Below are 56,211 nucleotides of genomic sequence, written 5' to 3'. Positions count from 1 at the left end.
ACCGTCGGAGCGCCGCGGAGGAATGTAGTTCATGGGTAGTTCTCCACATTGATGCGTCGTCCGGTAGAAGGGGGATGGCGACCGCCGCCCTCCCAGGCCCCGGTCATGAGCCAGAATTCGTAGCAGGCGAGCCAGTCGATCGTCCAAGGCACGATGGTCTCCGATACGAAAAGCCAGCCACTCCACTGTTCTCGCGCCGGGTCGAAAAGACATAGCACCGGATCGCGGTCACGGTTGTAGACATGGGGAAGCGATCCTTCAGGATTGCCAGGAAGGCGTGTCAGCCGCGGACTTACAATCCTGACTTCCGGTCCGGAAATGACCATGCCAGTGCTGTACGCGATCTGAACATCATAGGACCGGGTAAGCGGCTTCAGCGTGCCCTGCCAGATCACCGCATCCTTTCCGAAGGTACGATGAGCAAACGAAGGCCAGGCCGCGCGCATGTCTGCGACCTGCTCCTCGATGGTCAATGGAAGGAACGCCATCAGACAGCGTCCCCGAAGAAGTCGTGGCGGCTCGCGGCGACGGGTGCAGCAGCAGCCTTCGAGGTGATAAGCGTGGGCGCGGCCGCGGCCGTGGAGGGAACGAGGATTCCACCCGCCCTCGTGTAGCTCTGGCTCGCCTGTTTCACGGCGCCGCCCGTCTCCTGGGCGATCTTCCTGATGGCTTCGTTCACCACGTAGTCGCCGAAGAGCTGGCGAAGTTCCGCAGGAATGTCGACAGGATCCATTCGGCCGGAGCGAAGATGGTTGAGCGCAGCGACCAGGTTGGCGAGATCGTCGGCGAACTCGTTCTGCTGATCGATGGATTCCGGCCAGCGATCAGTGAATTCGTCCTGATCCCAGGTGGGATTCACGACAGTCAGCGTGCTTCCGAGCGAGGAAGCTCGACGAATGTCGATGATCAGCAGATTGCAGAGCGAGATCAGTGCGTCGCTCAGCGTCCTGCCCGGACTGGCGGAGCGAGCTGCATAATTCGCGAGAAGCACCGAAGGGGCCATCCGGCCGGAGCGGCGCTTGCGGTCATGGGTGATGTTCCGGTAGCGCTTCACAAGCTGAAGAGCCAGCGTCGCCATGTTCTTCACGACGAAGGGCGCCTGATCCGGCACATCGTCGACTTCGGCGTCTGCGCGGAGGCGATCGTGGTCGTTCCACCTGCGGCGGAAGGCCTCTGAGACAGCAGTCTCAACCGGAGTGCGGGACTTGTAGTGCTCCGCGAAACCGTAGGCATTGCTCGGAACCTCGCAGTCGTCAGGTCCCGGATGCGGCCCCTTCGCGTGCATGATCTGGCTGCGCCTTTCAGGCGTCCCCTTCTCCCGGAAGGCCGCGCTGACGTCGAGGTGCATCCTGTCACCATAGACGAGCGTGACGCAGCGCGTCTGGCGGATCACCTTCTCGACAGGATAGTTGGTCAAGGCGGCCTCGAGGGCCTTCAGAACACCGAGCGGACCGAGGTGGCGGTATTTCCCCGCAAGCTGGGCGATGATGTCGATGTCGTACTCGTCGTCGGTGCCGCGGGTCGAGATGGTGGCATCGATTGCCATCGAACCCTGCGGATAGAAATGCTCGATACCGTCAGCAAAGAAGGTGGTCGCTTCCAGATGGCGACGGACGGCTTCGTAGCGGCTGACCGCCTTCGCGTGGAGAGAGGGCGGAAGCTGGATGTTGAAGGCGATCTGCGCGAGGATCCGGTCGACCGGATCAAGGAACGGATCAATCCCAGTAAATGCACTCACGTTCATGTTCGATTTCCTCTGAAAGTTTGATCGACTTCACCATGTTCACACGCATGCTGGCTCCCCTCTGGTTCGCTTTAATTTAAGTCAAATTATCGCTACTCCGAACAAAATGAGGATGTTGCCTTCCGGAGTCAAGGGCCATATTATACTTCTACACCGAACAAAAATAACCAACGAACGGTTCCGTCATGTCACAACCCACTTTCGGCAAGAGAATCAAAGAGCTACGCACAGCCAAAGGCTTGACGCTCGATCAGCTTGCGACCGCAACCGGCTGTTCGAAGAGCTACATATGGGAGCTGGAGAACAAGGATCCACCACGTCCTAGCGCGGAGAAGCTCGCCGACATTGCCGCCGTCCTGGGAGTCACCACAGACTATCTGATCGGACGCGAGGAGGTCACCCTGGCCGACGCCGAGGACAAGGCCTTCTTCCGGGAATACAGCCGGATGCCGGACGACACCCGCCAGAAGATCCGCGCGATGGCGAAGCTCCTTGGAGGAAAGAACGGCGAATGATCAGGTCACCCCGGAGAGCTGCCAACGATATCTCCCTGGTGCTGAACACCGTTCTCGGAAAGGACAGGTTCTACAAGGGACCTGTGAACGTAAGCGAGCTTGCACTCGAGTACACGAAACAGGTTGCACCCGACAGTTATATCGAAAGGATCGCCGCCGACGATCTTCCCGGCTGCGAAGGGGCCCTCGTGCCAGGCGAGACGAAGCCCCGGCGCTGGGCCATCATGTATGATCGGAAGCAGAGCGCAGGTCGCCGGGCCTATACCATCGCGCATGAGCTTGGCCACTTCGTCCTTCATCGCAACCTGGTCGATGACGATCCGGATTTTGACGGCGGGTTCTACTGCACCAAGGACGCCGTCGAACACGGCGTTGGCAGAGATATAGAGAAGGAGGCGAACGAGTTCGCCGCCAATCTTCTCATGCCGCTCGACGACTTCAGGCGGTTCATCCCTTCGGACAATCTCGCAGGGTTCACCCGCCTTGGCGAGGCCGCGGAACGGTATGGCGTGTCCTTGACGGCAGCAACGCTGCGATGGTTGGAATATACGACCACAAGGGCCATGGTGATCGCCTCCGTCGATGGATTTGCTCTCTGGGCGAAGTCGAGCGAAGCCGCGTTCAAGTCTGGGCGCTTCCTCAGGACGAAGAGCGAACTATTCGAACTACCTACGGCCGCTCTTGCAGCACGGAAGGCATACGGTAACGAGTCCTTGGAAGGCATTCGACAGAACGCCGGTATATGGTTTCCCGAGCCAGTTATCGAGATGTGCATGCGGACTGACAAGTACGATTTCGAACTCACCCTGCTGCATTTCGAGGGCAAAGCGCCCGCATTTCAGGCCGAGGATGCGCTCGAAGACTCTTACACCCAGTTTTTCAAGACCGCAGCGCTGGGGAAGTAAACCTAATGCTTGCGGTTCACGGGTACTATCGTGCAATCGATAGTCTTGGAGGCCACCTAGTCTTCCCCATCACAATCGTCTCAGCGCCAAACAGATGCCCGCAATCATATGTTAGGGCAGGCCGATCCATTGCCGTCCGCGACGGCAAGCGGTTGATGTTCTGGTTGGGATCCTTGATGTTGCAAATCTGTATCTGACCGCGTGAACGGCAAGCCATTGCTTTGAAGAATTGAAGCTGATCAGAAATTTTACCGTTGTGAATGTTCAAAGAGTCTCCGCTGGTGTCCCAGCACCATAGTAAGGATGACTGGGGCCAGTTGAACCGCTCCGGGCCGCGTGTGGCGTCGGACGGTCCTATGAACGACAGCTTACGGGGCTTGTAACGGATAAACTCAATGGCCGGAATGGGGGCGCAAAACTGTCATTCATCAAAAGCAGCTTTGCCGTCTTTGACGGTTTAAATCAGAAATCATTTCCGCTTCCGCCACGATCCTTAACGCACCAAGCGGGTGCACTTTGATTGTTGATCACTTCGAGCATGCCGTGAGATAGGCTTCTAACCGAGCGTTTTATGTTGGTTGCGAATCTCGGCGCCCCGGACGTTGCTCGAGGCAAAATTCCAGATTTCAAAGCCTGCCTTGCAAAGACGATAGCCGCAAATGGGCGCGCATGAGGAGGCTGTCGGCGGGCAGTGCTAGTGGCGGCACGTCGATATCTGCAATTTTCCAGGCCTCATCGGCAGGCAGGCCGAGGCCGCGCAGGATTGAGGCGACGACCTGGCGCACATGCGCCGTGCCGATCGGGTGCTCGACCTGACGCAGCACGCACAGCAATACCGCCCCGACAATTAGGTCCAGCAGCACTTCGACAGGTTCATCGACGAAGCGGCCCTGCGCCGCTCCTTCGGACAGATGCCGCGGCAGGTAGTCGTTGATCAGCGATGCAGGCCCGGTCGCTTCGAGCCCTGTGGCGCGGATGAAGCCCGCGAACAGTGGAAACGCTCGAGCTGTCTCGATGAAGAGTCGTAATCCGAACGCCACCCTTCTCGCCGGGTCCGGAATGGCAAGCACCACCTGTTCGACATAACCCGCCAGTTCATCGGCCAATTCCTGGCTGATCGCGACTGACAGGTCACGCGTCGAGGAGAAGTATTTGTAGAAGGTTCCGCGCGAAACATCCGCAGCACGGATCACGTCGTCGATCACCGCCGCCTCTGCCCCCTTTTCCGCAAACACCGCCATCGCGCTTTCCACAAGGCGGCGGCGCATTGCGTCGCGACGGCGCTCAGCGGTTCGGCTGCGGTGATCGGGCGTGGCGTCTGACTTCTTCATGAACGGCACTTTACAGGGCATCGCAGCAATTTGAAATGACACTTGCATCATAATGACAGTTGTGTCATTTTATATATCGGAGAACCTGCCATGCTACAAACACCGAAGATGCACGAAGCAACGCTGCGCGTGGGACACCGCGATATTTTTGTTGCCGAGATGGGTGACGGCCCGGCGCTCGTGATGCTGCACGGCGGAGGACCGGGAGCCTCTGGCCAATCGAACTTCGCCCGGAACATTGCCGCGCTCGCACAGGATTTCCGGGTGATCGTGCCGGATATGCCGGGCTATGGCCGGTCCTCGAAGGGGATCGACAAGCGCGACAGCTTCGGCGATCTGGCAGGCGCGTTGCGCGGCCTTCTCGACACGATGGGCATCGCGCGCGCCCACTTCGCCGGCAACTCGCTGGGCGGGGCGGCGGCGCTGCGGTTGGCGCTGGAAAGCGCTGAACGGGTCGACCGCCTGGTGCTGATGGGTCCGGGCGGCATCGGCACGACGCGGAGGCTGCCCACCAAGGGGCTGAACCGGCTTTTGGATTACTACAAGGGTGAGGGTCCGACCCGCGAAAAGATCGAAGATTTCATCCGCAACTATTTGGTCGCCCCTGGGATTGTGGTCGACGATGCGCTGATTGACGCGCGTTATCAGGATTCGATCCGGCGCGAGGTCGTGGCCAATCCGCCGCTGACCCGCCCGCCGGGCCCGCGGGCCATGTGGAAGATGGACCTCACCCGCGACACACGGCTGCGCGAGCTGCCCCACCCGGTTCTGGTGCTTTGGGGCGCAGTCGATCTGGTCAATAGACCCTCCGGCGCCCTCTGGCTGCAGAAGAACCTGCCGAATTGCTCCGCCTATCTGTTCGCGGGCACCGGACATTGGGTGCAGTGGGAACGCGCCGATGAATTCAATGCGGTCACCGCGGCTTTTCTGAAGGCGGAAAACAAATGAGCTTTGACACAGATCTGATCGTGCTGGGCGCAGGTCCGGTGGGCATGTGCGCAGCGATCGAGGCCGGCCGCCGCGGCAGACGCGTGATCGTCCTGGAAAAGCGCGAGGTCGAGGATCCGGCAGGCGCGAAATGCAACACCGTCGCCGCCCGCAGCATGGAGGTGTTCCGCGGCTTCGGCATTGCCGATCAGGTGGCCGCCCTCGGGCTTCCCGATGACTTCCCTACAGATGTGGTCACCGCCACCTCGGTGACGGGGCCAGAATTCGATCGCCTGGAGCTGCCCTCGCGCCGAGAACGCGGCGAGCCGCGCTTTCCCGACAGCGACTGGCCCAGCCCCGAACCCATGGTCCGGCTGAGCCAGATCTATCTGGAGCCGATCCTGAAACAGGCGATGCAGACCACTCCCGGCGTGACCGCCCATTACCGGACCGAAGCGACCGAGGTGGCGCAGGACGCCGAGGGCGTCACCGTCACCGCGCGCTTTCCCGATGGCGGCCTACGCCGTCTGCGCGCGCCCTATCTCCTTGGCGCGGACGGCGGGCGGTCGCTGACCCGCCATGCCATCGGCACCCGGCTGATGGGGGATGCGGAAATCGCCCGATCCCGATCGACCCTCGTGCGGGCGCCGGGAATGCGCGCGCTTTGGGGGAACCGGCGGCCCGGCTGGATGACCTGGGTCGTCAACGACAGGGTGCGCGGCATCCTTGTCGCCATCGACGGGCGGGACACCTGGCTTCTGCACCGGGCGCTCCCCCATGGCGTCGCCGATTTCGAGACGGTCGACTTCGACGACTCGATCCGTGCGCTGCTGGGTGTCGACCGCTCGTTCCAATACGAGGTACTGAACCACGAAGACTGGATCGCCCGGCGCATGGTCGCCGAGCGGATACAGGACGGGCGGATCTTCGTCGCCGGGGATGCGGCGCATCTGTGGGTGCCCTTCGCCGGCTACGGCATGAATGCCGGGATCGCCGACGGGATGAATGCGGCCTGGGTGATCTGCAACCTGCTGGAGGGCTGGGCGGGTCCCGCGATGCGCGACGCCTATCAGGCCGAGCGGCATCCGATCACCGAACAGGTCTCGCGCCATGCGATGCAGTCGATGCTCGACATGGTGGATGCGCTCGGCGGCAGGCCGGTGCCCGAGGTGTTCTCCTCGCGCTGGAACCCTCTCGGCATGGTCATGCGCAAGGTGATGGGCCGCCGCATCGGGCCGATCAACCGCGCGCAGTTCCTACCCGAGGGGCTGAACTTCGGCTACTACTACGAGAATTCGCCGATCATTGCCGCCGACGGCAAGGCGCCGGCCTATACGATGGCAGGCCATACCCCCTCGACTGTGCCGGGATGCCGCCTTGCGCATGTGCTGATCGGAGCCACGCCGGTGCAGGACCTGCTGGGGCCGGTCTATACGCTGTTCCGCTTCGACCCGATGCTGGATACCGACCCGCTGATCGCCTCGGCCGCGCGCCGGGGCATGCCGCTGAAGCTCGTCGATGCGCCGCACCCCGGCCATCCCGCCTATACCCATCCGCTGATCATCGCCCGCCGCGACCAGCATGTCGCCTGGCGCGGCAAGGCCCCGCCCTCCGATCCCGATGCCCTGATCACCCGCCTGTCTGGCCATGTCGAAGGAACCTGAGAGATGACGACTGAGACCGTATTCGGCCATGTGCGCACTGGCTATGCCGTTGTCACCACCCGCGACATGGACAACTGGAAACGTTTCGGCGCCGAGGCGATCGGGCTGCACATGGATGTGCACTCACCAGAGCTCGTGACCTTCCGCGTCGACGACTGGGCGCGCCGGGTGATCGTCCGCAAGGGCGAAACCGAGGACTACGCGGCCCTTGGCCTCGAGGTCACCAGCCGCGCCGCGCTGGACGAGATCCTGCAGCGGCTGCGCGGGCGCGGTGTGGCCATCACCGAACAGGCCGGGGGCGAGGCCGCGATCCGTGGCGTGCCACAGTTCTGGTCCTTCTCCGGCCCCAAGCGCCAGCAGATCGAACTCTTCGAGACGGCCGAGACGACCCCCGCGCCGCTGAAGATGAAGTTCGCGGGCTTCCTCACCGGCGAGGCGGGGCTTTGCCATGTCGCCATTACCTCAAAAGCGCCCGACGAGATGCTGGCCTTCTGGCAGGAGATCTTCGATGCGCGCCTGTCCGACCGGATCGAAGAGAAGATTTCAGGGATCAATCTGCTCATCACCTTCCTGCGGATGAACGAACGCCACCATTCCATCGCCGTGGCCCGGACCAAGGGGCTGAAGCTGGACCCGATCCCCTCGCGCATCCAGCATATGGCCTTCCAGGTCTCGGAGCTTGAAGACCTGAGCCGCGCCTATGAGCGCTGCCGCAAGATGGGCTACAAGATCGCCATGTCGGTGGGACAGCACACCAACGACCGCGAGATTTCCTTCTACGTCTACACCCCCTCGGGCTTCGAGTTCGAGATCGGCTGGAATCCGCTGATCGTCGATGAGGAAAGCTGGGATCCGAATGCCGTCCATCAGGGCATTTCGGTCTGGGGACACAAACCGGTGGATCACACGTGGGCCGATGACCTGCGGCAGTTCCGCACCGGCGTTGCCTCGTTCTTCCGCCATGAATACCGCCCGTTCTGAGCCGCAGATCGCCATCATCGGCCTTGGCCCCACCGGGCTGATGCTGGCGCATCTTTTGGCAAGACGAGGGTTGACGGTCACGGTTCTGGAGCGGGACCATGCGTTCTATGGCCGCGCCCGCGCGGTCTATACCGACGACGAATGCCTGCGCATCTTCCAGATGGCGGGCATCGCCGGGGATCTGATGGCCGACATGATCCACGACAGCGCCGCGCAATGGGTGCTGCCCGATGGCCGGGTGCTGGCGCAATACCGCCAGAACGAGCGGCCGAACCACTGGCCGGTGATGAACTTCCTCTACCAGCCATGGCTGGAGACGAAGATGGAGGCCCTGCTGGCCCCGCAGCCCGGCGTGACGCTGATGCGCGGGCGCGAGGTCACGGGGTTCGCGCAGGACGATGCCGGCGTCACGATCACTCACCAGCCGACCGGCGGAGGGGAGGCGGTGTCGCTGCGCGCCGACTGGCTGATCGCCTGCGACGGCGGACGGTCGGCCACCCGCAAGGCGCTTGGCATCGAGATGGCGGGGGCGAGCTATCCCGAACGCTGGCTGGTCCTCGACCTGAAGGTTCAGGACGCCGACGAGACGCTGCGCCACCTGCCCTATTTCGGCTTTGTCTGCGATCCGGCGCAGCCCGTCGTCTGCTGCCCGCAACCGGGCGGGCATCACCGTTTCGAATTCCTGCTCCGGCGCGATCAGGACGCCGCCGAGATGGAGCACCCCGAGAAGATCCGCGAACTCCTGTCGCGCTTCATCGACCCCGGCCGGGCCGAGATCCTGCGTTCGCTGGTCTATACATTCAATGCGCTAAACGCAGCCCAGTGGCGCAAGGGGCGGGTCCTGCTGGCCGGCGATGCCGCCCATATGACCCCGCAATTCATGGGACAGGGGATGAGCGCGGGCCTGCGCGATGCGGCCAATCTGGCGTGGAAGCTGGACTTGGCCTGCAATGGCCGCGCGACGGACCGGCTGCTCGACAGCTATCAGGCCGAGCGGCGGCCGCATGTGCAGGCCATGATCTTCGTCTCGGTGCAGATGATGCGCTTCGTATCGGTATCGAAACCCTGGCTTGCGATCTGCCGGAATGCGGCGGTGCGGCTGGCGCTGGTGACGCCGGTTCTGTCGGGCTGGTTGCGCCGTGCGGGCTTCAAGCCCAAGCCGGTGATCCGTGCGGCACGCTGGGCCGGACTGCCCCGGCGCGGTCTGGCGCGGGCGGCCGGGCGGTTGATCCCGCAGCCGGAGCTGCGCGATTTCCGGGGCAGGCTTGCTCCACTGGACGACCACCTCGGGCCGGGGTTCGCGCTGATGGGGCTGGGTTGCGACCCGCTGGCCTATCTTGCCCCCGACATCAGGGAGCGGTGGGAGGGACTGGGCCTTCGCAGCCTGACGCTCTGGCCCGCAGGCGGGCGGCCGCAGTCGATCCGCGAGGTGCCCGGCAAGACTATGGCGACGACCGAACTCGAAGACCCGCGCGACAGCCTGTACCGCTGGCTTCGCCGCCACGGCGCACGGCAGGGATCGGTCGTCGTCATCCGCCCCGACCGCTTCATCGCCACGACCGCAGCCGCCGCCGATATCGACAACGCCTCCCGGGATCTTTTCTCCCGCATGGCCCTGACAGGAACACTACCATGACACTTGACGCAATCGCCGCCAGCCTGCGCGAGGCCGAAGCGGCGGGCCAGACCATCGCCCCCCTACGCGACCGGATCGCTTCGGCCGAAGACGCCTATCGCGTGCAGGACATCAACACCGTGCATCGCCTGCGGGCGGGCGGGCGTCTCGTCGGGCGCAAGATCGGCCTGACCAACCCTGCGGTGCAGCGCCAACTGGGCGTGAACCAGCCAGACTACGGCATGTTGTTTGCCGATATGGAGGTGATGCACGACGGCACCTTGCCCTGGAGCGAGGGCGCGCAATTCAAGGCCGAGGCCGAGATTGCCTTCGTTCTGAACCGCACCCTGCCCGATCCGCAGACGAGCGGGGCAGAGGTGGTCCGCGCCATCGAATATGCCCTCCCCGCCATCGAGATCGTCGGCAGCCGCATCGCGAACTGGGACATCCGCTTCGTGGATACGGTCGCCGACAACGGCTCTTCGGCATTCTTCACCCTCGGCCCCTCGCCGCGCCGCCTGACCGATCTGGACCTGACCGGATGCGCCATGCGGATGGAGGGCAGCGACGGCACCCTGTCGGAGGGGCGCGGCGCGGCCTGCCTCGGCTCGCCGCTGAACGCGATGCTGTGGCTGGCGCGCTGCATGGCCCGCGCCGGGCGGCCGCTGGGCGAGGGCGATGTGGTTTTGTCGGGCGCGCTTGGCCCGATGATCACGGCCACGCCCGGCACACGGTATGAGGCGCGGATCGCAGGCTTTGGCGAAGCGGCGTTCCGCTTCGGGGAGAAGGAATAAGGGATGGAGCGGATTTCCTGCGCGATCATCGGCTCGGGCAATATCGGCACCGTCAGGGCGTGCTGAAGATGGCCGCGATGATCGGCGTTGATCCGGTCTCCGACGGGCTGGCGCGGGCGGCCCGGATGGGCGTCGCCACCAGCACCGAGGGCATCGGCAGCCTGACCCGGATGCCGGACTATGAAGACATCCGCATCGTCTTCGATGGAACCTCGGCCGATGCCCGTGATCACTCACCAAAAATTCGAGAAGCGCTGCCCCAAGGCGTAATCCGGAGGAAAACCCATACATCTTCCGGATCGAAAACCGCAGCACCGTCACGCCGAACTATCATGATGTTGCAATGGCCATGGGCCAAGCTTGAGAGGGCCGTATGCACTGAAAGGTGCAAGTACGGCTACCTCACTTCAGCTGCTCCCGGTTTCGCTGATCCCATAATGACGATAGCATGAAGCGATCGGATCATTTGGCGGCATCAAAGAAATGGGCAGATTCTCGGTCATGTCTCGGGCATTCATAGCGCGAGGGCCAGTTGCAGATCTCTCACATCTACAGCAACCATTCGCCCTTCGCGCAGAACAAACACGCCGCGCGTTTCACGACCTTCGAGCACGCGCTTCCCATCAAAATCCACCTCGTATCGCACCGTCATACTACGGCCGCCCCAATCGATACCAGCCGCACGGAAGATGATGCGCTCACCTTCGGTCACAGGTAAACGGAAGCTGAGGGTCGCCTCCATCAACCCGATCCCCTTCGCGCCAAGTTGCCCGCAAAGGCGAGTATGGCCACCCGCCCGCTCGGATAAGAACCGGTGGAAGGTCGCGTCCATCCACCGGAAATAGTTCGGATAGAAGACGATTCCCGCAGGATCGCAATCACCGAAAGAAACGTCCACGACATGTTCCACCAGAGCCACGATCATACTCCCAGTTGAGGTAGATCCAGCATCTCGCGCGCCTCAGCCGGCGTAGCAGGCTCGTACCCAAGTTCACGGATGATGCGGACCATTTTCGCTACGAGCTGCTCGTTCGTCGCAAGCTCACCGGGGCCTATGTAGAGGTTGTCCTCTAGGCCGACCCGCACATGCCCTCCCGCCAGAACCGCATGGGTCGTAGCGGGAAACTGTGCCCGACCGATACCCGACACGCAAAAGAGCGCGCCCTTCGGCAGGTGTGCAACCAGATGATCAAGGATTTCTGGTGTGTAAGGCGAAGCATTCTGGAAACCACGCTCACCACCCAGAACGAAGTTAATCCAATAGGGCGGCTTGTCAAAACCGCCATTGATCAAACGAAGCGGATCCTGCAGCAGGTGAGGCAAGCAGAAGCACTCCCACTCTGGCTTGATACCAGTCTCGACGAAGCGCGCCGCCATGCGGTCGCAGCGCTGCGGAGACGTGTTGACTAGAATCTCGCGCCCGCCGAATGATGCTAGGACAGTGTGGGCATCGAATGTCGCCGTCTCGGCTCGCGCATCAAGGCCCTTCATCCGCTCTGCGAATATGATCTCATGCAGACCGGGTTCGATTTCGCGCGTCATGTCGCCATCGATTCCGCCGCCGGTTGAGTTATTAATGACGATATCCGAAACGGCGCGGATGCGGGCGTTGATGTCGCGGTAGATCGCGGCGTCGCACGTCGCCTGATCATCCGGCCGGCGTGCATGCACGGCAACAATGCTGGCTCCCTCATCGGCGCAACGCTTGACGCAAGCAGCAATTTCAGCCGGCTGCGTTGGCAGATTCGGGTTCTGCGATTTCTTCGCCATGCCACCCGTCGGAGCGACCGTGACGATGACCTTGTTGGACTTGCTCACTTTTTTCTTCCTCACTTGCGGACGTGGCGCAGCGTATTAGCGAGAACCGCCTGTGCGGCATCGACGATCGGCGCGGCCGATACTGCGGAATGCCGGCCCGACCAATAGGTTTCGGGACGGCATTGCAGCAGGATCAGGTTAGCGCCCGCCGGTAGGTCGCGGTCGATGGCGAATTCAACATCGACCGGATGACCATGCTGGCGCTCCAGCGATTTGCCCAGGCGAGCAAGGGCGACGGCCTCCTCCTCGGATAGACAGAAGGCGGCGCGCCGTTCAGCCGAAACCTCGGCCGTCGTGGTGCCATCAATGTATTCGATCGCCTTCTCGCCCAGAACCTGTTCTACGAGCCCGAGCCCGACCTTACCGACAACATAGCGATCAGGCGTCACCTCGCCGCCCACGACCGATAGACCAAGGCCATAAGCCGCTTCGATCACGATCCGTGATCGATCGCCCGAAAGCGGGCTGAGCGTGAACATCACGCCGGCCGACCGCGCGTTGACGGTCTTTTGCACGACGACCGCCATCTCCACCTCAGTCGGCTGAATGCCGTTCTTCCAAGCATAGGCCATAGAACGGGCGGTATAGGCGCTCGCCCAGCAGCGCCGGACGTAGAGAGCAACCTCATCGATGCCCCGCATACCGACGAATGTGTCGTATTCGCCGGCGAAGCTCGCTCCCGCGGCGTCCTCGGCCGTCGCACTCGATCGCACGGCGACGGAGATATCGGCGGTGCTAGCCCGGGCGCAGAGCTCGTCATAAGCGCGGGCGATATCCGTGCGGATCGACGCAGGGAACTCTCCGTCGTCAAACCAGGCGCGGATTTGCGCTGCGGCCGCTTCCAGGCCCTCGACGCTCTCCCGGTCGGCACTCGCGAGGAGATCGAGGATTCTATCGCGAATGCCTCTATCCTCCAGATGCTGGTGATAGGCCGCGGTCGAAACCGTGAAGCCCGGCGCAACGGGCAGGCCCGACTGGGTCATCTGGGCAAGGCCGAGCGCCTTGCCGCCCACCAGCCTGGTTTCCAGGCTGGCCGCTTCGTCAAATGGGATAGTGAACATGGTCGGACCTCACAACACTTCCACGACGCCGGTGCGGCCGTCGATGCGGACACGTTGGCCAGTCTTGAGCCGAGCGGACGCATATCCGGTCGAAACAACGGCGGGCATTCCGTATTCGCGGCAGACGATGGCCGCATGGCTCATCATACCGCCGATATCGGTGACGACGCCCGACACGACCGAGAAGGCCGAGGCCCAAGACGGCGCGGTGATGGGGGCGACGAGGATTTCGCCGGGCAGCAGCTGCGCGATCTCGTCCTCATGACGAATGATGCGGACGGGTCCCTCGGCGACGCCGGGCGATGCGGGAATGCCCTTGAACGTTGAGCCGTCCGCAACAGTCGCACCCAGCCATTCGGCAACCCGTTCGGTCGTCACCCCGTAATTCATCACCGCGAACGGATCGTTCACCTCCTTCGGCGGAATGCCGTAGGCGGGCGTAATCGAGACCGAGCGAAGGGCTGCCACGATGTCGCGGCGCTTGGCGATCTCGCCCTGCCACATCGCGGCCCCGCGCGGCGGAACGCCGATGGCCCAGCTCTGGAACGCATCGGCCAAGGCTTGGTCGAGCTCGAAGCGGTTGAGGTAGTATAGGTCTTCCTCGTCCTTGAAGAAGCCGATCGCGACCATCATCCGCGACAACTCACGCACCTTTTTCCAGAAGACCGCATGGGTCCAGTGCTCGACATAGATATTGTGCTCCTCGATATAGGGAAACACGGCGCGCGACAGGTTGAGCGCGTCGTCGAAACGCTGTGCCTCCGCCGGATTGAGCAGCGCGCGATATTCGCTCGCTAGTTCCTCCTGCTCGGCAGCGAGCTGTTCGAACGGACGGTCGACGTTCTCGCCGGCCATCAACCGCCCGGCATAGCGGGCGATCCCCTGGAGCGGGATCGACAGATCGTCGTTCCAGGTCTTCTGGTCGTGTAGGAAGCCGTATTCGGAAAAATAGTTGAACCAGGGCTCGCGGGTCGCCTCGAAATCAGCATGCCATGCCCGGCCAGCCTCCGACGTTGCTAGTTCGGCGAAGATTGCCTCCGGCGTCGCCTCTTTCGTCAGCACAACCCCCAGACCCGCTGCGACACCGATCTTGGCAAGGCGGCGGAGCTCTTCATCGGGGCGGAACATGATGCCGTTGATACCGGCCACCATGCGGGCAACGGTTTGGTCCTCGATCTCGGGAAAAGCTTCCTTGCAGAACTGGAAGAAGACCATGTAGGCGCCGTAGCCGAGGCCGAGCATCTCGAAATGATACTGCCATACCAGGAAGAATTCATCGACGAGGCGGCGATAGTTCTCGATTACCTGCCAGCTTGCCGACTTGCCCCATCCCTTCTTAACGACCTCCTCAGGCTCGAATTCCGGGAAGGGATGGAAATCAAGGCCCTTCATCACCGCAATGGAGGCCAGCATCTTTTCCTTCCACCGGGCGTAGAGATCATGCCAGTTCTGGAAGTAGAAGCCCGCGCGATCGCCGAAGAGGGCGGCGCGCCTGCCGATCTCGGTGGGATCGGTGACGGGCAGCGGGCAGATATAAACCAGCCCGCTCACCACCCGCACGTCCAGCCCGAGAGACGTGGGCAGTGCGATGGAGCGCGTGCTGTTGACGCCGACGCCGAGATAGACGGCCTCCGCGCCGATGCTGTCGAAAGGGTGCACGGCCCGCGACCAGTGCATCGAGTCCGCGAACCAGAAGCGGCTGTCCTCGGCGTCGCGCCCCTCAGCCTGGGGCGTGAGGTAGTAGGGATACATTCGCTCCCATCCCTCCGCCCCCTTCGGCGGCGCTGCCTCATGAAAGAAATCAAAGCGTTGTTTGGTCATGCCTTACTCCTCCGTAGGAAATTCACTTTGTGGTCAGCGCGCGCAGCAGCGCCGCCGCATTCTCGGCCACTAGATGGGGCCGGTCAGTTTCGGGCAGGTCCGGCAGGTCCTCCGCCGCCGTCCCTCCCGACAGGACGAGTACGCCGAGCGCGCCCATCTCGCGGGCCATCCGCACCTCGATCGAGGCCATGTCGCCCATGATCACGATGTCGCGCTCCGGCTCGCCTAGCCGGGCGCGCAGGACCCCCGCCAGGGCGGTCGAGGGCTTGCCGCAGACGATCGGCTCGACGCCGGTGATACCCTGCACCGCCCGGCCGACGGCCGTGGAGCTGGAGACAGATCGACCCGCCCCGCCATGGAACCACGGCGTATCCACCGTCAGGTAGAATGCAGCGCCGTGATCGGCGATGGCGAGGCAGGCGGCATTGATGTCGCGGCTGGCATAAGTGTCGGCCGCGCCGACTACGACGGCCGCCGGGGTTTCGCCGAGCGCGGCGATCCGTACGCCGGCATCGGCCAGCGCCTCGAACAGGCCGTCCTCGCCCAGCACCACGACCGGGCCTTCACCATGCACCGCGCGAATGTGGCCGGCTGCGGCGGTGGCGGCCGTGATCATGTCCGCATCCGCAACCTTCAACCCGATGTCGCGTAGATGCGTCGCATAATGCGACACCGGACGCTGCGAGGCATTGGTGCAGACGACGATCTGCTTTCCGGTCGCGTGCAACCAGTCCAGAAGCTCTGCGGCGCCTTCGATCGGCACGCCGCCCGCGCCGCCGGCCTTCGCGGTACGCACGATGCACCCGTCAACGTCCAGAACCCAGCCGGCGGCCTCGGCCACCCGGCGCGTCATTTCCGGCTCATTGTGCCAGTTCATGCCGCATCTCCCGTCGTACCCGCCAGCGACAGGGCGCCGTTTCCCGTCCGCAGGCTGACCGACCACGATTTGTCCTGCCCCGAGAGTTCATCAAGCAGCGCCGACAGGCCGCCGTCGGCACGCCCACGACGCGCGACCATCGTGTCGACCTGTTCAGCCGGCATAACGGCTCGCAAAAGCAGGTCTTCGTCGGACAGGCCGACGCCGAAGCGGGCGCGGATTTCCTCCAGCGTCGGCTCCTCGCGAACGACGCCCTGCCGCTGGCGGGCACGGGGGCTCTCCATCGCACGGTCGAGAATGTCCTGGTTCACGACGCCGGGCATCGGACCGAATTCACCGAGAAGGAGGTCGATCACCTCGTCCGACAGGCGGGAGTAGCGCTCACTCGTCACAAGGTTCATCGCCGCCTGCGCCACGATATATTGGGCGAACGGCGTCACCACGATCGGCCAGCCGAGGTCCTCTCGGACCCTGACGGCCTCCTCGGTGATCCTGGCGGCAAGCTCGGGGCGGCCCATCTCGGCAAGCTGCCGGCGCGTCGTGGTCAGCACGCCGCCGGCAAGCGTATGGCGATAGAAATCCTCGTCATATTCGACGGGGGCGGCTTCCGGCAGATTATGCAAGCGCGCCTCACGACGCAGCCGGTCCGAGGCCGCCTGCATCGCGGCCAGATCGACCGACACGGAATGGCCCCGCGCCTGAAGATTTCGGACCAGTTGCAGGGCGTTGCTGTGGGAGCTGCCGTTCGCCACCGGCGGCAGGGCGCAATGCAACCTGGTCATGCCGAGATCGGCGGCCGACAGTAGGGTGAGCGGCGCAAGGCCGGTGTTGCAGTGCGTGTGGATCTCATCGATCTTCAGGCGCCTGAGATTCGCGCGCAGTTTCGGGACAAGGCATCGCAGCCGCTCCGGCGTGAGCAGCCCAGAGGGGTCCTTCAGATAGATCGAGTCGATATCGGCGCAGTCGTCCAACTCGGCGATCTTTTGCGCATAGAAGGCGTCGGTGTGGACCGGGCTGAGGGTGAAGCAGATGCCCGCGACCACCTCGTCGAACCCGGCCCGCTTGGCCATGTGGGCGTTTTCCCGGGTCGAGGCCATGTCGGACATCGGGTCGACCACCCACATGCGCGTCACGCCGTGGCGCCGCAGCAGGTCATAGGCAAGCTGTAGGACCGCCTTTGGTGTCTGGCCGAAGCTGATGAACCGCCGCCCGGTCGTCAGGAATCCAAGCTTCGCGCTCGGCGCCAGCCGCCGTGCCATGTCGAGGCGCGCAAAGGGGTCCTGCTTGTGGTAGCGGACGGCGACGGCGATGATCGTGCTGGTCAAAAGCTCGATCGCCTCATAGCCACAGACATCGAGCAAGGGCATAACCTCGCGGATGGTGCGGTCGGTCACGCCGGTCGCGCCCCAGACGCTCTGGTTGCCATCACGCAGCGATACGTCGATCAGTTTCACGTCGGTCATGGCAACCTTCCTTCGGCGAATTCTTCCTCAAGCCAGCGCGTCGTGATCCTGTTGGCTACCACGTCGGGGTGTTCCAGCAGGCGGGCAAGAAGGGTGCGGTTGGTGATGGGGCCTTCGACCTCAAGCCGGCCGATCGCACGAGCAGCTAGCGCCAGCGCGCCGGCCCGGTCGGCGCCCGTGGCGACAAGCTTGGCCATGAGCGCATCGTAATAGGGCGGGAAAAGATAACCTTCGTAGAGGTGGCTATCGACACGCACGCCCCCAATCGGCGCGGGCCTCCATCTCGTCAACCGTCCGGGTGTCGGGCGCAGACCCTGTTGCGGGTCCTGCGCGGTGAGGCGCAGCTCGATCGCGTGGCCCTGCAGCCGAATATCCGCCTGCGTGAAGGGTAGTTCACCGCCGAAAGCCACCAGAATCTGCTCGCGCACAAGATCGACGCCGGTCACCGCCTCAGTCACCGGATGCTCGACCTGAACACGCGGATTGACCTCCAGAAAGCAGATGTCGCGTGTTTCGACGTCGTAGAGAAACTCCACCGTGCCGAGGCCCTGATAGCTCAACCCGCGTCCAATCTGCAGAGCATAGTCATGCAGGCGCTTACGGTCGTCCGGATGGAGCGCCGTCGAGGGGGCCTCTTCCAATATCTTCTGGTAGCGGAATTGCAGCGTGCATTCCCGCTCCCCGAGATGAACGCAATGACCATGCGCGTCGCCGAGGATCTGCACCTCTATATGCTTTGCCGCGCGGACGAAGCGTTCGAGAAAGACTGTACCGTCACCGAATGCGGCCGCTGCTTCGGACGAGGCGACCTGCCAGGCGGAGGCAAGCTCGTCCATGGCGGTGACGAGCTTCATGCCACGCCCGCCACCACCGTTGGCGGCCTTGACGAGGATCGGAAAGCCGATGCCTGCGGCCAGCGCCAGTGCCTCATCGAGCGTTTCGGTCGCCCCCCCCGGGGATACAGGCACGCCTACGCTCTCGGCGAAGGCGCGGGCCGACAGCTTGTCGCCCAGCGTCTCCAGTTGCTCGGGCGTGGCGCCGATGAAGATCAATCCCTCCTCGGCACAGGCGCGGGCGAAGGTGGCCTTCTCCGAAAGAAAGCCATAGCCCGGATGCACGGCGTCGCACCCGCTCGACAGGGCGGCGTGGATCACCGCGTTCTGATTCAGGTAGCTTTCGGTCGATCGAGGCTCGCCGAGCACGACAGTTCGTGTCGCACGCTTGGCGGCCAGCGTCTCCCTGTCGGCGGAGGAGACCCCCAGCACGGATTCGTATCCCAGCCGCTCGCAGGCCTCGACGATGCGCAGCGCGATCTCGCCCCGATTGGCGATATAGATACGGCGGGACGCGGTCATGACGCCTCCGCGATCGTGAAGAGGGGTTGATCGAACTCCACCAGTGCGCCGTCGCGAACATGGACCGCCGCGACGATCCCCGCCACGCCGGCAGTGACGGAGTTCATCAGCTTCATGACCTCGATAATACAGACGACGGTGTCGGCCTCGACGCGGTCGCCGGGCTTGACGAACGAAGGCTCACCGGGCTTGGGCGCCGAATAGAAGGTGCCCAGCAACGGAGCACGCACCCGGGAGCCTTTGTCCGCATCATCCGGCGGCGCGACGGCGGGTTTCGACGACCCGCGTGCCGCCGGTGCCGGCGCAGCGGACGGTACGGCTGGGGCGGCGGCGCTCGCGGCAAGCGCGGCGAAGGGCGGCGTACCTGCCGGCTCGCCACGCCGTACCTGCAGCACGGTATCGCCTCGGGAATAATTGAACTCCGAAAAATCGGCGTCCTTCAAAAGGCGGATCACCGCCGCAAGCTCTTCTAGATCAATTGCCACGTCTAACACCCGTCTGTGCAGCGGCCAGGGACAGGCCGCTGGCTCCGTGTTTCTGGTTGGTGAGGGGACGCCGCGGAGCGTCCGATGGGCCGTCAGCCTTTGGTCAGGCCGCCGTCAACAGCGATGGTCTGGCCAGTTACGAACGCCGCGTCGTCCGACACCAGGAAGGAAAGGGTCCCGACGAGATCTTCCGGCACCTGCAGGCGCGGAATGGCTTGCATCGACGGGATCGCGTCGAACATGCCGGCCAGTTCCGACGCCTCAGTCGTGACGTTGCGGACGAGGCTCGGAGCAATCGCGTTGACGGTTATGCCGTCCGGCCCCAGCTCGTTGGCCAGCCCCCGGGTGAAACCGATCGCGGCGGCTTTGGTCGTTATATAGTGGACGTATTTCGGGATCATCAGCCAGTTGACCGTCGATGTCAGGTTGACGATCCGGCCCCACTTCCTCGCCCGCATCCCGGGAACGAAAGCCTTGGAAAAATAGAACAGCGAGTCGGTGTTGATCGCGTTGATTCGATGCCAGTCTTCGTTGCTGATATCGTCGAAGGCTTGGAGCGGAAAGATTCCCACATTGTTGACGAGGATATCGGCCGTGCCGAGAGCCGCACCCACCTGATCGACAAAACGCACTACCTGCGCGGGATCCGTGACGTCGCAAACCGCACCGAAGAACTGGCCGCCCGTCGCCTCCACCATCGCGCGCGTGTCGGCCGCGTGCCTGATGTCGGCCACGGCGATCGCCGCACCATCTTCCGACAGGCGTTTTGCAAAAGCCTGTCCGATCCCGCTGGCGCCACCCGTGATGACAGCGAGGCGCCCCGTCAATCGTCCCATAATGCCCTCCGTCGATCCGGCCGCCTCCCGCGACCGAGTAAAAGGAGGCTAGCAATCTTATGGCCTAGCTTCGCCTATCTCCGATTCACCTATCTTTTCGGCGCATCGGGGCGGCGCCCTGCCTATCCTTCTATAGCAGGCCGAACTCACGGGCTCGCCGGACCGCGTGCGACCGGCGACGGACATCGAGCTTCGCGAATACCTGCTGCATGTACCATTTGACCGTGCCTTCGGTCATGCCGAGCACCCGCGCGATGTCCTTGTTGGCCTTACCGTGCGACACCAGCCGGAGTACGTCGCGTTCGCGTCCGTTCAGGGCCTCCGGTGGAGCGCGCTCCACATCGGCGCCGTCCTTCGTGTCGTTGAGGGCCGCCGTTGCGTGAGGATCGGCCTCAGCAAATGCCTCAAGCAGCTCCGCCGCGAATGCGCTGACGGGACCTGTCGGATGATCTTGCTCGCCGAACAATTCCTTCAAAAGGCGCAGAACCGTCATGCCGCCGTCGACGAAGCTCGAAACATAGCGGGCGGGGGCGGCCTTCTGGACGGCCTGCCGCATCTTGCGTAGCGCCTCCCCCTGTTCACCCATGACACACAATGCCAATGAAAGAGCAATCAGGAAGCGCACTTCACTGCGCAGCGCACCGCGCGAACTGGCGAAAGCGACCCAGCGGCGAAGCACCTCGGCGGCCTGCCCGGCTCGCCCGGTCTGGCAGGCGATTGGTGCCCAACCGAGAACAAAATACTCATCGCGACCGATAGTCGCCTGACCGGGGGTCAGGCGACGTTTCTGCAAGGGTTCTTCGGCCGCGGCCATCTCCGCCTGCAGGAAGGGCAGGTCCCCGATGCGGATCGCCAGCCGGACCCGTTCCAGCCAAAGCCGCTGCCTAACGCGGGCGAAGCCGCGATAATCGGCGATCGCCTCGCCTTCTGCAATCACGGCCCGCGCCTGCTCGATATCACCGCGACGCTGGCACAGGCGACTGCGCATGACGAAATAGGCGGAAAGGTTGTCGACGAAGCCCAGCCGCTCGGTCAGCGCCCCAAGCTGGTCGAGCAAAGCCTCCGCCTCGACCAATTCATTGGCCTCATAAAGCGTCTCGGCCAAGAGCATCGCCGGCATCGCCTGCAGGGGCGTCGCCTTCCCGTCGACATATTCGGCAATGGCCATGGCGGAGCGCAGAACCCTCTGCGCAAGCGCCGTATCGCCGCGCAGAGCGAAGGTGGGACCGAGGATCGATTCGTGCCAGACCAGAACGAAACGGCTGCCCGACCGCTGGAAAAAATCCCGCGCGACACGGTCCATCTGATCGACGCGATCCAGCCTGAACATCTCCCGCCGGGCGTAGATTAGGCAATTTTCTAGGGTGCCGCGCAGATAGGGGTCGTCGGAGGGGAAGTCGTGCAGCAATTCAAGCACCGATCGCTCGAGCTCGACGACATCATCCATAAAGAGCGCAAGCATCATGCGCCGATGCAGAACGATTCTGCCAACCTCCTCGATCGCCTCGGGCGCAACTCCCCAGACGCGCCAGCGGTCTAGGATTCGATCCACTTTCCGGAGAATCTCCAGGGCATCGTCAAACCGCCATTCGAGAATCATCGACCAAGCCAGCTCCAGCTGCACGCGTGGAAGCTCGTTCAGGATCGCGCAGGGAACCTGAGCAGCCAGCCGTTGCAATGTCCCCAGTTTGCCCTCGTAGAACAGATCGGTACAGTTGGAATCGAGGATTTGCCCGGCGCCGGTCCAATCCTCCGCCCGCACCGCATGGGAAAAAGCCAACTCCATGCGCCCGTGCGCGATGTACCAACGGCTTGCCTTGCGGTGCAGCTTCGGTACGATGGCCGGCGCACGTTCCCGCAACATGCGCTGGAGCACATCTGAAAATAGGTGATGATACCGGAACCAGCGGCGTTCGTTGTCCAGCGAGAAGATGAACAGACCGCGTGACGAGAGCTCGGCGATCTGGGTGTCGGCTCGGTTTGCGCCGACGATTTCGTTGCAAAGCTCGCGATTGAAGATTTCGAGGATCGACGTCTTCAGCAGAAAGTCAACTGTCTCGGGCGGCAGCCGTTCGATCACGTCGTCTAGGATGAAGTCCGACACCATGCGGTTTTCGCCGCTGAAGCGGTCGAGGAACGAACGAATGTCTTGATCTGGGTCCAGCGAGATTAGGGCAAGCTGTATACCGGCCGCCCATCCCTCGGTGGCGAGCAGCAGGCTTTCTGCCTCATCCCCCGCCAAGGGCTCGCGTCCGAAGAGCCGTATGAAGCTGTCCAGATCGCTGGCGTCGAAGCGCAATTGCACGGCATCGATTTCGTCCACTTCTCCGAGCATCCGCAGCCGGGCCAGCGAGAAACCCGGCGACTGGCGGCTGGCGGCGACGAGATGAAAATTCGACGGCGCGTCACGAAGGACGATCTCGACCGCGCGGATCGTATCGCGGTCGGTTAGCAGGTGGAAATCGTCGATGAAAAGCACAATCTCACGGCGCTCGGCCATGAGCGCGTTGACGAAGGCCGCTGCGGCGCGCATCGGCGTGGGATCGCGCGCGGAATCGAGGAAACGCTGAAATTCCACGCCGAAGTCGGGCGTTTCTTCACGAATGGCCGCGGTGATGTAGTTGAAGAAGGACAGCAGGTTGTCCAATCCGACATCGAGGCTGAGCCAGCCTGCCGAGGCATCCCCCTCGCTCAGCGTCATATGCCAGCGGTGCAGGAGGCTGGATTTGCCGTATCCCGCCGGAGCCTTGACGAACGTGAGCCGGCGCTGCCGCAACCGTCCGGCGATGCGGTCCAGCTTGGAGCGTTCTATCAGGCCCGACCCGCGCGTGGGCGGGTGGAGGCGGGTGCGGATCAGGTCCATCTTCCCTCTGTCCATACCGCCCGCCCTCAGCGGCGGCGCGTTTCCATCGAGACTGCGCCCTCCAGCCCCGTTCCACCATACAGCCAGTCAATGATGTCATACCAATTGTCCGGTGTCTTGGCTCGCATGACCGCGTTGCGTAATTCGGCATGGGCGCCGCCGGGATGATAGACGTGCTGGCCGATCTCGCGCGATTGGAGCTGCACGCGGGCGGTGCGCAAACGGCGCAGATTCTGATAGGCTAGAAGCGCTTTTTCGGGCGCATCGGGCTGCTCGCCGAGGTGATGGGCCATCGCCACGGCGTCCTCCATCGCCATGCAGGCGCCCTGGGCGAAATATTGGAGCATCGGGTGCGCCGCATCGCCCAGAAGGGCGACCCGCCCGTCCGTCCAGTTCTGCACCGGATCGCGGTCGCAAAGCACCCAGCGTTTCCAGTTCTGACCGCGGTCGATGATCTGTCTGGCAACGGGGGCGACATGCTCGAAGCCCTTGCGCACTTCGTCATGCGTGACGCTGACGCCCGCTTCCGGCGAGGGCGCATCGTTGTGATAGGTTACGACAAGGTTGAACATCTTCCACCCCTTCAGAGGATAGTGGACGATATGGCATTTTGGCCCGGCCCAGAGAGTCGCGGCGTTCCAGCGAAGGTCCTCCGGCATCTCGTCTGTCGGGATGACCGAGCGGTAGGTCGTGTGGCCCGACACGCGCGGGGCGCCATCGCCCACCACACGCTTGCGCACGTTCGACCAAAGGCCATCGGCGCCGATCAGTATCCGACCTTTTACACGTTCGTCATTCGCGAGGATCGCCGTAACGCTGGAGCCGTCCTGTTCATAATCCGCGACCTCGGACGAGGTGCGCAGGCCGACCAGCGGATGATCGCGACAGGCCTTTAGGAAAACACCGTGCAGGTCGCCGCGATGGATCACCGCATAGGGATTCCTGAAGCAGGCACGGAACGCATCGCCTAGCGGGATACGGGTGATCTCCGTTCCGTCCACCGCATCCATCAGGCGGAGGTTGTCGATATAGACCGCCATCGCCCGCGCCGTGTCGCCGACGCCGAGATAGTCGAACGCGTGGAAGGCATTCGGCCCGAGCTGGATACCGGCGCCGATCTCGCCCAGTTCCGACGCCCGTTCCAGCACAAGACTGGCAATGCCCTTTTGCGCAAGTCCGATGGCGGTGGCAAGTCCGCCGATACCGCCGCCGGCGATCAGGACGGGAAGGTCTTTTGACATGGTTGTTCTCCTACGCGGCCGCGGCAAGGCCGGACCGTCAAACATCGTTGGTTACAGGCGTGCCGGGCCTGCGGGATCAGGCTTCCCAATCGGGCTGTTTTTCGGGATGGGCGGATGCGAAGGCGGGCAGCGCCTCGCAGGCCGTCCGGATTGCACAGAGGCGCGGCATGGCCGACGTATCGACGCCGAAACGGTTGGCTGAGAACATCTGCGGCACGAGGCAAATATCGGCCAGTGTCGGCTCGTCCCCGAAGCAGAAGGCGGAGGCGGGGCGACGGTCCAGCAACGCCTCGCAGGCCGCGAGCCCGTCCGTGATCCAGCGCTGGCACCAGCGGTCTAGCGCAGCCTGATCGGCTCCGAAATCCGCCTTCAAACAATCCAGCACACGCAGGTTCTGGAGCGGATGAATGTCGCAGGCGATGATCTGGGAAAAAGCCCGGACCTCGGCCCGGAGATCCGCCGCCGCCGGCAAAAGCCGGGCGCCTTGCCGCGTCTCGTCCAGCCATTCGATGATCGCCAGCGACTGCATCAACACGAACCCGTCCTCCTCGACCGCCGGGACCAGCATCTGCGGGTTGAGCGTTCGATACAGGGATGACTTCTGCTGCCCTCCGTCGCGACGCAGGTGAACCGGCACGAAATCGGGGGCAAGCCCCTTGAGGCCGAAGGCGATGCGGCAGCGGTAAGCCGCGGAGCTGCGGAAATATCCGTAAAAAATCATTCCGCCGGCCTTATTTCGAGCGAGACGGGCTCCAGCCCATCGATTGCGCCGATAATGACATCTCCCGGCACGACCGGGCCGACGCCTGCGGGCGTACCCGTCATGACGATGTCGCCTGGCTGGAGGTGATAGAAACCTGATAGGTGGCTGACGATCTCGTCGACCTGCCAGATCAGGTCCGACAGATGGGCATCCTGTCTGACCTCCCCGTTCACGGTGAGGTGGATGCGCTGCGGGCCGATCGCGCCGAATTGCCCGGCGCGCGTGATCGGAGCCAGCACGCAGGATTCCTCGACGTCCTTGCCCAGATCCCAAGGCCGCTGTTTGGCACGCGCGTCGAGCTGCAGGTCGCGGCGCGTCATGTCGAGGCCGCAGGCATATCCGAATATCGCCGCCGCGGCCGCAGCGCGATCGGCCTTGAAAACCGGGGCACCGATGGCGATCACGAGTTCCATCTCGTAATGGAAGTTCGCCGTGCCCGGCGGATAGGCCACGGCCTCGCCGCTGCGATGAAGGGCAAGCGCGGACTTCGTGAAGTAGAAGGGCGCCTCGCGGTCCACCTCGACACCCATCTCCGCGGCATGCGCGGCATAATTGCGCCCGACGCAGAAGATTCGGTGGATGGGATAGACCGCTGTTTCGCCCTTGACCGCTATGGTCGGCCATTCGGGCGAGGGAAAGAGGGATTGTGTCATCGCGTTTCCTATCGGTTTAAGCTACTTGCGGCTGGAACTGGATGGGCAGGTCGCGTAGGCGCACGCCGTTGCCCAGATGCAGCGCCCGTTGCCACAGGCGGCGCGCCCGCTCGACGGGGGTTTGCGAGAGTAGGCGGGCAAGGCCGTCTTCACCCGGACCGGCGGCCCTCCAGCCGCCACCGTCCAGATCCCGCCAGACTACGTTCAGGTGGATCGCGGCATGGTCAAACAGGTGCCGCAAAGCTCTTGGCGGAAGGGTCGCGCCAAGGGTGATTTCCGCCTCGGCTGCCTCCGCGTGTTCATGGAGCGGCGGCACGATGAGCCCTGCGGCAGCGGCCTCGATCTGGCGGCTGATCGCGCGGGCCTGATAAGCCACGTCGCAAATCACATGGGCGCGCGTCCAGCCCTCCAGTTGTGACGGCACGTAAAGCGCCGCATCCGGTAACTCATTCAACTTACGTGCAAAGAAGGCCGTCCCCAGCCGCGCCGCCGCCAGATCGCCGGCTGGGGCTTCGGGCGCATCGTCGCGCGCGCCCCTGCCTTGGCGCTGCCGCAGCAGGGCCCGGGCCTGATCCAGGCCGCTCATTGTCCACCGTCTTCGATCTTGATGCGATCGAAGTTGAGCCGCTCGATGATCGGCGCGTCGGAAAAGCGAAAGAGATCGAAATCGGTCTCGGCCTGCAGCGACCACGGCGACCAGGACGGGATGACGAAGATATCCCCCTTCTCGATGCTGTGGCTTGCACCACCGATCACGACGACGCCGCGACCCTCGAATACCTGGAAGACCGTAGAACCGACCTCACGCCGGGTCGCGCTCTCGCATCCCGCCCGCAGCCGATGGAATTCGGCGCGGATCGTCGGCATGACGTCGCCGCCCGTCGTGGGGTTGACGTAGCGGATCGCCGCGTGGCCCTGCTCAACCGTCGCGGGATATCCTTCCTCTTCGAGGAGAAGCTGCTGGTTGAGCGCATTGTCGACATATTCCCAACGATATGCACCGATGGGGGACGACACCGTATTCTGTAGACCCGACAACGGTCGCAGGCCGGGATGGCACCAGAGCCGTTCGCTGCGCGACACGTTTGGCGTCGAATAGTCCGTCACCCTTTCTGAGCCAAACTCGAAGAAGCCGACATCGTTCTGGAAACTGAACGGAATGTCCAGCCCGTCGATCCATGCCATCGGCTGATCGGTGTCGTTGTGGTGACCGTGAAAGTTCCATCCCGGCGTCAACAGGAAGTCGCCCCGGCTCATGCGTACGGGATCGCCATTGACCACAGTCCAGACGCCCTCTCCCTCGACTACAAAGCGGAAGGCATTCTGGGAGTGACGATGCTCCGGCGCGGTCTCGCGCGGGCCGAGATACTGGATGGCGCACCACAGCGTAGGGGATATATACGCCTCACCGCCAAGGCCGGGATTGGCAAGGCCGATTGCTCGCCGCTCACCACCCCGGCCGACAGGTACCAGTTCCCCCGACGCCTTGGCCAACGGATAGAGGTCGGACCATCGCCACACATGCGGCACCGCCTTCGGACGCGGATGGCTCGGCATGAGGTTGCCGATTTGCGTCCAGAGCGGATTTAGGTTGTGCGCCCTGAAGCCTGCGTAAAGTTCACGTAGCGCCGGCGTCTCCTCGGGCTGCATTGCGTCTTGCATCAGATGCTCCTCAATCGTAAGCGGTGAAGCGGATATAATAAGCATGCACACTAATATTCTCTCGTCAACAGATGTTTAGTATGCGACGTATTTTTGCAGCTTCACTGCCTGACTTGCCTGGACGCCAAGCATGAACTAGTCAGAGACCATGCGCCCATTAACCGAGCTCCCTGGCCACCTGATCCGTCGACTGCAACAGATTTCCGTTTCGGCCTTCACCTCCGAAATGGCCGCTATCGATGTGGAATTAACGCCAGTTCAGTTTGCAGCCCTGACCACGTTGCGCGAACATCCAGGCCTCGACCAGGCAACGCTTGCGGGTTTAATTGCATATGATCGCGTAACGATTGGCGGCGTAGTCGCCAGGCTGGAAGCGCGAGGATATCTGGAGCGTGCCGTTTCCGGAGTCGATCGTCGCGCACGAATTCTCAACGTGACAACCAAGGGAGCCGCATTGCTCGATCAGATTGATGATGCAGTCTTGCGCGCACAAGAACTGATGCTTCCGGGACTGACCGCTGGTGAGCGAGCAATATTTATCGAACTGCTGCGCAAGGTAACGGAAGCAGGGAACGAAATAAGCCGAGCGCCGTTTCGACCGGTCTCAACATCCGAATCCAGCGCCTGAATTGTGCCTTGCGTCATCTCAAAAGGTAGTATACGCATCATATCGTGTGATGGCGCACATACTCCGGATGAGGGTTGCTCGCATGAAAAAAGTCTTCCCGCACGCCGAAGCTGCTTTGCAGGGCGTTCTTTTCGATGGCATGATCATCGCCGCGGGAGGCTTCGGCTTGAGCGGAATACCGGAGCTCCTGATCTCCGCTATCTGCAAGACAGGCACCCGCGAGCTCACCATCGCATCCAACAATGCCGGCGTTGATGGCTTCGGGCTCGGTATTCTCCTCGAGAACCGACAGGTCAAAAAGATGATCTCGTCTTACGTAGGCGAGAATGCTGAGTTCATGCGGCAGTATCTCGCCGGCGAGCTTGAAATCGAATTCACTCCGCAGGGCACCCTTGCCGAACGCATGCGCGCCGGCGGGGCGGGCATTCCTGGCTTCTACACTCGCACCGGCGTCGGCACCGTGATCGCCGAGGGCAAGGAACACAAGGATTTCGAAGGGAGGACCTATATCCTCGAACGATCGATCGTCGCCGACCTGTCCATTATCAAGGCCTGGAAGGCGGACCCGTCGGGCAACCTTGTCTTTCGCAAAACTGCTAGAAACTTCAACCCGCCGGCGGCGACCTGCGGCAAGACCTGCGTGGCAGAGGTCGAGGAGATCGTTCCTCTCGGAAGCCTTGACCCCGACCACATCCATCTCCCGGGCATTTATGTCCATCGCATCATCAAGGGTAAGCATGAAAAGCGAATCGAGCAGCGCACTACTCGCAAGAAGGAAACTGTGTGATGCCCTGGGATAGAAATCAGATAGCGGCCCGGGCCGCGCTTGAGCTTCAAGACGGCTGGTACGTCAATCTCGGCATCGGCATACCAACTCTCGTCGCCAATCATATCCCCGCAGGGGTGGAGGTGACGCTGCAGTCGGAAAACGGCATGCTCGGCATGGGACCCTTCCCTTTCGAGGGCGAGGAAGACCCCGACCTCATTAACGCCGGCAAGCAGACGATCACCGAACTGCCGCAAACGGCATTCTTCGATTCCGCCCAATCCTTCGCCATGATTCGCGGCGGCAAGGTCGCCATGGCGATCCTCGGAGCCATGGAGGTCTCCGAAACCGGCGATCTCGCGAACTGGATGATACCCGGCAAGCTGGTGAAGGGCATGGGCGGCGCGATGGACCTGGTGGCCGGCGTCGGCCGCGTGATTGTCGTCATGGACCATACGTCCAAGCATGGCGAATCCAAGGTGCTGAGGCGCTGCAGCCTGCCGCTTACCGGCAAGGGCGTGGTTAACCGCATCATCACCAATCTTGGCGTGCTGGATGTGGTCCCTAGTGGTCTGAAGATCGTCGAACTTGCGCCAGGCGTCAAAAAGGCCGATCTGCACGCTGCGACCGAGGCAACCATCGTCGGATAGCGAAGTCGTCAAAGGCATCTATCTATGCGATCTACACAAGCCAGCCGACTACGCGCTTCGTGCTCTCGAAAAGTCATAAGCATTTCGACATGCAATCAACTGCTCAGCAATTTCTCACCGCCATCAGCACCACCTCCCCGAATTCCGACAGCGCCGAAGCAGCCGAGCACATCGGCGCAGTGGATGCCGGCATGATATCAGCGAAACTGGCAAAGGGACTATGCTGCCTGCCGCTGGTGACGGAAACGAATTCATAGGAGCGGTTACGCAGTTCCTCCTGCAAATCACGGCCCAATGCGAAAGTTTGCTGCCAGGCGCCGCGCCGACATAGCATCCTGCGCAAGCAGTTTTTGGATTACCAGCCGGCGCCTTTGATCTGCGCCTTGAAGCCACGACTAGAAGCGCGTCTGTGCGACGGACGATCTCGCTCGCCGTACGCTATGCCATACTGATATCCTCAACCAACGACAAGCAGGGAGAGAAGCAGAACTCCCTTTGCAAGGCTGTCTCTTTCCATCACCTCAGGTATCTCCGGAATTCGACACCTATACGTGCCCTGAGATTGGAGGGAAATACTCATGAACCCCGGAGCAAGGTGGAACTATAAATCACGCCTCCGTTTTCATCATCATCAAGGCAATACTAGCACATCGACGGGCCATTTCCGCCGGGTCATGGTCAGATTCGCCGCGCAGCCAACGGATGACCAGCCATGTGACGCCGCCGGCCGTCACGACTGTCAGCTCGCGTCTCGCTGCGTCGCTTCCGCGCGCGGCAAGTTCGAACACTTCGGGCAGGAGTCGCTCGCCGACGAAGCTGATAATTTCCTCGAAGAAGGCGACGTTCGTGGCTTCTTCCAACACGCGCAGATAAAAATTCCTGTGCGCCAGGAGATGCGAAAGGACCGGCTCGGTGTGACCCGTTATGCGGTCACGAATCGCCTGTGGCCGCAAATCGTCAGGACCAGCGGCGGGCGCAGGTATTGGGAAGGAGGAGGAAAGCCGCACAAGTGCTGCTCGTCTCGCAGCTTCGGGAATATCGGCGAAGTGCTGGTAGAAGGTAGGACGGGTTACGCCGGCTGCCTCGACAACACGCGTGATAGAAATGTCCGAGAGCGGCACGCCGTCGATCTGATCGGTGATCGCATCAATCAGCGCCGTGAGGCTGCGCTGGAATCTGGGATCCTCCTCTCGGAGCCGGACAGTTTTTGCGGCCATCACTTTACAATCCAAAGACAACTAACTATTTTACGTTTGTAAATTATCATAACGGGCGCTAAGGTCAACCCTCCTTCGCGCCGGACTGAACGGTCAGGAAAGGCATCTTGGGAATGAAACGCCAGACCATCATCCTGTTGATCGCCTTCGCGGCCATCGGAGGCGCATCCTACGCTTACTGGCAGGGAAAGCAGCCCGTAGATCGAGCTCTCGTCCTGAGCGGAAATGTCGATATTCGCGAGGTCAATCTGGCGTTTCGCGTTCCCGGGCGTGTGGCCGAGATGCTCGTTGACGAAGGCGACCGGATCAAGGCCGGCGAGACAATCGCACGGATCGACGCGGCGCCATTCGAAGCTGCCCTTGCCCAGGCGGAGGGCTCCCTTGCTGCCGCACGGGCGGGTGAAGCGCTTCTGATCGCCGGCTCAAGGGCGGAAGACATTGCCAGGCTCCAGGCGCAGATGGATGGGCACCGCGCAGCCGTGGTCAATGCGCAGGCAACCTTCAAGCGCCAGCAGGGGCTCGTGACATCCGCGGCAGCGTCCCAGCAAGCGCTCGACAATGCCCGCGCGGCGCTCGACCGTGCCAAGGCCGAACACGAGGCCGCGCGGCAGGCGCACATTGCAGCGGTGAATGGTGCTCGGCCGGAAGAGATCCAGCAAGCGGCGGCGCAGCGCCATGTGGCCGAGGCACAACGGGACGCGGCGCAGATCCAGCTACGGGATACCGCGCTTGCGGCGCCGAGCAACGGCATGATCCTGACGCGCGCGGTCGAGCCGGGCGCCATGGTGGCGGCAGGTACCAGCGTCATCACGCTGTCTCTCGACCACCCCGTCTGGGTTCGCGCCTATGTGCAGGAGCCGGATCTTGGCCGCATCGCCACAGGCACGAAGGTTCGCGTCTATACCGACAGCCGGCCGGAACATCCCTATGGTGGAACGGTCGGCTTCGTCTCGCCACGGGCGGAGTTCACTCCCAAGCAGGTGGAGACACAAGACCTGCGCACCGCCCTGGTCTACCGGCTGCGCATCGTCATCGAGGATGCAGACGGCCTTCTGCGCCAGGGCATGCCGGTAACGGTCCGGCTGTCCGACAAGGAACGGTAAGCGTCATGGAAGACGCGGCTGTCGTCATCAGGGGTCTGTCACACAGTTATCCGGAACAGGGCGCGAGCGAGCTTGCCCTGAGCGCGGTTGACCTGACCGTCCGCAAAGGCCTCATCACGGGACTGGCAGGACCGGACGGCGCGGGAAAGACCACGCTGATGCGAATCATGGCAGGCCTGCTCAAGGCGACAGCCGGCACGATCAGGGTCGTCGGGCTCGATCCGATCGGGAAGGCCGATGCCCTGCACATGCGCGTCGGCTACATGCCGCAGAAATTCGGGCTCTACGAGGACCTGACGGTGATGGAAAATCTCGTCCTCTATGCCAATCTGCGCGGCGTCGGCCGTGAGGAGCGCAAGGTGCAATTCAAGCGGCTGCTCGATTTCACCGATCTGCACCGTTTCACCGAGCGGCCCGCCGGAAAGCTCTCGGGCGGCATGAAGCAGAAGCTGGGGCTCGCCTGCACGCTGATCGGCAGACCTGAACTTCTATTGCTTGACGAGCCGGGAGTCGGCGTCGATCCGATATCGCGCCGCGATCTCTGGCGCATGGTGCAGAGCCTCGCCGAAGGTGGCATGGCCGTCGTCTGGGCGACTGCCTATCTCGATGAGGCAGAGCGCTGCGACGAGCTCTTCCTGATGAACGACGGCAATGTAATCTTCTCCGGCAAGCCGTCCGAACAGATCGACAGGATGCGCGGACGCTCCATCCTGGTCAGGAACATCGACGGCAATCGCCGGCATTTCCTGCGCCGGGCGCTTGGAAGCGAAGGAGTGACGGACGGGGTCATCCAGGGCGAGAGCGTGAGGCTCGTCCTGAAGGAAGGGATTGAGCGCCCGGCCCCGAACCTGCTGTTGGACGAGCCAGATGCAAGCACGGTTCCGGCCGAGCCGCGCCTCGAAGACGCGTTCGTCGATCTCGTCGGCGGTGCCCCGGATGGTCGCTCCGTTCTCGCCGAGACTATGCCGGACGTTGAGCTTCCGGCCGGGCTCGATGCGACGGCGGTGATCCGCTGCCGCGAGCTGACGCGCAAGTTCGGCGACTTCACCGCCACCGACCATGTCACCTTCGATGTCAGGAAAGGCGAGATATTCGGGCTGCTCGGTCCCAACGGCGCTGGCAAGTCCACAACCTTCCGGATGCTGTGCGGCCTTCTGACGCCGACCTCGGGCGAGGCGCAGGTGATGGGGATCGACCTGAAGAAAAGCGCCAGCGACGCGCGCCAGAAGCTCGGCTATATGGCGCAGAAATTCTCGCTCTACAGCAATCTGGGCGTCGAACAGAACCTCACCTTCTTCTCCGGTATCTACGGCCTCAAGGGGCGCACACGGGAACGGAAAATCGCGCAGATGCTGGAGAGCTTCGATCTTGGCCGCTACCGGCGCACGCCGGCCGGGGAGCTGCCTCTCGGCTTCAAGCAGCGCCTGGCGCTGGCCTGCGCGCTGATGCACGAGCCGCCGCTTATGTTTCTGGACGAGCCGACCTCGGGCGTCGACCCGGTGACGCGGCGCGAGTTCTGGACGCACATCAACGCGCTCGTCGACAAGGGCGTCACCGTGATGGTGACGACGCATTTCATGGACGAGGCCGAATATTGCGACCGTATCGCGCTGATCTATCGCGGCCGGATGATCGCGGCGGGGCCGCCCGACGAGCTGAAACGGCGGGTCGCGAGCGACGATCTTCCCGACCCGACCTTCGAAGACGCCTTCATCCAGCTGATACAGCGTGACGACGAAGCCAGGGAGCGCATGCAGGGGAACGCAGCATGAGCAAGGCGCCCATCCACTCGGGCTTTTCCTTCCGTCGCCTGATGGCCCTGTGCCTGAAGGAGGCACGGCAGATCGTCCGCGATCCGAGCAGTATCCTCATCGCCCTCGTCCTGCCGGTGATCCTTCTCTTCATCTTCGGGTTCGGCATCTCGCTCGACACCAATCGGCTTGCGATCGGCGTGGTAATGGAGGACCATGGAGCGGAGGCGGTCCGCTTCGCCGCCGCCGTGTCGGGCTCGCCCTACATCGATCCCATCTTTGCCAACACCATGGACGAAATCGATGGGAGGCTGTTGCGCGGTGAGTTGCGGGGCGCAATCGTCATCCCGCAGGATTTCACCGCGAAGGTGCTGGCGGGGAACGCGGACGCACACATCCAAGTGCTCGCGGACGGCTCGGAGCCCAATACGGCGAACTTCGTGTCCAGCTACGCCAGAGGCATTTACGAAAGCTGGCTCGTCGCCCGAGCCATCACCCACGGGGCTTCGGCGGACGAGGCCATAGGCTTGCAGTCGCGATATTGGTTCAATCCGACGACAGTCAGCCGCAACTATCTCATTCCCGGCTCGATCTCCGTGGTGATGACCATTATCGGGGCCCTCCTCACATCGCTTGTCGTCGCTCGCGAATGGGAGCGCGGCACGATGGAGGCGCTGCTCGCCACCCCGGTCCGCCGAGCCGAGCTGCTGCTGTCGAAGAGCCTTCCCTACTACGCGCTGGCGCTCGTCGCGATGGCGATCTGCGTGCTGATCGCGATCTTCATCATGAACGTGCCCTTCCGGGGCTCGATCCTCATGCTGCTGCTGTCGACCAGCCTTTTTCTCGGCAGTGCGCTCGGTCTCGGCCTTCTCCTGTCCACTTTGACGCGCAATCAGTTCAACGCCGCCCAGGGCGCGCTCAACGCGGCATTCCTGCCGGCGGCCCTCCTCTCCGGCCTCATCTTCGAGATCTCCTCGATGCCGGCCGCGGTGCAAGCCGTAACTCTAATCGTGCCGGCCCGCTACTTCGTCAAGATATTGCAGACCCTCTTCCAGGCCGGCGACATCGCAGCCATCCTCCTTCCGAACATGTTGTTCCTGCTGATATCCGCGATCTTCTGGCTCGGCATCACGGCTTTGAAGACACGGCGCAGGCTGGACGGGTGACGACTATGTGGAATCGGATCGTCGCACTCATCACCAAGGAATTGCAGCAGCTTCTCTCCACCCGGCGCAACGTCGTCATGTTGCTGATGCCGCTCATTCTGCAGTTGGCAATCTTTCCATTCGCAACGACTCTCGAAGTGCGCAATGCGTCAATTGCCATCCTGAGCGAGGATCAGGGGGCGCAGGCCGTCGAGCTTGTCCAGCAGATCGCCGCGGCCTCGGCCTTCGCGCAAGTCATGGCCGTCCATGACCAAACCGCTCTCCAGCAGGCTATCGACGGGCAGAGCGCGCTTCTCGGCGTCCGTATTCCGCCAGACTTTTCGAGGAAAGTTCTGTCAGGCGAGCACGTAGACCTGCAAGCCCTGATAGATGGGCGAAAGTCGAACGCCGCCCAGATCGCCTTTTCTTATGTCCAGCAGGTCACGTCCGAATTCGCCGAGGGACGCACCGTACAGGTTCCTCCCGCCAAGCTGGTCGTGCGCAACCTTTACAATCCAAACCTCGAATACAAATGGTTTGTGCTGCCAAGCCTGGTCGCGATCATCGCGACGATCGGATGCCTTCTCGTCACGGCCCTCTCCCTTGCCCGGGAGCGAGAAGAAGGCACGTTCGACCAGTTGCTGGTAACGCCGCTTACGCCGGCCTACATCATGCTCGGCAAGTCAATCTCTGGGATTCTCGTGGCGATGACCCAAGGCGGAATTATCGCGCTCGCCGCAGTTTTCCTATACGGCGTCCCCTTCACCGGGCCTGTCTGGCTTCTGATGCTTGCGATGTTCGCCTATTCGCTTGCCCTGTGTGGCGTCGGCCTGCTCATCTCGGCCATATCGACCAGCCAGCAGCAGGCGTTTCTCGGGGTATTCTGCTTCATGGTGCCATCCGTCGTGCTCTCGGGCTATCTTGCGCCGGTCGAGAACATGCCGACGGTGCTGCGCTGGCTTAGCGCGGTCAACCCGCTCACCCACTTCATCGTCATGTCGAAGGGCATATTCCTCAAGACTTACGGCCTGCCAGAGACGCAAGGATCACTGCTTGCGCTGTTCGCCATCGCCGTTGTCACCTTGTTCGCGGCCCACGCGGTTTTCTGGAAGCAGACAAAGTCGTGAAGCGATACAAAGGCGGCTATATTAGTCCGCTGTTTTCCTGACAGGCGATTTGAAAGCATGAAACGTGTGGCCGACACTCCACGCGAGGATGCAAGTTTTCAACGTGCGTCTGCCCAAAGTCTGGCTTTCCATGACGGCCACGGCTAGTTATTCGCGCAGAAGAGGAAAAGTCATGGATGAGAGAAGCGATAACGACGGTAAAGTTTTGCCGCCACAGCGCAGCCAGACGCTGGTGCGTGGTCTTGAAATCATGGATGCTGTCGCCGAGCGCTCGCGCACCATTGCGGAAATCGCCACACTTACAGGCCTGACCTATCCGACGGTTCATCGTATCGTGTCCGTTCTGGTCGAGCGGCGGTATCTCAAGATGGAGAAAAACGCGAGAGAGTTCTCGCTCGGTCCCCGCCTGATCGAGCTGGGCTTTTCCGCCTATTCGCGCATTGATTTGGTGCGCACTGCCCGCCCGCTGCTGGAGGAGCTCGGTCGCAGAACCGGCGACACCGTACATCTGGCCCAGCGGGAGGGCAATGAGGTCGTGTACCTAGAGAAGCTGCGCGGTACGCGAGCCGTGGAAATCAGTTCCCGCATCGGCGGGCGCAAGCCCGTCATTTCAACCGGCGTCGGCAAGGCGATGCTGCTCGATGATACGGAGGAAAAGCTTATCGAACTCTACCGGCACGATCACCGTCTCATCGCCAATGACGCCGGCGAAGCGGCTTGGCTTTCCATGATGCGCAACTATCGAGAAGGGGAGTTCTCCTACGACCTTGGTGAGGATGAACCTTCGATTCGCTGCGTAGCCGTACCGATCCGCGATGCCACGCGGCGTATCATCGCCTCGGTTTCGGTGTCCTCGACCGTGGACTATATGGATCCGGCCCGCATGAAAGCGCTCATTCCAGAGGTTAAGGCCGTGGCACTTGCCATTTCGGCTGAACTTGGAGCACCGCCGGAGAGGGCCTGACAGGCGCCTTCCGGCGATATTTCGCTTAAAGAACCTTTCCCGGATTGAGTATGCCGGCGGGATCCATGCTGTCCTTGAGCTGGCGCAGCAGGGCAAGTTCGTTCCCGTTGCGGGTATAGGCAAGCCACGGCTTCTTGTGCAGACCGATGCCATGTTCCGCCGAAACAGAACCCGAATAGGCGCGCACGATTTCGTAGACGATGGTTTCGATACCGTGCCCGGTTGGATCGATCCCCGCAATGGAACCCGCGACAAGGTGAATGTTGCTGTCGCCGGCATGACCGAAGAACAGCAGCGGAAGGGTGGGATAAGCGTCTTGCAGGGCGGAACGGATGTCCTCAACACAGTCGCCGATGCGACTCAGCGGAACGGAAACGTCGAAATTGATGGTAGGCGTGCGGCGTGACAGCAGTTCCGCGATGCCGTCGCGCAACGCCCAGAAGGCTTCCGTTTCCCGCTGCGACTGAGCCACCGCCGCGTCTATGACATCACCTGCTTCGAAAGCGCCTTCCAGCATGGCTTCGAAGGAAGAACGGTCCGCATCTGGATCGGCGCCTTGCATCTCGATCAGGGCGTAAAGCGGATGCTCCTCTCCCAGCGGCGGCCGCAACGCCGTTTCCGCCAGAACCGAGGCGTAATAATCGTTCCACATCAGTTCAAAAGCGCTGACGCGGCCCGAAAGCGCTTTCTGGGCATGTTGGAGCAACCGGGCGGCCGCTTCGAAACCAGGAAGCGCCACAAGCGCCGCATTGGCTCCAGCGACGCCCGGATGCATCCTGAGCACAGCACGGGTGATAACGCCAAGCGTCCCTTCCGAACCGATGAAGAGATGTTTCATATCCAGCGCCGCATTGTTCTTGGGCATCCGGTTCATCATGGAAAGCACCGTTCCGTCGGCCAGAACCACCTCAAGGCCAAGAACGAGATCGCGCATCATGCCATAGCGGATGACGCGGTTGCCGCCCGCATTCGTGGCGATGTTTCCGCCAATCTGGCATGAACCCCGCGCCCCGAGATCGAGCGGGAAGAAGAAGCCCACCGAGGCAGCAGCTTCCTGGATTCGTTGCAGGATGCAGCCTGCACCCACCACCATGAGCCCGGAAACTGGGTCGATTTCCTCGATCCTGTCAAGCGCGGCAAGCGACAGGAGGATGCATCCTTCAGAGGGCACGGCGCCGCCGGCAAGCCCCGTCATTCCGCCCTGTGGAACGACTCCGACGCCGTGGGCGTGGCAGGCGGCTATGACCGCCGAAGCGGCCTTCGTGTCGCGCGGGATCGCGAGAGCGAGCGGGGTTCCCCCGCGCTCCGTGCTCCAGTCCCGCAGGGCGGCCAGGGGAAGATCGGCTCCTGTCTTGAGCGATCCTGCGCCGACGGCGCTTTCCAGTGCAGACAGAAGTCTGGCGTTGATCATTTCGGTTGTCATGGTTTCCTCTCAGAGACACGGTGCGATCAGTTACCCAAAACTTCTCATATATTGCAAACTAATTTTAATATTTGACATGATTGCATTGTTTTGCATATTTGCACGCTGAGGATTGCTTGGAGCGTGATCCGGTTTCGTCCGCAGCACGGGCGTTACAACCGATCAACGGGAGACCCCGCGGTCTCCACTAACGGGAGGAAATTATGCTTGTTATGAAAGCTGCGCGCAGCCTGCGTGCTGGCGTGCTTGCCATTGCCGTCACCGCAACCGGCTTCGCCGGAGTCGCCAAGGCGGATCCAGAAGTTCTGCTGCGCTCGGCGCACGCATCGGCAGTGACCAGCACCGGCCACAAGGCGTTAGAGTTCCTGGACAAGGAACTGCGTGAAAAGACCGGCGGCCGCATCGGCCTTGAGATATTCCCTGGCGCGCAGCTGGGCGGCGAGCGTGAACTCATCGAAAACATTCAGCTCGGTAATGTCGACCTGGTGTTCGTCTCGTCCGCACCTCTCGCGTCCTTCAATCCGCAGTTCTTCGCCTTCGATATTCCGTTCCTCTTCAGGGATCGTCCGCAGGCCTATTCCGTTCTCGATGGCCAGATCGGCCAGGAACTGCTCGCCTCTCTCGATAGCGTCGGCATCAAAGGGCTGGCGTATTGGGAGAACGGCTTCCGTCAGTTGACCAATTCCAGGAAGGAAATCCGCACGCCGGACGAGCTTTCCGGGATGAAGATGCGCACGATGGAAAACGAAGTTCATATCGCCGCATGGCGCGCCGAAGGTGCGAACCCCGCGCCTCTGGCCTTCAATGAACTTTTCACAGCCCTTCAGCAGGGCACGTTCGATGCCCAGGAAGGGCCGATCAACCTTTTCTACGACATGAAGTTCAACGAGGTGCAGAAATACATCTCCAAGACCAATCACATCTATTCGCCCTGGCCGCTGCTGGCCAATCCGGACAGGCTCTCCAGCCTCAGCGCGGAGGATCGCGTCATCTTCGATACGGCGGTCAAGAACACGACGGCCTATCAGCGTGACCTCGCCAGGGATGCCGACGACAAGGCGGAAGCCGCGATGACCGACGTCAAGATCACAACGCTGACGGCCGACGAGCTTCAGGCGTTCAAGGATCGCGCTGCTCCGATCGCCGATCTCGTCCGGGAGAAGGCGGGCAAGGAACTGGTCGACCGCCTTCTGGCCGAGACCTCGAACTGAAACAATCACCGGGGCGTGACCCGGCAAAGGCCGGGCCATGCCTTTCCAATCAGCTCCCGTAATTGTTGACGGCTTCCGCCGCGGATGCCGGAGGGTGTTTCATGCTGAAATTTCTTGACGAACACTTCGAGGAAGCCTTCATCGTTTTCCTGATGGCCGCCATGTCCGCGCTGATCGGGACGCAGATTTTCATGCGCTACGTCATGCAGTCATCCCTGTCCTGGTCCGAGGAGCTGGCGCGCTATTTCTTCATCTGGATGACCTATCTCGGCATCGCCTATGCCGTGCGCAAGGACGCCCACATCCGCGTCACGATGGGCGTGGAACTTCTTTCGCACCGCTGGCAGATCGCGGTGCGCATCCTCACGCACATCATTTTCGCCGCCTTCGCCTTCTTCGTGATGTACCAAGGTTGGTTCCTCGTCGAGAAGACCTTGCGGTTCGGGCAGAAGTCCGCCTCGCTCGGCATTCCCATGGGCATCATCTACGTCGCGCCCTTGACCGGATTTGCTCTGACCGGCGTGCGTCTCGTTCAGGCCATCCTGCTTGACGCGCGCCTGCTCGGAAAAGGAGCCGCGGCATGATATCGTTGACCCTCTTCGGCCTCCTCGCCTTTCTTCTTCTCATCAGCGTGCCGATCGCGGTGGCCCTTGGCATAGCCTCCACCGTGGCGCTTCTGGTTTCGGGCAAGGTTTCGGCCTCGTATGTGCCGCAGGGACTGGTGACGTCGATCGACAGCTTCCCGCTGATGGCGGTGCCGTTCTTCATTCTGGCCGGCGACCTCATGGGCCATGGCGGCCTGTCGAAGCGGCTTGTCGATGTGGGCCGCATGTTCTTCGGCCGCTATACCGGCGGGCTTGCCATCATCGCGGTGGTGACATGCATCTTCTTCGCCGCCATTTCCGGTTCCGGCCCGGCAACAGTGGCCGCGGTCGGCTCGATCCTGCTGCCGGCCATGGCGCGTGACGGCTACAGACCGTCCTTCTCCTCCGGGCTTATCTCCTGCGCCGGTTCGCTGGGCGTGATCATTCCGCCATCGATCCCCATGGTGATCTACGCGACATCCGCGAATGTCTCCGTTTCCAAGATGTTCATGGGCGGCGTGATCCCCGGCCTGCTGATCGGCTTCGCGCTGATCGGCTATGCCTGGTGGCAGTCGAAGCGCGACGGGCAGAAGCCGGAGACGCATCGGCCATCCAGCCGCGAAGTGCTGGCCGTCCTCAACGATGCCAAATGGGCGCTGATCGTGCCGGTCATCATTCTGGGTGGTATTTACGGCGGGATTTTCACGCCCACGGAAGCCGCCGCCGTCGGGGTGATCTATGGCTTCTTCGTCGGCGCCTTCGTCTATCGTGAGCTGAAGCTCTCCGACCTTTACAAGGTTTTTGCCGGCTCGGCGCTCACCAGCGCCTCGATCATGCTCATCGTTGGCACCGCGACGATCTTCGGGCGGGCGCTCGCCATCGAGGGCGTGCCGGTCATGATCGCGAATGCGATCACTAGCCACGTCAGTCAGGCATGGATGCTGCTGATCGCCATCAACCTGCTGCTTCTGGTGGTCGGAACCTTCATGGAAACCATTGCCGCGATCATCATCCTTACGCCTATCCTGTTGCCGCTGGTCACCGCCCTCGGCATCAACGCGGAACATTTCGGCATCGTGATGATCGTCAACCTTGCCATCGGCATGGTGACGCCACCGGTCGGCGTGAACCTCTTCGTTGCGTCCCGCGTCTCGGGCGAACCGTTGGAAAGTGTGGTGAGAGGGGCTATCGCCCCCATGATGTTGATGATCATCGTACTCTTCATCATCACATTCATACCAGCGCTGTCCCTGGCCTTGCCAGCCATCTTCGGCATGTAACCAAAAGGATAAAAGCATGAGCAAGGTCAAATGCGCCATCATCGGGTCGGGCAATATCGGCTCGGATCTGATGGTTAAGGTGATGCGGACGTCGCGGCATATCGAAATGGGTGCGATGGTTGGCATAGACCCCGCCTCGGACGGGTTGGCGCGGGCGAAACGTCTTGGCGTGGCGACGACGCACGAGGGTATCGATGGGTTGCTTAGGCTGCCGGAATACGGTGACATTCAGGTGGTGTTCGACGCGACGTCGGCCGGGGCGCATCATCGCAACAACGAGATCCTCCAGCGCGACGGCAAGAAGGTCATCGACCTGACGCCCGCGGCCATCGGTCCCTTCACCATTCCGGCCATCAATGGCGATGCCAATCTGGACGAACCGAACGTCAACATGGTGACCTGCGGCGGGCAGGCCACCATTCCCATGGTGCATGCCGTGGCGCGTGTCTCGAAGCGCACCGTCTATGGCGAGATCGTCGCCTCGATCTCCTCGAAATCCGCCGGTCCCGGCACGCGCGCCAATATCGACGAGTTCACCGAGACGACCTCAAGGGCCATCGAGCTTCTGGGCGGGGCCGAGCGCGGCAAGGCGATCATCATCCTGAACCCCGCCGAGCCGCCGATGATCATGCGCGATACCGTGTTCGTGCTTTCGCAGGGGGCGCAACCGGAGGCGATCGAGAAATCCATCGCCGACATGGTGAAAGCCGTGCAGGCTTACGTGCCCGGCTACCGGCTGAAGCAGAAGGTACAGTTCGAGGCGATCGGCGACAATGCGCCGGTGCGCGTGCCGGGCATCGGCCCGGCGACGGGGCTTAAGACGACCGTCTTCCTCGAAGTGGAGGGAGCGGCCCATTATCTTCCGGCCTATGCCGGCAATCTCGACATCATGACCTCCGCCGCCCTCGTCAGCGCCGACCGCTGGGCCGCGCAGGTTCTCGCCAGGGAGGCCGCCGAATGACCCGTCCGAATCCGAACAGGCTCTATGTGCAGGATGTGACGCTGCGTGATGGCATGCACGCCGTCCGCCATCGGTACAGCCTTGACACCGTGAGGAAGATCGCCGGCGCGCTCGACGCCGCCAAGGTGGACGCCATCGAGATCACCCATGGCGACGGGCTTTCCGGCTCCACCTTCAATTACGGCTTCGGCCGTCATGACGACGTGGAATGGATCGCCGCCGTGGCGGAGGTGTGCAGCCACGCAGCGGTGACCGTGCTGCTCTTGCCGGGCATCGGCACGGTGCACGATCTGAAGCAGGCTTACGATGCGGGCGCGCGCTCGGTGCGCATCGCCACGCATTGCACCGAGGCCGATGTTTCCCGCCAGCATATCGAGGCGGCGCGGTCGCTCGGCATGGATACGGTCGGCTTCTTGATGATGGCGCATATGGCCGAGCCGCAGACGCTTCTGCAACAGGCACGGCTGATGGAGGCCTACGGCGCGGAATGCGTCTATGTCACGGATTCCGCCGGTGCGCTCCTGCCCGGCCAATATGGCGAGCGGGTGAAGCTTCTGCGCGAGGGGCTGAAGCCGGAAACGGAGATCGGCGTCCATACCCACCACAATCTCACGCTCGGCATTGCCAATGCGGTGGCGGGCATCGAAGCGGGGGCGGTGCGGGTCGATGCCTCGCTGGCGGGCATGGGCGCCGGTGCGGGCAATGCGCCGCTGGAAGCGCTGATCGCGGTCTTGAACCGCATGGGGATCGAAACGGGCTGCGACCTCTACCGCCTGATGGACGCCGCCGACGACCTGGTGCGCCCGCTTCAGGACCGGCCAGTGCGGGTTGACCGCGAAAGCCTGTCGCTCGGCTATGCCGGGGTCTATTCGAGCTTCCTGCGCCATGCCGAAAACGCCGCGAAGCTCTACGGCGTGGACGCCCGCGAAGTCCTTATCGAACTCGGCACCCGCCGCATGATCGGCGGACAGGAAGACATGATCATCGACGTCGCACTCGATCTCGCCGCCAAAAAAATCGCCTGAATCAGGCGGGAGGCGACAGCGCTGGCTTCAAGGCTGGCGCTGTCTCCTATTTGAATGATCAATCAACTACCTGGGTGCCGATGTATCGTGTCTGGAACTATATCGCCGATTATTCACTGCTGCTGATCAGCGGCGCGGTGATCGCTTTGGTCTGGGCCAATGTCGCGCCTGACAGCTATCATGCCCTGGTGCATTTTCCGTTGTGGACCGGCGGCCCGATCGGGGCGCTGGAAATCCACGAAGGCTTGCCGCAGCGGGTCATGACCCTGCATTTTCTGTTCAACGACGTGCTGATGGCTTTCTTCTTCGCCATCGCCGCCAAGGAAGTCTGGGAAGCGGTGGCGTTGCACGACGGCTCGCTGCGCGGGCGTAAGGCGCTGACGCCGCTGATCGCGACGGTCGGCGGCATGATCGGCCCGGTTGTCGTCTATCTATGTCTCGCTCTGGCTCTCGGCGTACTTGACGAGGTTTCCCGAGGCTGGGCTATCCCTACGGCCACCGATATAGCGTTTTCCTATCTCGTGGGGCGGGTGGTCTTCGGCGCGCGCCATCCCGCCATTGGCTTCCTCCTTCTTCTAGCCATCGCCGACGATGCCGGGGGGCTTGCCATTCTCGCCATCTTCTATCCCTCGGGCGAGGTGGCGCCAGCTTGGCTCCTGCTCTCGCTCGCCGCGGCGCTTTCGGTGTACTTCCTCACTAATGTGCTGCCGCGCCGGCTCGACCGGGGAAATCAGGCCCGGCCCTACTCCACCTGGGTGCGCAAAGTTCTTGGCTTCTGGCCCTGGGCGCTCGCGGGCGCGGTGAGCTGGTACGGTTTCCAGATGGCGGGGCTGCATCCGGCGCTGGGCCTATTGCCCATCGTGCCAACCATTCCGCATGCAGAACGGGAGTTCGGCGTTTTCGCCGATGAGGAGCGCTTTCAAACCGACCTACTTAACGTCATCGAGCATGGCCTCAAGGTGCCAGTGCAGTTCGTGCTGTTCGGCTTCGGGCTGCTGAATGCCGGGGTCGAGTTCTCGGCGATTTCCGAACCGACCTGGCTGGTTCTTGTCGGACTCATCATCGGCAAGCCGCTCGGCATTACCCTGTTCGGCTGGCTCGCTGCCTATCCATTGCGCCTCGGCTTGCCTGCGGGCATGGCGTTGCGCGACCTGCCGGTCGTTGGCTGTGTCGCCGCCATCGGCTTCACCGTCGCGCTGTTCGTGGCCTCAGTCGCCTTTCCGGGCGGTCCCATTCAGGACGCCGCCAAGATGGGAGCGTTGTTCAGCCTCGGCAGCGCCTTCATTGCGATTACCGCCGGGCGTATCTTTGGAGTGCGGCGGAGTGTGTAGATATCACGTCATCATGGTGACCTGCTCCCCTGATTGTCCGCGTTTATAAGTTAGCTCTGTCCAGGCTCTGGTCCTGTCTGGAGGGGGTTGCAAACTCATAAGGGGTCAAGCTGTCCAGGCTCGTATGCGGGCGGGTTCAGGTTATAGGCGTTTCTCCAGTCCTCGATAATCGCCCGCGCATGGCGGTAGTTGGTGATGAGGTACTCGTTGAAGCATTTATCGCGCAGCCGTCTATTGAAGCTCCCTACGAAGCCATTCTGCGTCGGCTTGCCTGGCGCGAGGTAATGCCACTCGACAGCATGGTCCTGCTGCCATTTGAGGATAGCGTTCGAGGTTAGCTCCGTTCCGTTGTCCGAGACGATCATACAGAGGTGCCCGTGCGGAGTGCGATCCTGTCCGGTTCACGGCCGACTCACTCGCCGGACACAGAGGCAATCTGTCGCTACAACACCCCCCCTCTAAACGTGCTGTCCGGCCTAAAGCCACGGTTAGCCCTTGCAACCCCCACCAGAATCCATCCCGCTGCAAACGCCGTTTTGTGAAGTAATGGGGAGAGAGCGCAGTATATTTGACGACACCGTTTACCGAGACGATGATCGCGCCAACTCGGACCAATGGCCTTGAGGACGGCGTGGACACCTGCCAGCAGGGTGTCACCGCTATTCCCTGCCAGCGCGTGCCTTCCCCTCCAGATGCCGCTTGATGCGGAACGGCCTGACGTCGGGGTCGTACTTTTCCGCCAGCGCGTCGAACACGGCCTCGCTCTCTCGGGGATCGAAGCCTTGGAGCACCAGTTCGGCGACGATCTCATCGCAAAGCAGGCCGAGTATCTCGTCGCGCTTGCGCTTTTGCTTCGCCGTCACGATCATCTGCCACAACAGCGTGCGGGCGATGTCGTCCCGCGTCGGCCGTCTTTGCGCCCGGGCATCGTCCCTCACCTTCTGCTGCCTGACCCTTTGCTCGGCATTCCGCTGTCGTATCGATTTCCTGGCCATGCGCCTGTCTCCTCTGTTGGAGACCCAGCGTCGCCGCCGGCGATGCAAGCGACAAACGAGGTTTGCGGAGCACATTCCTCTCGCCTGCAAACGCCGCTTTCCGCAAACGTGGTTTGCACCTGAATCGCGGTTTCGCAGTCCAGCAATGCGGATTTCCTGGCAGGAATCGCGTCAGGATAAATTGAGATGATGTGTCTCAAGGTGCCCGCAACCCGACCCAGATCGCCCCAAATCAACCTGATGCAGTTCGACATGCCGACACGGCGCAATACCGCGCCCGCACATCGATCCACTTTGCAGACAAGGTTTCCTGGCTCAGACTGCCGTGTCCTTCGCACCGCCGATCATTTCCCGCAACTCGTCACCCGACACGATCCCGACCGCGGCGAGGCGCCTTGCGATGTCATGATGCCGCTCCCGGTGCTCCTCCAGCAGTCGCCTTGCGATGGCCTCGGCGGCAAGGAGCCGCGTATGGACCCGCCCGGCAAGGTCGCGATCGAGGGCCAGCTCGTTCATCGCCGCGTTGGGCGGACGGTAGAGCAGCGGTTGATGGCCGGAGAAGCCGAGCCGCGTCTCCGCAGCGAGCGCCATGTCCGTCGCCCGCGCCAGATCGCTCTCATCTGCACCGCCAGCCCCCGCAAGCGTTTCCCCGAACAGCAACAGCTCCGCCGCCCGCCCGGCGAGGATCGCGGCCATCGCGTTCATCAGCCAGGCCTCATTCTGCGGCAAGCGATCGTTGGCAACGGTTGCGACCATGCCAAGGCCGTGGAGGCCGATGCTCGCAGCCTTCACCTCCGCAATGCCGGTCAACGTGTAGACCAGCGCATGTCCCGCCTCATGCACGCTCGCCCGCCAGCGCAGATCGTCGGACATCGCCGCCTGCCCATCGCACAGGGCCGTTTCGAGATCGTCCCAGACCATGGTTCGTCCTTCGCGCCGCAGCTTGCGCCGCACTTCGCGAACGAGACGCTCGATATCGGCGCCCGTTCGGCCAAGGGCCAGCAATGCGAGCGGACGCAGACCGTCCGGAGATGGAGAATGACCGGCAGCTTCAGTCATGGCGAGGTCCTTTCTGTGCTTCGGGTTTGTAGAAGGGTTTGCGCCGCACGGGCAGTTCCCCGTTTCTGGCCGGCGGCGGGCGCAGACGTCGTGGTGTGGTTGCGGCAGGTGCGGAAGCCAGCACCGCATCGAGATCGGAGCCGAGATGATGGCCCAGGATACCGACCAGGGCTTCCATATCCGGCATTGGAATCTCGACATGGGTTTCCAGCCGACCGGAACGCAGCAGCGCCGGATCGATCTTCTCGGGCAGATTGGTCGCACCGACGACGATGATGCCTTCAGACTGCGAAGCACCATCCAACAACTCCAGCATGCGGTTGATCAGCGACGCCCAGTAATCGTCGTAGTTCCTGCTACCGGCTCCCTGCCGCCTGCCGATATTGTCGAGCTCGTCGATGAACAGGATGGCCGGCGCTTTCTCCCCGGCGACGGTGAAGGATGCCGACATGCGTTTCAGCACATCGCCGAGATAGCCGGGTTCGAGCCAGCGCGCGACCGATGTCGCCAGCAAGGGAACCTGGAGCGTATTGCAGAGCGCCCGGGCAAAGGTCGTCTTGCCGGTTCCAGGCGGTCCCGACAACAGGAGCTTCGTCGTCATCTCGTCCCACCGAAGAACACCCTTCCGCCAAAGCGCCAGATCGGCCTTCAGATCGAGCGCCCAGTCGCGCGCAGGACCACAGCCGGCAAGCGTCTCGACGGACAGCAGACGATCCTTCGGGGTCGGCGTTCCCGCTGCATCAGCCGTGACCGTATCGCTATCGACCGAGGTGACCGGCTCGATCACGTCGATGCCGACATCCTGCGGCTTCTTCTTTCCGGCATTCCTTTGCGACGTCGTCTCGCTGGCCCGCCCTTTGCCAGACCTTTGCCTGCGGTGTCCGGTCTCCCTACCCTCCTTGTCCTCCTCTTCCTCCGCCGCAGTACGCTCGGCGAGCAGGGCAAGCACCGAGAGCGTCTGCTCGGCCGTCCGTCCCGGACGAACCGCAAGCGCGACGTCGTCGAGCGTGAGGCTTTCCGGATCGAACACGATATCGTCCATGAACACGAGACTTTGCTTCGGGGGAATGCCGCAGCAGACATGCAGCAGCTCCGCGATCATCTCATGATCGATCCCACCGCATTCGAGGACGAGATCGGCGGTCTCGGTGACGACCGGCGTCAGGGCAAACCGCGTCTCGTCGGCAAGGAGGATCGGCGCGGGCTCGTCGAGAAGCGCCTGGCGGAATTGCTTGCGGATGTGCTGGTCGTCCGTGTTCTCGACGGCAATGCCGGACAGCGTCTTCATCTTGCGCCGGATCACCGCGGACTGCTGCTGCCTGTACCGGCCCGACAGAGGATTATCGCGAAGCACGTCTTCGAGTGCCGCCCGGAACGGCAGGATCAGCCCGTCCTCGAGCATCATGCCGAGGCAAAGTTCGAAGCGCGGCACGGGCGCCTTCAACAGGACAAACGGCGCTGAAGGACGCAGCGCCTCGATCAGCGTCGAGATATCCGGAAGACTGGCGCCGACGGCGCGGGCGACCAGCAGCGCGACGGCGGCATGCACGGGATTGGGCGGCGGCAAATGCTCGCGAAGAAGGGCGGCGACATAGGGAAAGCCGATACCGGGCGCGGTACTGGCAGCCACTCCGCCTGCACGGACCCGTCGAGCTTTCCTTCGCCTGCCCTTCGGTTGTTCGTCCGATGCGCCCACGGACCCGCATTCGAATGTCACAACCCCGTCGACCGCATTCTCGTCCGGTACGATGAAGGTAACGGGTTCGTCGGCGCGCTGACGGGGCGGACGGCCCACGCCGATCATCCGTGCGACAGTTGCGCGATCCTGATCCGGATTGCCGGTCAGCACATGCCACGCCTGATCGTTCACCTTCCAGGTCGTCCCTTTCCGCTCCTCGCCGCCGATGAACGCGGAGGCCAGCAATCCCACATCGACCGCGCGCTCATAGAGAGCGAATACGCCGCGGCGGCGAAGGCGTTTCAGGAGATAGCGCGTCATGCGATCCGTCAGCGTTTCCATCATACGGTCTCCTTCATAAGGGACACACAGAACCGACGATTCCCGGCAAGCCAGTCGCGGACCATGCGGCAGGTCGGGTCGCCCTGATTGCAGAGTTCCAGCAACCAGATGCGCAACTGCGGCGGCAGGCTGTCGAGGCATACGCCCTTGCGACGGGCAAACCGGATCGAAGCGCGCACGACCGCGGCGACATGCACGGCATGATCGTCGGACAGGGCGCTGTGCTCACCGGCGGACGCGACAGCAGCAGCAAATGCGGCCGCCCGCGCCTGCAACGACCGCGTTTTCGTCATGGGCAGGGTTCGCGGAATCGGGAAGGGAATGACATTGGAAGTCGATTGCGTCATGACAGACATCTCCTCATCGCCTGTCCAGGGGATCAGGCGTCAAAACAGTTTCAGCAAGGGAAGAAGGTGTGGCCGGTGGCGACTACGGGCCGGCGGCCCGCGGCGCGCGCGCAAAGCCTATCGAGACGGGAAGCCGTGACCGGCCCCGAGTGTCCGATCCGCAGACATCGTCGCCATCGCAATGGAGGGTTGGCGATTTCCGGGCATTGCCGGCGGAAGCACCCTGCCGACGGCTGGCCAGCGCCGCCGACCAGTTCTCCTCGACCCGGTGCTGGAAGAGCTCGCGCAGATGCGCCATGGCCTTGCCGGCTTCGGCAACCTCGAGAAGATGATCGAGATGCGAGAGCGGCCAGACGCCGCCGTCGATATCGGCACGCTGGTTTTCGGCGTTGAGAATGACCACCCGGACCTCTTTCGCACGAAGGCGGCGATGTTCCTTATAGAGAAGGTCCGGGACGACCAGCGCCGCCGCCAACATGCGGTTCTTCAGTTCGACGATCCGGGCCAACTCGTAGGAGCCGAGGCTCCGTTTGACGTCGACCAGATGCGCGACCTCGGTCCTGCGGTTCAGGATCAGCAGGTCGGGCGTATACGACTTGCGCCCACCGCTGTCTGCGTCGAGGCTGAGCGAGCGGTACAATGAGGGATCGTTCATCTCGACCAGTTCGCTGGCCGCTCTGGTGACCGGCAGCCGCAGATTCTGCGTCAGCACGACGAGGTCCGGATTGCGGCCGGCGATGAGGGCGATGCCGCGCTCCAGCAATTTTCCTTCGGCCGCCGGCACGGCGCGCAGCAGGGTGGTCACTTCCGTCATGCCGGCATCGAGCGCCTGGCCGAGCGTATCGCGCGACAGGCCGGACGCGACGATCTCGTCGACGAGGGCCTCAAGGGACGGCAGCAGGACCGCGAGATCGGCGGCGTGGGGATAGACCGGCGCCGTTGCGCCATCGGTAGTGTTCGGATTCATCTTCTCTCTCCTGTCGGGATCAGGATCGCCAGCCCTGCGAACGGCGGACACAGGTCCGCGCATGCGGAAACGATTTCCGCATCGGGCGTCGCAGAACGGACGATCGATTGCGGTCAGTCGCGGATGTGCGACGTCGGCGCGAGACGGCGGGTTTCGACAGGAGAACGGAGAGAAGATGCTTCCACGCGGGAAGCGAAGCATTTAAGGGTCGACATAGCCGGTAGCCTTTCGTCAGAAGGTTTCTGGTCAGGCCCTCGTTCGGTGTTGGTAGCACCGGCGGGGGCCGCTAAGTGTCTGCAGGGGTTTCGGTTTCCGCGGACCTGACTGGCATAGCCCGGAGATTCTGTTCCGGCAAGCCGGCGGAACACATCCGGAACAGACAGAGCTCCGGTATGGTTAACGCCGCACGCGGAACGCCTTGCGAATGACCGGGTGCCGGCCGTGCCGTGCGTAGCGGGCACCCCTTCCGCATCGTCGGCAAGCCAGGCTCCACCAAGCGGTGCGATCACACCGCCAGCCATCATCCGATCAGAAAGACTGAGGGCTCGACTGACGTGGTCGGCGAGCGCCTGCACCTGCTTCTTCGCCTGACCTTCGCCCTCTTCGCTGACCACGCCTCTGCCGTCCTCGGAGATTTACTGAGAGAAACACTCCCGGTTTCCGATGTTTTGCTCTGTTCACGCGATACTGTACTACTCATCTTCATTCCTTCTGGTTCAGCAGCCACATGCTGCAACATCAATGGTTCGGCAGGAATTCGAGCCTGTCAACGATAAAATCATTGTCAACATTGAGTTTTTTCTCATCACCCTTCAAGCGGCCGGCAATCCAGGCGTTCGTGGCACTCTCATGCCCTGCAAATAAAGGATTCCACATCGCTCCTGCGACCTAATATAAAAATAGTCGCATCAGGGGGTTGTGCTTGATCATATTTGAGGTTCTCATTTCTATATAGCAACAAGTACGGAGTAGCTAAATGACATCAATAATAACGTCGAACCTCCCGGCCGAGTTCGAGCAGGCATGCAGGATCAGCAAGGAGCAGAAGGTCGAATATTACGGGAAGCTGCTCGCCACGAACTCAGGCAATCACGGGGGACATGGAATATGATCATCGAGCACCATCACAACGAATATTGCGACGAGGATGTCGTCTACATCTGGATTGACGAGGCCCTGCCGCCTGATTTCGAGCGCCGTCTTCTCATGGAACTTCTCGCCTTGGCGGACCCGCACCGGTTCGGTTCGAGAGATGCTTCGGGGCGAAGGGACGAAAGCACTTACGCTGTCATAGAGGAGGAACTGCAAAGGGCGGCATACAATCGTGGAAGAGTTATCAGTTTCGATGAGGGGTACAGGTTCGACTATGTAGCCGGCTACCGCATCAAGGTGGAATATCTACCGTTCGGGCGGACCATTCTTGAAGGCAGCTGCCACATTCGTCGACGCAATCCCGGCATGCCGCGGGTCTTCTCGGCAGACTTCGATGGCATGTACGGCGATGGCGCGCTTGCTGGGGTGATAGAGCGGGCGCTTGTGGTTCAATAGATGCTGACACTGGATACACCTGACTTCCCGAACGCATTCGATGACGCGCTGAAGGCCAGGGCGAAGAGCAAGCTTTCCTATCGAGGCAAACTGCTGCTGCCGGGCGAGGACGCCGCAATCGTGGTCACGTCTGATACCCTCTATACCTACCTGAACGGGGAGCCTGTATCGGCGGACCATCCGCTGGCGATGAAGGCGGCGGATTTCGAAGCGGAGATCCGGCAGGCGACCGAACGCGATCTTGTCCGCCATCGGGAGATCGTCATCGTCGGCCGCTGGCACGTCAGCGATCGCGACGCGAAGGACTTCGAGCCCTACGTCACCCGCAAGATTGGCCGCAACGGCGCCATGCGCAGCTGTCGGTACACGTACCGGATTTTCCCGTGCGACGATCTTGCCTCGGGGGACGGCCACTTCATCAGCTTCGACAGAAAGACGGACGGCACGTCGGCATACAAGACCCTCACCGCGTTCGCGAGGCAGATCACCGCTCCCGAGGGCCTTAGCGAACGCGCCATCCTGGCACTCGACCTGCCGAGGGGCGTTGTCTGGTGTCCGGCGACCGGCGCGGGTTGCCCGATCCTCGTCAGCGAGTGGACCGCGTCGGCCGTGGCAACGCAAGACGAGACATCCGGCAAGCACACTGCTCCCGTCGCCTAAATCTGCCCCTAAACGCAAAAAGGCCCCGCACGATCGCGGGGCCCTTGGATTTGCAGGCGAGCACGGCATCAGGCCGCCCGGCGCTCGACCTGTTCAGGGGTGGCTTCTTCATCGACGTCTTCGATCCCGCCAGGCAACGGCTCACCGTGGACGACGAAGCGCAACAACGGCACGACCTCGTTCTGAAGCCAGGGGACGAAGTCGTCGCGGCCCGGCCAGCTCTCGGCTCCGCCCATGCGGTGGAGCAACTTCTGGACCTCGCGCCAGACAGTGCCTTCCGGAAGCCTGGCCGGCCGCCAGTTGTCGATCCTCACCATTTGAGGCTGAAGCGGCGCGGCGATGCTGTTGATGAGATCGTGCGCATGCCGGCAGTCATGAACGATCTTCTCCTGAAGCGCGCCCTTCCGGACGGCGCGCCTGGCGGCAAGCGGCTCCAGCGCCTTCTCGACTTGTTCGAGCACCGCCGACGTCAGCTGGCCGAACTGAACGGCGTCCTGATCGATCTTCCACTCCGCGACCTTGCGAAGTCCGGCCGGGCCTCCTGCATTGAGGATGGCCGCATCGCTCTTGCGCTTCGGTTTCGTGCCGAGCATCTCCCTGACGTCCTTGACCTTGATGCGCTCGCCATCAGCCATCCGCGCGATGACGGCTTCGATCTGTGCGGGCTCGCACTTGGCCAGCTCGAACATCACCGTCGGCAGGACCGCGTGCATGAGAAGAGCTTCGCGGTAGGTCGCGAGCCGCTCATGGATCGAGATGTAGTTCCAGGCCGAGCGGACGGTATAGTCCGTGAAGACCTTGAGGCACCTGCCGAAGCCCCTTTCCGGGACGAGCGCCTTGATCTCGGCAAAGCAGGCGCCGAGCTCGAAGGCGTGATGCGTGGAATCCCGGTTGAGCGCGACGATCTTCTCCAACGCGCGCCGGAGCGCGTTGTCCGTTTCTGGCGCGAGGTCGCCTGCCGCGGTCGCAGCCCCGGCCGCAGGCTTACCCTTCCCCTTCTTCTGGTTGTGACCCTTCAGCTTGATGACGGTACTCATGTATGACTTTCTCCTCTGGTTCAGCACACTTGCTGTACCTCAATGATCGCCTGAGCCGACCAGCCTGTCAAATCAACGATGCATACAAGCCATTGATTACAAATATCTTTTATTGATTTCATTAGGGTTTTTGGAGCGCAGATTCGCTTCAGAATGCCTAAACTGCGACAAGTTGACGCATCTTAAATGCATCCCTGCCGCACTCTCCCAAAATACAATCAATGATTGATTTTCCAACCGCCCGCAGTCACGATCCGGCAATTATTTCCGCGTCGGACGTCTTTCGCCAGAACCGATACATCGGGACGCGGATTTGCTCCCAGTCTGTCCTTTTGGCTCTTCCAGATGCCATTCGCGCGTTAACCATCCGTTTACCGGAAGCGAACGTGGCATTTGCGTTTTCGCCGCCGCCGGCTATGTGTTGCGGCACGGACGATGTCGTGCCGAGCGTGTCAAAGCGCGAAGGTCCCGACCCGTCTTCCCCGAGAATGCCCGAGTACAAACATTGTTGTTTTGTGGCACTAGAGGAGAAGACGCATGTCCGCAATTTCGAACAATCCGGATTTCATGGCGCTCATGAAGAGCCATATCGCATGGCTTGCCAGTTGCGAAGACGTCTTCGGACCGGTGAGCGCCCTGCACCGCTACGGCCGGTTTCATACGACCGATGCACCTCCTCCTGAATGGCTGGTACTCGGCCCGCCGCAGCAATGCCACGCCAATAGCAGTCGGCAGCTCCTCTCCCGTATTATGACGGGTGACCACACGATCCATTATGCCGAGGGATTCGCGGTTAACCTCGCCAACAATCCGGTTCTTTTCGAACACGCCTGGCTCGTCAACGGCGATACCGTCATCGACCCCACCCTCGCCAATCCGCGCGACCACCTCTATTTCGGGATCGCCTTCGACACGCCGTTCGTCATGGAGGCGCTGCGACGCACGGGCAGATACGACGGCATTCTCACCGACCGCGTTTCGATGCGCCGGCTCTACGGTACGCCCGAGCTCTTCGAACAGGGGCTCCGGACCCCGCAGAGAGATGATATGCCTGCGGCCTGACCGCGGGCAACGCCCTCGCCCGAGTCCTGTTCCACCAATTTTCCGAGTCAGCCCATGCCGAAGAACGTCATCTTTTATGCCCGCTATTCGACGGACCGTCAGGACGAGCAGTCGATCGAGACACAGATCGAGCTCGGCCGCGCGCTTGCCGCCGAGCGCGGCTGGAACCTGGTCGAGATCTACGAGGACCGCGCCATCAGCGGCACGAAGCTGAAGTCGCGCCCCGGTATCCAGCAGGTGCTGCGCCGGATCAGGCAGCGGGACATCGACATCCTGCTCTGCGTCTCCGTCGATCGCATCTCGCGTGACATGGAGCACAGCAGCGGGATCTTGAAGCAACTGCGCCATTACCGCGTGGAACTTTGGACCGTACAGGCCAAGGCGCCCGTCGCCGACATCGAACTCGGCCTGCGCTCGATCATCTCGCACGACATGATCGAGCAGACCCGCTACCGGACGCGCGAAGGAATGAAGACGACGGTGCGCAAGGGCAAGGCCGCCGGCGGCATCGCCTACGGCTACCGCATCAAGCTCGAATACGATGCGAAGGGCGATCGCATCCCCGGCCTGCGCGAGATCAACGAGGAGGAGGCGGAGATCGTCCGCTGGATTTACCAGCAATATGTCCTCGGTCGCTCCCCGAAGGAGCTCGCCGTCGAGCTCAACAACCGCGTGCCGCCCGTGCCCGGCCCCAAGGGCGCCAAATGGCGCGACACGGCGATCCGCGGCCGTCGCGACCTCGGGGCCGGCATCCTGAACAACGAGACCTATATCGGCCGGATCGTCTATAATCGACGCCGTTTCGACAAGAACCCGGAGACGGAGACCCGTGAGGCGCGGCTTAACGACCAGAGCGAATGGGTTGTCGGCGAGGCACCCGAACTCAGGATCGTCGACGACGCGCTGTGGACCAGGGTCAAACAGCGCCAGATCGAGGTCGGAGAGAACTTCGACCACACCACGACCAACAAGCTCAACCGGGCGCACCGCCCGCAATATGTGCTGAGCGGGCTACTCGAATGCGCCCATTGCGCCGGCCCGTACGCCATCATGGCGAAGGACCGCTACGGCTGCACGAACCGGCAGAAGAAGCTGCCCATCGAGCATCTCGGTGACATCGTCTGCACCAACTCCAAGACGATCGCCCGCAAGGAACTCGAGCAGCGCGTCCTCGACGCCATTCCCGACAACCTGCTTTCCGCCGAGAAGATGACCTCGATCCAAGACCGGGTGAACAGGGAGATCGCCGCGAGCCTTAAGGTCAGCCAGCAGTCCAGGCAGAAGCTGGAGGCAAACCTGAAGGAGGCCAGCCGCAAGCAGGAGGCCGTCGCCAATCAGATCACCGAGCGCCTGCTTGCCGGCCAGCCGAAGATCGATGCGTTCGACCGCCTGCTCGACGACCTCCAGAAGCAGCGCGATGCGATGGAAGCCGAGCTGAGCCGGTTGTCGACGAGGAGGGATGCCGTGTTCAAGCCCTTCACGATCAACCCGTCGATGTTCAACCAGATCACCAAGGCGCTGACGGCCATCGTGCGCACCGGCAAGTCCGAGCACGACGCGGTGCAGGGGCATTTCAACCTGGTGCGGGAGCTGGTGCAGAAGGTGGTCATCGCCCCCTCCCCCGACGGGAAGTCGGCCGACCTCACGATCCACGGCCGTCTTGCGTCGATCCTCGCCTCGATGAAGGCGTTCCAGGACTACAGCAAGGCGATGCGTGCAGATTTCACAGACGACTACGCCCGCCGTGTGAGGGCGGGCGAGCTGAAGGGACAGAAGGAGAAGCTGGACTTCCAGGCCCGCTTCCGCGCTGTCCTCGCTGAGGAGGAGGCGGACTGGAAGCGGTTACAAGTCTCCGTGGTTGCGGGGGCAGGATTTGAACCTGCGGCCTTCAGGTTATGAGCCTGACGAGCTACCGGGCTGCTCCACCCCGCGTTATAGTTTTTGCATTGCAAAAGGGCCGCTTTGAGGGCGGCCCG

The 56,211-nt window shown here is 62.4% G+C and carries 54 protein-coding genes, 1 tRNA gene and 1 pseudogene (1 of these 56 only partly in view); 27 read left to right on the top strand and 29 right to left on the bottom strand.

Translation table 11 applies throughout. The features are described from left to right. The 3 genes in view from L0976_RS07350 to L0976_RS07340 are tightly spaced (each overlapping or abutting the next) and all read right to left on the bottom strand, a layout consistent with a single transcriptional unit that may run on beyond the window. Positions 1–33, bottom strand: partial view of a CBASS cGAMP-activated phospholipase gene (locus tag L0976_RS07350; protein ID WP_234186745.1) — the beginning only. It extends 1,014 nt beyond the left edge of the window; 33 of the gene's 1,047 nt are visible here — the first part of the coding sequence; the start codon lies at positions 31–33; its stop codon lies beyond the left edge, outside the window. Next, entirely contained in the window at positions 30–488 is a 459-nt protein-coding gene (locus tag L0976_RS07345; RefSeq protein ID WP_234186744.1) for a hypothetical protein, read from the bottom strand. Before L0976_RS07345 ends, L0976_RS07350 begins: the two co-directional genes overlap by 4 nt. Further along, the gene (locus L0976_RS07340; RefSeq protein ID WP_234186743.1) at positions 488–1,744 is read right to left on the bottom strand and encodes a nucleotidyltransferase; all 1,257 of its coding nucleotides are present in this window, start codon (positions 1,742–1,744) and stop codon (positions 488–490) included. The genes L0976_RS07345 and L0976_RS07340 overlap by 1 nt, the downstream gene beginning before the upstream one ends. Positions 1,745–1,929: 185 nt before the next feature. Here L0976_RS07340 and L0976_RS07335 point away from each other — a divergent pair, with 185 nt between their 5' ends. Both L0976_RS07335 and L0976_RS07330 read left to right on the top strand, forming a co-directional pair. After that, positions 1,930–2,259: a helix-turn-helix domain-containing protein gene (locus L0976_RS07335; RefSeq protein ID WP_234186742.1), complete on the top strand. Its 330-nt coding sequence runs from the start codon at positions 1,930–1,932 to the stop codon at positions 2,257–2,259. Beyond that, complete coding sequence (locus tag L0976_RS07330) at positions 2,256–3,164, top strand: ImmA/IrrE family metallo-endopeptidase (RefSeq protein WP_234186741.1); 909 nt, start codon at positions 2,256–2,258, stop codon at positions 3,162–3,164. Before L0976_RS07335 ends, L0976_RS07330 begins: the two co-directional genes overlap by 4 nt. Before the next feature lie 626 nt (positions 3,165–3,790). Here the strand turns inward: L0976_RS07330 and L0976_RS07325 are convergent. After that, positions 3,791–4,495: a TetR/AcrR family transcriptional regulator gene (locus tag L0976_RS07325; RefSeq protein WP_234186740.1), complete on the bottom strand. Its 705-nt coding sequence runs from the start codon at positions 4,493–4,495 to the stop codon at positions 3,791–3,793. Positions 4,496–4,585: 90 nt separating this feature from the next. Between L0976_RS07325 and L0976_RS07320 the strand changes: the two genes are divergently transcribed. The 6 genes from L0976_RS07320 (at position 4,586) to L0976_RS28695 (ending at position 10,928) form a co-directional block, all read left to right on the top strand. Next, positions 4,586–5,443: an alpha/beta fold hydrolase gene (locus tag L0976_RS07320; protein ID WP_234186739.1), complete on the top strand. Its 858-nt coding sequence runs from the start codon at positions 4,586–4,588 to the stop codon at positions 5,441–5,443. After that, a complete protein-coding gene (locus L0976_RS07315; protein ID WP_234186738.1) occupies positions 5,440–7,086 on the top strand; it encodes an FAD-dependent monooxygenase in 1,647 nt (548 codons plus the stop codon). Before L0976_RS07320 ends, L0976_RS07315 begins: the two co-directional genes overlap by 4 nt. Positions 7,087–7,089: 3 nt before the next feature. Further along, positions 7,090–8,067, top strand: coding sequence for a VOC family protein (locus L0976_RS07310; protein WP_234186737.1), 978 nt, complete (start codon positions 7,090–7,092; stop codon positions 8,065–8,067). Further along, on the top strand, positions 8,048–9,703 hold the full coding sequence (locus L0976_RS07305; protein WP_255695814.1) for a bifunctional 3-(3-hydroxy-phenyl)propionate/3-hydroxycinnamic acid hydroxylase: 1,656 nt from the start codon (positions 8,048–8,050) through the stop codon (positions 9,701–9,703). The genes L0976_RS07310 and L0976_RS07305 overlap by 20 nt, the downstream gene beginning before the upstream one ends. After that, positions 9,700–10,476: a 2-keto-4-pentenoate hydratase gene (locus L0976_RS07300; RefSeq protein ID WP_234186736.1), complete on the top strand. Its 777-nt coding sequence runs from the start codon at positions 9,700–9,702 to the stop codon at positions 10,474–10,476. Before L0976_RS07305 ends, L0976_RS07300 begins: the two co-directional genes overlap by 4 nt. Before the next feature lie 68 nt (positions 10,477–10,544). Next, on the top strand, positions 10,545–10,928 hold the full coding sequence (locus tag L0976_RS28695) for a hypothetical protein (RefSeq protein ID WP_304951644.1): 384 nt from the start codon (positions 10,545–10,547) through the stop codon (positions 10,926–10,928). A gap of 62 nt (positions 10,929–10,990) precedes the next feature. On the opposite strand, the gene L0976_RS07290 is transcribed toward L0976_RS28695, so the two are convergent. From L0976_RS07290 to L0976_RS07220, 15 genes are all read right to left on the bottom strand, one after another. Beyond that, complete coding sequence (locus L0976_RS07290) at positions 10,991–11,395, bottom strand: acyl-CoA thioesterase (protein WP_234186735.1); 405 nt, start codon at positions 11,393–11,395, stop codon at positions 10,991–10,993. A gap of 2 nt (positions 11,396–11,397) precedes the next feature. After that, a complete protein-coding gene (locus L0976_RS07285; protein WP_234186734.1) occupies positions 11,398–12,294 on the bottom strand; it encodes a 3-keto-5-aminohexanoate cleavage protein in 897 nt (298 codons plus the stop codon). An 11-nt stretch (positions 12,295–12,305) separates the two neighbouring features. Then, complete coding sequence (locus L0976_RS07280) at positions 12,306–13,355, bottom strand: PEP/pyruvate-binding domain-containing protein (RefSeq protein ID WP_234186733.1); 1,050 nt, start codon at positions 13,353–13,355, stop codon at positions 12,306–12,308. A gap of 9 nt (positions 13,356–13,364) precedes the next feature. Next, positions 13,365–15,176 (bottom strand): PEP-utilizing enzyme, encoded by a 1,812-nt coding sequence (locus L0976_RS07275; protein ID WP_234186732.1) that lies wholly within the window; start codon positions 15,174–15,176, stop codon positions 13,365–13,367. A 22-nt stretch (positions 15,177–15,198) separates the two neighbouring features. Then, the gene (locus L0976_RS07270; protein ID WP_234186731.1) at positions 15,199–16,053 is read right to left on the bottom strand and encodes an HAD-IIA family hydrolase; all 855 of its coding nucleotides are present in this window, start codon (positions 16,051–16,053) and stop codon (positions 15,199–15,201) included. Further along, positions 16,050–17,516 carry a hypothetical protein gene (locus tag L0976_RS07265; RefSeq protein WP_234186730.1) on the bottom strand — a complete coding sequence of 489 codons (1,467 nt, stop codon included), beginning with the start codon at positions 17,514–17,516 and terminating at the stop codon, positions 16,050–16,052. Before L0976_RS07265 ends, L0976_RS07270 begins: the two co-directional genes overlap by 4 nt. Next, positions 17,513–18,871, bottom strand: a complete 1,359-nt coding sequence (locus tag L0976_RS07260; protein ID WP_234186729.1) for an acetyl/propionyl/methylcrotonyl-CoA carboxylase subunit alpha — start codon at positions 18,869–18,871, stop codon at positions 17,513–17,515. Before L0976_RS07260 ends, L0976_RS07265 begins: the two co-directional genes overlap by 4 nt. Next, positions 18,868–19,356 carry an acetyl-CoA carboxylase biotin carboxyl carrier protein gene (gene accB / locus L0976_RS07255; protein WP_234186728.1) on the bottom strand — a complete coding sequence of 163 codons (489 nt, stop codon included), beginning with the start codon at positions 19,354–19,356 and terminating at the stop codon, positions 18,868–18,870. Before accB ends, L0976_RS07260 begins: the two co-directional genes overlap by 4 nt. 92 nt (positions 19,357–19,448) lie before the next feature. Beyond that, entirely contained in the window at positions 19,449–20,192 is a 744-nt protein-coding gene (locus tag L0976_RS07250) for an SDR family NAD(P)-dependent oxidoreductase (protein WP_234186727.1), read from the bottom strand. Between the two features lie 130 nt (positions 20,193–20,322). Continuing rightward, positions 20,323–23,055, bottom strand: coding sequence for a LuxR C-terminal-related transcriptional regulator (locus L0976_RS07245; protein WP_234186726.1), 2,733 nt, complete (start codon positions 23,053–23,055; stop codon positions 20,323–20,325). A gap of 26 nt (positions 23,056–23,081) precedes the next feature. Next, a complete protein-coding gene (locus L0976_RS07240; protein ID WP_234186725.1) occupies positions 23,082–24,341 on the bottom strand; it encodes a 3-hydroxybenzoate 6-monooxygenase in 1,260 nt (419 codons plus the stop codon). A 31-nt stretch (positions 24,342–24,372) separates the two neighbouring features. After that, complete coding sequence (gene maiA, locus L0976_RS07235; RefSeq protein WP_234186724.1) at positions 24,373–25,017, bottom strand: maleylacetoacetate isomerase; 645 nt, start codon at positions 25,015–25,017, stop codon at positions 24,373–24,375. Next, positions 25,014–25,712, bottom strand: a complete 699-nt coding sequence (locus tag L0976_RS07230; RefSeq protein ID WP_234186723.1) for a fumarylacetoacetate hydrolase family protein — start codon at positions 25,710–25,712, stop codon at positions 25,014–25,016. The genes maiA and L0976_RS07230 overlap by 4 nt, the downstream gene beginning before the upstream one ends. Before the next feature lie 16 nt (positions 25,713–25,728). Continuing rightward, on the bottom strand, positions 25,729–26,298 hold the full coding sequence (locus L0976_RS07225; protein WP_234186722.1) for a maleylpyruvate isomerase N-terminal domain-containing protein: 570 nt from the start codon (positions 26,296–26,298) through the stop codon (positions 25,729–25,731). Next, positions 26,295–27,374 carry a cupin domain-containing protein gene (locus L0976_RS07220; RefSeq protein WP_234186721.1) on the bottom strand — a complete coding sequence of 360 codons (1,080 nt, stop codon included), beginning with the start codon at positions 27,372–27,374 and terminating at the stop codon, positions 26,295–26,297. The genes L0976_RS07225 and L0976_RS07220 overlap by 4 nt, the downstream gene beginning before the upstream one ends. 148 nt (positions 27,375–27,522) lie before the next feature. Between L0976_RS07220 and L0976_RS07215 the strand changes: the two genes are divergently transcribed. The 4 genes from L0976_RS07215 (at position 27,523) to L0976_RS07200 (ending at position 29,675) form a co-directional block, all read left to right on the top strand. Beyond that, positions 27,523–28,002, top strand: a complete 480-nt coding sequence (locus L0976_RS07215) for a MarR family winged helix-turn-helix transcriptional regulator (protein WP_234186720.1) — start codon at positions 27,523–27,525, stop codon at positions 28,000–28,002. An 82-nt stretch (positions 28,003–28,084) separates the two neighbouring features. Continuing rightward, positions 28,085–28,789 carry a CoA transferase subunit A gene (locus L0976_RS07210; protein WP_234186719.1) on the top strand — a complete coding sequence of 235 codons (705 nt, stop codon included), beginning with the start codon at positions 28,085–28,087 and terminating at the stop codon, positions 28,787–28,789. After that, the gene (locus tag L0976_RS07205; protein ID WP_234187057.1) at positions 28,789–29,418 is read left to right on the top strand and encodes a CoA transferase subunit B; all 630 of its coding nucleotides are present in this window, start codon (positions 28,789–28,791) and stop codon (positions 29,416–29,418) included. The genes L0976_RS07210 and L0976_RS07205 overlap by 1 nt, the downstream gene beginning before the upstream one ends. 89 nt (positions 29,419–29,507) lie before the next feature. Next, positions 29,508–29,675, top strand: coding sequence for a hypothetical protein (locus L0976_RS07200; RefSeq protein WP_234186718.1), 168 nt, complete (start codon positions 29,508–29,510; stop codon positions 29,673–29,675). Positions 29,676–30,026: 351 nt separating this feature from the next. On the opposite strand, the gene L0976_RS07195 is transcribed toward L0976_RS07200, so the two are convergent. Then, positions 30,027–30,635: a TetR/AcrR family transcriptional regulator gene (locus L0976_RS07195; protein ID WP_234186717.1), complete on the bottom strand. Its 609-nt coding sequence runs from the start codon at positions 30,633–30,635 to the stop codon at positions 30,027–30,029. 113 nt (positions 30,636–30,748) lie between these two features. Here L0976_RS07195 and hlyD point away from each other — a divergent pair, with 113 nt between their 5' ends. The 5 genes from hlyD (at position 30,749) to L0976_RS07170 (ending at position 36,725) form a co-directional block, all read left to right on the top strand. Further along, positions 30,749–31,738, top strand: coding sequence for a secretion protein HlyD (gene hlyD, locus L0976_RS07190; RefSeq protein WP_234186716.1), 990 nt, complete (start codon positions 30,749–30,751; stop codon positions 31,736–31,738). 5 nt (positions 31,739–31,743) lie between these two features. Continuing rightward, a complete protein-coding gene (locus L0976_RS07185; protein ID WP_234186715.1) occupies positions 31,744–33,510 on the top strand; it encodes an ATP-binding cassette domain-containing protein in 1,767 nt (588 codons plus the stop codon). After that, positions 33,507–34,655 (top strand): ABC transporter permease, encoded by a 1,149-nt coding sequence (locus L0976_RS07180; protein WP_234186714.1) that lies wholly within the window; start codon positions 33,507–33,509, stop codon positions 34,653–34,655. The genes L0976_RS07185 and L0976_RS07180 overlap by 4 nt, the downstream gene beginning before the upstream one ends. A gap of 5 nt (positions 34,656–34,660) precedes the next feature. After that, the gene (locus L0976_RS07175; protein WP_234186713.1) at positions 34,661–35,761 is read left to right on the top strand and encodes an ABC transporter permease; all 1,101 of its coding nucleotides are present in this window, start codon (positions 34,661–34,663) and stop codon (positions 35,759–35,761) included. Positions 35,762–35,933: 172 nt separating this feature from the next. Further along, complete coding sequence (locus L0976_RS07170) at positions 35,934–36,725, top strand: IclR family transcriptional regulator (protein ID WP_234186712.1); 792 nt, start codon at positions 35,934–35,936, stop codon at positions 36,723–36,725. A gap of 25 nt (positions 36,726–36,750) precedes the next feature. Here the strand turns inward: L0976_RS07170 and L0976_RS07165 are convergent, their stop codons facing one another. Next, a complete protein-coding gene (locus L0976_RS07165; RefSeq protein ID WP_234186711.1) occupies positions 36,751–38,148 on the bottom strand; it encodes an FAD-binding oxidoreductase in 1,398 nt (465 codons plus the stop codon). A 212-nt stretch (positions 38,149–38,360) separates the two neighbouring features. Here L0976_RS07165 and L0976_RS07160 point away from each other — a divergent pair, with 212 nt between their 5' ends. The 6 genes from L0976_RS07160 (at position 38,361) to L0976_RS07135 (ending at position 44,540) form a co-directional block, all read left to right on the top strand. Next, positions 38,361–39,359 (top strand): TRAP transporter substrate-binding protein, encoded by a 999-nt coding sequence (locus L0976_RS07160; RefSeq protein WP_234186710.1) that lies wholly within the window; start codon positions 38,361–38,363, stop codon positions 39,357–39,359. A 101-nt stretch (positions 39,360–39,460) separates the two neighbouring features. After that, entirely contained in the window at positions 39,461–39,943 is a 483-nt protein-coding gene (locus L0976_RS07155) for a TRAP transporter small permease (RefSeq protein ID WP_234186709.1), read from the top strand. Beyond that, positions 39,940–41,223, top strand: coding sequence for a TRAP transporter large permease (locus tag L0976_RS07150; RefSeq protein ID WP_234186708.1), 1,284 nt, complete (start codon positions 39,940–39,942; stop codon positions 41,221–41,223). Before L0976_RS07155 ends, L0976_RS07150 begins: the two co-directional genes overlap by 4 nt. 16 nt (positions 41,224–41,239) lie before the next feature. After that, positions 41,240–42,184: an acetaldehyde dehydrogenase (acetylating) gene (locus tag L0976_RS07145; protein ID WP_234186707.1), complete on the top strand. Its 945-nt coding sequence runs from the start codon at positions 41,240–41,242 to the stop codon at positions 42,182–42,184. After that, positions 42,181–43,209 (top strand): 4-hydroxy-2-oxovalerate aldolase, encoded by a 1,029-nt coding sequence (dmpG, locus tag L0976_RS07140; RefSeq protein WP_234186706.1) that lies wholly within the window; start codon positions 42,181–42,183, stop codon positions 43,207–43,209. The genes L0976_RS07145 and dmpG overlap by 4 nt, the downstream gene beginning before the upstream one ends. A gap of 80 nt (positions 43,210–43,289) precedes the next feature. Continuing rightward, positions 43,290–44,540, top strand: a complete 1,251-nt coding sequence (locus tag L0976_RS07135) for a Na+/H+ antiporter NhaA (RefSeq protein WP_234186705.1) — start codon at positions 43,290–43,292, stop codon at positions 44,538–44,540. Positions 44,541–44,583: 43 nt separating this feature from the next. Here L0976_RS07135 and L0976_RS07130 read toward each other — a convergent pair. The 6 genes and pseudogenes from L0976_RS07130 to L0976_RS07105 form a co-directional block, all read right to left on the bottom strand. Next, a pseudogene (locus tag L0976_RS07130) lies at positions 44,584–44,952 on the bottom strand (integrase core domain-containing protein); the annotation flags it as partial. 247 nt (positions 44,953–45,199) lie between these two features. Further along, positions 45,200–45,535 carry a hypothetical protein gene (locus L0976_RS07125; protein WP_234186704.1) on the bottom strand — a complete coding sequence of 112 codons (336 nt, stop codon included), beginning with the start codon at positions 45,533–45,535 and terminating at the stop codon, positions 45,200–45,202. Between the two features lie 315 nt (positions 45,536–45,850). Beyond that, positions 45,851–46,594: an ATP-dependent Zn protease gene (locus L0976_RS07120; RefSeq protein ID WP_234186703.1), complete on the bottom strand. Its 744-nt coding sequence runs from the start codon at positions 46,592–46,594 to the stop codon at positions 45,851–45,853. Further along, entirely contained in the window at positions 46,587–48,617 is a 2,031-nt protein-coding gene (locus L0976_RS07115) for an ATP-binding protein (protein WP_234186702.1), read from the bottom strand. The genes L0976_RS07120 and L0976_RS07115 overlap by 8 nt, the downstream gene beginning before the upstream one ends. After that, complete coding sequence (locus L0976_RS07110; RefSeq protein WP_234186701.1) at positions 48,614–48,961, bottom strand: hypothetical protein; 348 nt, start codon at positions 48,959–48,961, stop codon at positions 48,614–48,616. Before L0976_RS07110 ends, L0976_RS07115 begins: the two co-directional genes overlap by 4 nt. An 82-nt stretch (positions 48,962–49,043) precedes the next feature. Further along, the gene (locus L0976_RS07105; RefSeq protein ID WP_234186700.1) at positions 49,044–49,928 is read right to left on the bottom strand and encodes a hypothetical protein; all 885 of its coding nucleotides are present in this window, start codon (positions 49,926–49,928) and stop codon (positions 49,044–49,046) included. Positions 49,929–51,035: 1,107 nt separating this feature from the next. On the opposite strand from L0976_RS07105, the gene L0976_RS07100 reads away from it, so the two are divergent. Together L0976_RS07100 and L0976_RS07095 are read left to right on the top strand one after the other, a co-directional pair. Beyond that, complete coding sequence (locus L0976_RS07100; protein WP_234186699.1) at positions 51,036–51,476, top strand: hypothetical protein; 441 nt, start codon at positions 51,036–51,038, stop codon at positions 51,474–51,476. Continuing rightward, a complete protein-coding gene (locus L0976_RS07095) occupies positions 51,477–52,136 on the top strand; it encodes a hypothetical protein (RefSeq protein WP_234186698.1) in 660 nt (219 codons plus the stop codon). It begins immediately after the preceding gene. A gap of 68 nt (positions 52,137–52,204) precedes the next feature. Here the strand turns inward: L0976_RS07095 and L0976_RS07090 are convergent, their stop codons facing one another. Beyond that, complete coding sequence (locus tag L0976_RS07090; protein WP_234186697.1) at positions 52,205–53,173, bottom strand: hypothetical protein; 969 nt, start codon at positions 53,171–53,173, stop codon at positions 52,205–52,207. A 537-nt stretch (positions 53,174–53,710) separates the two neighbouring features. Between L0976_RS07090 and L0976_RS07085 the strand changes: the two genes are divergently transcribed. Beyond that, positions 53,711–54,235, top strand: a complete 525-nt coding sequence (locus tag L0976_RS07085) for a hypothetical protein (RefSeq protein ID WP_234186696.1) — start codon at positions 53,711–53,713, stop codon at positions 54,233–54,235. 54 nt (positions 54,236–54,289) lie between these two features. Further along, positions 54,290–56,134, top strand: a complete 1,845-nt coding sequence (locus tag L0976_RS07080) for a recombinase family protein (protein WP_234187056.1) — start codon at positions 54,290–54,292, stop codon at positions 56,132–56,134. Here the strand turns inward: L0976_RS07080 and L0976_RS07075 are convergent. Then, positions 56,091–56,167: transfer RNA gene (locus L0976_RS07075), tRNA-Met, on the bottom strand. The genes L0976_RS07080 and L0976_RS07075 overlap by 44 nt on opposite strands. Between the last annotated feature and the right edge of the window lie 44 nt (positions 56,168–56,211).

Source organism: Shinella sp. NM-101 (assembly GCF_021401195.1).
In the GTDB taxonomy this organism is placed as follows: Bacteria; Pseudomonadota; Alphaproteobacteria; order Rhizobiales; family Rhizobiaceae; genus Shinella.
This window is presented reverse-complemented; position numbering and strand designations above follow the sequence as displayed.

Excerpts from the sequence above, each read along its gene's own strand:
- L0976_RS07345 (WP_234186744.1), bottom strand. The coding sequence starts at position 488 with ATGGCGTTCCTTCCATTGACCATCGAGGAGCAGGTCGCAGACATGCGC.
- L0976_RS07340 (WP_234186743.1), bottom strand. The coding sequence starts at position 1,744 with ATGAACGTGAGTGCATTTACTGGGATTGATCCGTTCCTTGATCCGGTC.
- L0976_RS07335 (WP_234186742.1), top strand. The coding sequence starts at position 1,930 with ATGTCACAACCCACTTTCGGCAAGAGAATCAAAGAGCTACGCACAGCC.
- L0976_RS07330 (WP_234186741.1), top strand. The coding sequence starts at position 2,256 with ATGATCAGGTCACCCCGGAGAGCTGCCAACGATATCTCCCTGGTGCTG.
- L0976_RS07325 (WP_234186740.1), bottom strand. The coding sequence starts at position 4,495 with ATGAAGAAGTCAGACGCCACGCCCGATCACCGCAGCCGAACCGCTGAG.
- L0976_RS07320 (WP_234186739.1), top strand. The coding sequence starts at position 4,586 with ATGCTACAAACACCGAAGATGCACGAAGCAACGCTGCGCGTGGGACAC.
- L0976_RS07315 (WP_234186738.1), top strand. The coding sequence starts at position 5,440 with ATGAGCTTTGACACAGATCTGATCGTGCTGGGCGCAGGTCCGGTGGGC.
- L0976_RS07310 (WP_234186737.1), top strand. The coding sequence starts at position 7,090 with ATGACGACTGAGACCGTATTCGGCCATGTGCGCACTGGCTATGCCGTT.
- L0976_RS07305 (WP_255695814.1), top strand. The coding sequence starts at position 8,048 with ATGAATACCGCCCGTTCTGAGCCGCAGATCGCCATCATCGGCCTTGGC.
- L0976_RS07300 (WP_234186736.1), top strand. The coding sequence starts at position 9,700 with ATGACACTTGACGCAATCGCCGCCAGCCTGCGCGAGGCCGAAGCGGCG.
- L0976_RS28695 (WP_304951644.1), top strand. The coding sequence starts at position 10,545 with ATGGCCGCGATGATCGGCGTTGATCCGGTCTCCGACGGGCTGGCGCGG.
- L0976_RS07280 (WP_234186733.1), bottom strand. The coding sequence starts at position 13,355 with ATGTTCACTATCCCATTTGACGAAGCGGCCAGCCTGGAAACCAGGCTG.
- L0976_RS07275 (WP_234186732.1), bottom strand. The coding sequence starts at position 15,176 with ATGACCAAACAACGCTTTGATTTCTTTCATGAGGCAGCGCCGCCGAAG.
- L0976_RS07270 (WP_234186731.1), bottom strand. The coding sequence starts at position 16,053 with ATGAACTGGCACAATGAGCCGGAAATGACGCGCCGGGTGGCCGAGGCC.
- L0976_RS07265 (WP_234186730.1), bottom strand. The coding sequence starts at position 17,516 with ATGACCGACGTGAAACTGATCGACGTATCGCTGCGTGATGGCAACCAG.
- L0976_RS07260 (WP_234186729.1), bottom strand. The coding sequence starts at position 18,871 with ATGACCGCGTCCCGCCGTATCTATATCGCCAATCGGGGCGAGATCGCG.
- L0976_RS07250 (WP_234186727.1), bottom strand. The coding sequence starts at position 20,192 with ATGGGACGATTGACGGGGCGCCTCGCTGTCATCACGGGTGGCGCCAGC.
- L0976_RS07245 (WP_234186726.1), bottom strand. The coding sequence starts at position 23,055 with ATGGACCTGATCCGCACCCGCCTCCACCCGCCCACGCGCGGGTCGGGC.
- L0976_RS07240 (WP_234186725.1), bottom strand. The coding sequence starts at position 24,341 with ATGTTTGACGGTCCGGCCTTGCCGCGGCCGCGTAGGAGAACAACCATG.
- maiA (WP_234186724.1), bottom strand. The coding sequence starts at position 25,017 with ATGATTTTTTACGGATATTTCCGCAGCTCCGCGGCTTACCGCTGCCGC.
- L0976_RS07230 (WP_234186723.1), bottom strand. The coding sequence starts at position 25,712 with ATGACACAATCCCTCTTTCCCTCGCCCGAATGGCCGACCATAGCGGTC.
- L0976_RS07225 (WP_234186722.1), bottom strand. The coding sequence starts at position 26,298 with ATGAGCGGCCTGGATCAGGCCCGGGCCCTGCTGCGGCAGCGCCAAGGC.
- L0976_RS07220 (WP_234186721.1), bottom strand. The coding sequence starts at position 27,374 with ATGCAAGACGCAATGCAGCCCGAGGAGACGCCGGCGCTACGTGAACTT.
- L0976_RS07215 (WP_234186720.1), top strand. The coding sequence starts at position 27,523 with ATGCGCCCATTAACCGAGCTCCCTGGCCACCTGATCCGTCGACTGCAA.
- L0976_RS07210 (WP_234186719.1), top strand. The coding sequence starts at position 28,085 with ATGAAAAAAGTCTTCCCGCACGCCGAAGCTGCTTTGCAGGGCGTTCTT.
- L0976_RS07205 (WP_234187057.1), top strand. The coding sequence starts at position 28,789 with ATGCCCTGGGATAGAAATCAGATAGCGGCCCGGGCCGCGCTTGAGCTT.
- L0976_RS07200 (WP_234186718.1), top strand. The coding sequence starts at position 29,508 with ATGCAATCAACTGCTCAGCAATTTCTCACCGCCATCAGCACCACCTCC.
- L0976_RS07195 (WP_234186717.1), bottom strand. The coding sequence starts at position 30,635 with ATGGCCGCAAAAACTGTCCGGCTCCGAGAGGAGGATCCCAGATTCCAG.
- hlyD (WP_234186716.1), top strand. The coding sequence starts at position 30,749 with ATGAAACGCCAGACCATCATCCTGTTGATCGCCTTCGCGGCCATCGGA.
- L0976_RS07185 (WP_234186715.1), top strand. The coding sequence starts at position 31,744 with ATGGAAGACGCGGCTGTCGTCATCAGGGGTCTGTCACACAGTTATCCG.
- L0976_RS07180 (WP_234186714.1), top strand. The coding sequence starts at position 33,507 with ATGAGCAAGGCGCCCATCCACTCGGGCTTTTCCTTCCGTCGCCTGATG.
- L0976_RS07175 (WP_234186713.1), top strand. The coding sequence starts at position 34,661 with ATGTGGAATCGGATCGTCGCACTCATCACCAAGGAATTGCAGCAGCTT.
- L0976_RS07170 (WP_234186712.1), top strand. The coding sequence starts at position 35,934 with ATGGATGAGAGAAGCGATAACGACGGTAAAGTTTTGCCGCCACAGCGC.
- L0976_RS07165 (WP_234186711.1), bottom strand. The coding sequence starts at position 38,148 with ATGACAACCGAAATGATCAACGCCAGACTTCTGTCTGCACTGGAAAGC.
- L0976_RS07160 (WP_234186710.1), top strand. The coding sequence starts at position 38,361 with ATGAAAGCTGCGCGCAGCCTGCGTGCTGGCGTGCTTGCCATTGCCGTC.
- L0976_RS07155 (WP_234186709.1), top strand. The coding sequence starts at position 39,461 with ATGCTGAAATTTCTTGACGAACACTTCGAGGAAGCCTTCATCGTTTTC.
- L0976_RS07150 (WP_234186708.1), top strand. The coding sequence starts at position 39,940 with ATGATATCGTTGACCCTCTTCGGCCTCCTCGCCTTTCTTCTTCTCATC.
- L0976_RS07145 (WP_234186707.1), top strand. The coding sequence starts at position 41,240 with ATGAGCAAGGTCAAATGCGCCATCATCGGGTCGGGCAATATCGGCTCG.
- dmpG (WP_234186706.1), top strand. The coding sequence starts at position 42,181 with ATGACCCGTCCGAATCCGAACAGGCTCTATGTGCAGGATGTGACGCTG.
- L0976_RS07135 (WP_234186705.1), top strand. The coding sequence starts at position 43,290 with ATGTATCGTGTCTGGAACTATATCGCCGATTATTCACTGCTGCTGATC.
- L0976_RS07125 (WP_234186704.1), bottom strand. The coding sequence starts at position 45,535 with ATGGCCAGGAAATCGATACGACAGCGGAATGCCGAGCAAAGGGTCAGG.
- L0976_RS07120 (WP_234186703.1), bottom strand. The coding sequence starts at position 46,594 with ATGACTGAAGCTGCCGGTCATTCTCCATCTCCGGACGGTCTGCGTCCG.
- L0976_RS07115 (WP_234186702.1), bottom strand. The coding sequence starts at position 48,617 with ATGATGGAAACGCTGACGGATCGCATGACGCGCTATCTCCTGAAACGC.
- L0976_RS07110 (WP_234186701.1), bottom strand. The coding sequence starts at position 48,961 with ATGACGCAATCGACTTCCAATGTCATTCCCTTCCCGATTCCGCGAACC.
- L0976_RS07105 (WP_234186700.1), bottom strand. The coding sequence starts at position 49,928 with ATGAATCCGAACACTACCGATGGCGCAACGGCGCCGGTCTATCCCCAC.
- L0976_RS07100 (WP_234186699.1), top strand. The coding sequence starts at position 51,036 with ATGATCATCGAGCACCATCACAACGAATATTGCGACGAGGATGTCGTC.
- L0976_RS07095 (WP_234186698.1), top strand. The coding sequence starts at position 51,477 with ATGCTGACACTGGATACACCTGACTTCCCGAACGCATTCGATGACGCG.
- L0976_RS07090 (WP_234186697.1), bottom strand. The coding sequence starts at position 53,173 with ATGAGTACCGTCATCAAGCTGAAGGGTCACAACCAGAAGAAGGGGAAG.
- L0976_RS07085 (WP_234186696.1), top strand. The coding sequence starts at position 53,711 with ATGTCCGCAATTTCGAACAATCCGGATTTCATGGCGCTCATGAAGAGC.
- L0976_RS07080 (WP_234187056.1), top strand. The coding sequence starts at position 54,290 with ATGCCGAAGAACGTCATCTTTTATGCCCGCTATTCGACGGACCGTCAG.